The organism is Mesorhizobium sp. ISC11, from assembly GCF_037162595.1.
GTDB classification, from domain to species: Bacteria; Pseudomonadota; Alphaproteobacteria; order Rhizobiales; family Rhizobiaceae; genus Mesorhizobium; species Mesorhizobium ciceri.
Window position 1 is genome coordinate 4,800,485 of record NZ_JAVSPW010000001.1, and the last position, 55,429, is coordinate 4,855,913.

Sequence of the window (55,429 nt, forward strand, 5' to 3'; positions counted from 1 at the left end):
GCCGGCCAAGTGCTCGCCGGCGAAGAAGATCTTGTCGGCCACCGGCTGCATGAGCGCGGCGCGCGCCAGTGAACGGCCAGGGCGGGCGGCGGCGTAGGCGCCGCGCACGAAGCGCTCGCCGCCCCAATTGGTCATCATGGCGCGTCCGACATGCTTGCGCGTATCGCCACCGAAGATGCCGCACAGCCGGTCGACGACGAAGTCGATGCCGGCCGCCTCGCCGGCCGCCGACATTTCCCAGGCGAAATCGCCGCCGACGAAGCCGACCATCAGGTCAAGGTCGAACGGGAAGCACAGGAAATAGATGTCGTGCCTGGCCATCCGTTCGATCAGCAGGTCGTCGAAGGGCTGCAGCCCGAGCCTTGTGCCCGATATTTCGACCGGCAATTTGGTCAGCATGCCCATCGGCAGGTCGAAGAAGGCGCCAAAATGGGTGTCGGGCAGGGCCGGCGAGAACGCGATCTCCTCGAAGGCGAGCACCGCTGGCGAAGCGGTCACGATCACCGCTTTGGCGCGGACGGTGCCGCGATCGGTGACGCAGGCGACGCCGGGCACGTCCCACAGGATCTTGCGTACCGGCGTCGACAGTTCGACCGGCACGCCGGCGCCGAAACGCGCCACCAGCGCGCCAAGGCCCTCCTTGCTGAAGTAGTTCGGGTCGAGATCGGCGGCGGCCTGGAAGTCCAGGATCGAGATTTCGTCCTCGTCGGCGCCGAAATCCATCGGCCCGGCGAAGGTGGCGGCGGCGCGCGGCGCATGGCCTTTTGCCAACAGCGCCGAAAGACGATCGTCATCTCCGTCCTTCACTTCATGCCTGGCCAGCAGTTCGAACAGCTTGGCGTCGGCGGCCTTCATGTCGGCTTCTTCCGCTTCGCTCGCCTTGCGCTCGCGGTAGTACAGATGATCGACATTCATGTCGTGATGATGCAACGTCCAGCCTGCCACTTGCGCTTCGGGAAAATAGGGATTGCGGTCGGCGGCATGCAGCCAGGCGCAGCCGATGTCGAAAGGCACGCCGAAATGCTGGTCGCTGGTCCAGGCTCGCCCGCCGATTCGGTCCATCGCTTCGAGCAGCGTGAAGGAAAGCCCCGCCGCCTGCAGGGTTTTGGCAGCGGCAAGACCCGCCGAGCCGGCGCCGATGATGACGACATCAACGTCTTGCATGCAGCCCCCTTGCCACAATAATCACTTGATCCTAGGCAAATTCCACGGCATTCGCCAGCATTGCAGCGGTGACAGTGACAAGTGCGCGTTTCGCTGGCAAGTTCGCAATTGGGACGTGATTCAGGCAACCAGGAGATCAACATGGCAATTCTTGCCAAGGGAAAGATGTTTGCAGCGGCCGTGGTGGCGGTGCTTGCGCTGGCGACGGGCGCACAGGCAGCGGCCAGCTGCGGCAAGACCGGCGCCGGCTTCGAGGCCTGGAAGCAGGACTTTGCCGCGCAGGCCAGGTCGGAAGGTGTAGGCGCCAAGGGGCTGGCCGCTCTGGCCGGGGCAAACTACGCGACAAAGACCATCTCAGTCGACCGCGGCATTCACAAGGCCTTCAGCGGCTCGGTGGACGATTTCATGCGGCGGCGCGGCGGCGCGGCGATTATCTCCAAGGGCCGGTCGCTGAAGAAGTCGAATGCGGCGCTGTTCTCCAAGATCGAAGCGAATTACGGCGTGTCGCCGGGCGTGTTGCTGGCCATCTGGGGTATGGAAACCGGCTTCGGTTCGGCCATGGGCAACCAGAACACCGTCTCTGCGATTTTGACGCTTGCCTATGATTGCCGCCGCCCGGGGTTCTTCTACCCGCATGCGATCGCCGCCCTGAAGCTGGTCGATCGCGGGGCGCTGACAGCCTCGTCGGTCGGGGCCGCGCATGGCGAGATCGGACACACGCAGTTCCTGCCAGGAAACGTCCTGAAATATGGCGTCGGCGGCGGAAACCTGCGCGACAAGGGCACGGCGCTGGCTTCCACCGCCAACTTCCTCAAGGGCCATGGCTGGCGGGCAGGCGCGAGCGCGAGTGCGAATATGGGCGCGATTGCCGGCTGGAATTCCGCGAGCGTCTATCAGCAGGCCATCGCCCGCATTGCCACGGCGATCGACGGCGATTGACGGAACATGCACCGGGCAGAAGGCCCCGGCCATTTTTTGACTTGATCGAAAACCCGGCGTGAATGCCGGGTTTTTATTTGATTTCGAGCGTGTAGGAGCAGCCGGCCAGGGTCTTGCCGGGATGGGACTCGACGGTCGAGACGTTGAGCTTGACGTCGGTGGAGAAGGTCAATCCTTCCGACTCTTCGGTGCTTTGGACAACGACCTTTTCGCCAAGGAATTTTTGCGGCGTGGAAAACACGGCCATGACGTCGAGTTCTTTTGCAAGCTCCGGCGCGGCAACGCCGTCGAGCACGGCCATCGGCCCCGCAGCGGTAAACACGATCGATCCTGTCTCGCGGTTGAACACGCGGATTTTGGCCGGCAGTTCGTATTGGCTGAGAAACGGATTGGCGGAGGCAACCTCCTTCCAGCCAAGCGTTTCAACGGCACCCGGTGCGCTGAACAGCCACAGGGCAAAGTCGTTGTAAGTCGGAACGTCCGCCCTGCACTCGATCAGCGCGGGAAGGTCAAGAGAGGCGGGGTCGAACTCCTGGCCGGCGGCCGGCGTCGCCAGAACAACCAGCGGCGCCAGGCAGCGACCGAAACCGCGCATCCGCCCTACTTGGCGCGGTTGCGCGCTGCCAGCGTTCTCAGCCGCAGTGCATTGAGGCGGATGAAGCCGGCGGCGTCCTTCTGGTCATAGGCGCCACGGTCATCCTCGAAAGTGACCAGCGCATCGGAGTAAAGCGTCTTCTTCGACTTGCGGCCGGTGACCATGACGTTGCCCTTGTAGAGCTTGAGCCGCACCGTGCCCTCGACGTCTTCCTGGCTCTTGTCGATCATCGCCTGCAGCATCAGCCGTTCGGGCGCGAACCAGAAGCCGTTATAGATCAGCTCGGCGTAACGCGGCATGAACTCGTCCTTGAGGTGGGCCGCACCTCGGTCGAGCGTGATCGATTCGATGGCCCGGTGGGCGGCGATCAGGATGGTGCCGCCTGGCGTTTCGTAGACGCCGCGCGACTTCATGCCGACGAAGCGGTTCTCGACCAGGTCGAGCCGGCCGATGCCATTGTCGCGGCCAAGATCGTTGAGTGTCGCCAGCATGGTTGCCGGCGACAATTTCTTGCCGTTCAGCGCGATCGGATCGCCCTTCAGGAACTCGATCTCGATCTCGGTGACCTTGTCCGGCGCGTCCATCGGCGAAACGGTGCGCTGATGAACGAATTCCGGCGGCTCCACCCACGGGTCTTCCAGCACCTTGCCCTCGGAGGACGAATGCAAGAGGTTGGCGTCGACCGAGAACGGTGCATCGCCCTTCTTGTCCTTCGGCACCGGGATCTGGTGCTGCTCGGCGAAATTCATCAGGTCGGTACGCGACTTGAACGTCCAGTCGCGCCACGGCGCGATGACCTTGATGTCGGGGTTCAGTGCGTAAGCCGAGAGCTCGAAGCGAACCTGATCGTTGCCCTTGCCGGTGGCGCCATGCGCGATCGCATCGGCGCCGGTTTCCCGCGCTATATCGACCAGATGCTTGGAGATCAGCGGCCGGGCGATCGAGGTGCCGAGCAGATAGGTGCCTTCATAGACGGTGTTGGCGCGAACATCGGGAAGACGAAGTCGGCGACGAATTCCTCGCGCACATCGACGATACGGATGTCCTTGATGCCCATCATCTCGGCCTTGCGGCGCGCCGGTTCCAGCTCTTCACCCTGACCGAGATCGGCGGTGAAGGTGATGACCTCGGCGCCGAACTCGGTCTGCAGCCATTTCAGGATGATGGATGTGTCGAGACCGCCGGAATAGGAGAGCACGACTTTCTTGATGTCTTTGGTTTTGGACATTTGGCGGTTCCGCGACAGGAGTTCTTGGCGCGCGAGTATCACGGGGTTTCCGGCTTGCGCAAGAGATGAACGGCGCACGGCAGGGGTGACGAACGCGGATAACGAGCTTTCGCTGTTGTGGCTTGGCTGATCGCGTGGGTTCCGATTTATCTCTTTCAGTCCTCTGAGAACTTCGCCGTCAACCCGGCTCGGAACGCTGGCGTTACAGCGCCGCGCGTGCTTCAGACACGCGAAAGATGCGGCAGCACTTGATTTTAGCGGCCGAAGACAAGCTTTCGTTGCAGAAATGCTGCACCTTGGCTGCAATCGGCCAAGTCGAGCGGTCGCGTCCATTTCTTTTTACTTTTAGGACCTTCCGCGTGTTAGCTGCGTCAGTATATTCGGAATACTCGGGGGTCACATGCAACGTTTTCCTATTGTCGTCGCGTCATTGGTCGTGGCGACGTCTTCCTACGCGGCCGACATCTTGCAGCCGATCGCAGAAGAAACGGTGGTCACGCCGCATATCTCCGGCTACGGCGAACTTTACCTTGGCGGACTAAGGTTTCCCGACGGCAATGACGACACGGTCCGGGCCGGCGGTGGTGCAGGTCGCGTCAACATTCCGTTTGCCGGGCGCTGGAACCTGCAAGGCGACCTCACTTACGATCGCATCTGGCAGGACGACTTTCATTTGGATGGCACCGGCGCCGCGATCCATGGCTATTATCGCGATCCCGACAGTTTTGCGGCTGGCGTTTTCGCTGCCTACAAATCCTATGGCTCCAATTTCCTTCGCGACGTAAGTGTGTACGACTATCAGGTGGGCCCGGAAGCCCAAGTCTATCTCGGCAATTTGACCCTTTACGGCCAAGCCTATTATGGCCAGTTCACCTTCGATTCCGAACATTTCGATATCGAACGTTTCAGCCAATGGGGTGTCCGCGGCGTCGCGCGTTATTTCGTCCAGAAGAATTTTCGCCTGGATGCCGAACTCGATTTCCACAGAACGCTCGTGGGCTCCAACGAGGACATGTTTGACGCCGCCGTTCAGGCCACATACCGCTTCGACGACACGCCGTGGTCGCTGTTTGGACGCTATCAGTTCGAGCGGACCACGGTCTCCGCGTCGGGTTATTCAAGCCACGCATTCCTGATCGGCGTGCGCGCCAGCTTCGGCAGCAACTCGCTGCTTGACGAAGATCGCAACGGGGCGACGATGGACACCATGCGACCCAACGGGGTGAGAAGTTTCGGGGGCTAAGCTGGGTCCTACGTTCCGCTTCCGGCATCATCGCCTGTCTTGGTACCAACAGCCCCGGCCTCGCGCCGGGGTTTGCGCGAGATGCGCCGATGATCGATGCGCTCAAGGCCGGCGCGCTGTGCGGCACGCTGATCTGCACCACGCTGGCGGTGGTCGCGCTAATCGCCGCCTCATCGATGGCCTTCTTCGCACTGAAGATCTTTGGCGCCGGCTATCTCGCCTTCCTTGCTTGGCAGGCGATCGCAGGCACGTGCCAGACTGCCGATCCAGCGTGAGGCAGGCGGCGGGCATGATGTCTGGATAAACGAAAAAATCGTTTGTCCGAGAAGCCGGCCCGCTTTTCGGGGCCATGCTCTGGGAAACAACCTGCTACAATCATAGGATGCATTCGACTGGCGGATTTAATCAAGTTTTCATGCGGCCACGCTAAGCAAGCAGGACAGAGTTGTCCTGGTTCGCATGTCGATGCCGGAGCAGCTTTTGCTCGCACATCGCGGGCTCCTCGGGCTTGGGCGACTCTCGATGCGCGTTATATCATGCATCGCCACGGAGCATAATCTGTGGCTTGTCCTCCTGGCGGCGCTGATGTGCGTCACCGGCTGTTGGGTGACGATCGGCCTCTTCGACCGTTCGAGGAAAACCACCGGCGTGCAGATGAAGGGCTGGCTGTTCCTGACCGCGGTCGCCGCCGGCTCGTCGATCTGGTGCACCCATTTCATCGCCATGCTGGCCTACCAGCCCGGCGCGCCGATCACCTTCGATCCGGTCCTGACCATGGCGTCCCTGGTCATCGCCATCGTCGGCACCGGGCTGGGCTTCACCCTCGCATCCGGCAAGAGCCGGCGGCTGGCCCCGGAATGGGGCGGCGTCGTCGTCGGCCTGGCGATCTCGGCCATGCACTACACCGGTATGATGGCCTATCACGTTGCCGGCATCGTCGAATGGGACGGCTCCTATGTCGTGGCCTCACTGGTCATCTCGGCGGTGTTCTCCGCCCTGGCCGTCGGCCATGCCGTGCGCCGGCCATACCGCTGGTCGCATTATCTCGCCATCGGGCTGCTGGTGCTGGCGATCGTCGGCCTGCATTTCACGGCGATGGCCGCGGTGGCGGTGACGCCGCTGTCTTTCATCAGCACAGGCACCAATCCCGATATTCTGGTGGCAATGGCGGTCGCCGTCGCCGTGGTCGGCCTGATCGTCGCGGCCACCGGCTTCGCCAGTTACCTGATCGATGAGCGTGGCCGACTGGAGAGTTTCGAGCGGCTTCAGCATCTCGCTCTCAACGACGCCCTTACCGGCCTTCCCAACCGGGTCTCCTTCAACGACCGCCTCGACCATGAGATCGACCGGGCATGCGAGGGCGAGGACACGATGGCGGCGGTCATCGTCATCGATCTCGACCGCTTCAAGGAGATCAACGACCTCAGGGGACACGCGGCCGGCGACCAGGCTCTCAAGATCGTTGCCCGCAGGCTGGCGAAACTCACCGGCGAGGGCGAGTTCGTCGCACGGCTCGGCGGTGACGAGTTCGCCGCCATCAAGCGCTTCAAGGATCAGAAGGACCTGCTCGGCATGGTCTCGAGGCTGGAGAAATCCCTGTTCGAGCCGTTGCGGCTCGACGATTTCGAGATCGCCGCCGGCGCCAGCATCGGCGTCGCGGTCTATCCGCGCGACGGAGCCGATCGGGAAAGGTTGGTCAGCAACGCCGACCTTGCCATGTACCGGGCGAAGAACGACGTGACGCGAGCCGTCTGCTTCTACGAATCCGCCATGGACGAGACGGCGCGGGCGCGCCGCGCCTTGGCCACCGACCTTCGCCAGGCGATCGACCGCGGCGAGCTTTCGCTTCACTATCAGGCGCAGACCTCGGTCCCGACCGGCGCCACCTGCGGCTACGAAGCGCTGCTGCGCTGGACCCATCCCGTGCATGGCATGATCCCGCCCGCCGAATTCATCCCGATTGCCGAAGAGAACGGCTCGATCATGGCGATAGGCGAATGGGTGCTGCGGACCGCGTGCCGGCAGGCGGCCTCGTGGGGCAATGGCCACAAGATCGCGGTCAATTTGTCGCCGGTGCAGTTCGCTCATGCCGATCTCGCCAAGCTCGTCCATCAGATCCTGATCGAGACCGGGCTGTCGCCGAAACGGCTGGAGCTGGAGTTGACCGAATCGACGATCGTCGCCGACAAGGTGCGCACGCTGCATGTCCTGCGCCAGGTCAAGGCGCTTGGGGTGACGATCGCGATCGACGATTTCGGCACTGGCTATTCATCGCTCGATACGCTGCGCTCGTTTCCCTTCGACAAGATCAAGCTCGACCGCTCATTCATGGCCGATGTCGAGCGAAGCCCGCAGGCCAAGGCCATCATCCGGGCGGTGCTGACGCTGGGCCGCAGCCTCGACATTCCGGTGCTCGCCGAAGGCGTCGAGACACATGTCCAGCTCACCATCCTGCAGGTCGAAGGCTGCAATGAGGCGCAAGGCTATTTTCTCGGCCGGCCGAAGCCCATCGACCAGATCACCGGGGACACCGATGTCCGCAACGATCGACTCTTCGCGGAGGAGCCAGCGAGGATACGGCTGAGCAGGCAGGCATAGGACTGCCGCGGCCGGCGCCCAGCGAATGCCGTGCAGACGCCTGCTGGATCGAGATCGGATCGCTGCTGTGTCTGGCGTCGACATGGCGCATCCTGTATAGGCCTCCCAATTCCCCGGGGCCGCTCATGTCGTTCATTCCAGACACCACCACGCTGATCCAGTTCGCCATCGCCACGGTCATCCTGGCGATCACGCCGGGGCCGGACATGACCCTGTTCGTCTCGCGCACGCTGAGCCAGGGCCGTGCCACTGGCTTTGCCTCGATGGCCGGCGCGCTGTGCGGCACGCTGATCCACACCACGCTGGTGGTGGTCGGCGTCTCGGCGCTGATCGTCGCCTCGCCGATGGCATTCTTCGTGCTGAAGATCTTCGGCGCCGGCTACCTCGTTTTCCTGGCCTGGCAGGCAATCACCAGGGGCTCGGCCTTTTCGCCGGAAAAGAAGACAGGCCCCGAGATTTCGCTGTTGCGCAGCTGGGCGGCGGGCCTCGGCGTCAATCTGCTCAACCCGAAGATCATCCTGTTCTTCATGACCTTCCTGCCGCAGTTCGTCTCCGCGCATGATCCGAACGCACCGGGAAAGCTGTTTTTCCTTGGGCTGATGTTCATCGTGCTGTCGGTGCCGGTGACGGTGCCGATGGTGCTGGCGGCGGAAAAGTTTTCGGCGGCGATGAAGGCCAGCCCGCGCGTCACGCGGGTGGTCGACTATCTCTTTGCCGGCGTGTTCTCCGCCTTCGCCCTCAAGATCCTGACGGCGCAGGCAAAGTAGGCGCCGTCATCCTGTATGGCCATCTTCTTTTGAGCCTGGTTCGCCTTGCCACCAGCTTGCGGCCCAGCGCCCGGCGCTGAGCCAGTAAAAGATACCACCGACCATGCCGCTGCCGATCACGGCCATGATGGCGCTGGTGTCCCTGACGGCGAAGGCGCTGTCACCGCTGTGGTCGGCAAGCCCGAGGAAAACACCGGCAACCACCGCGCCCGCCAGCGCATAGAACAGCCAGTCGCGCCGGCCCAGGATTTCGGCAAGCAGGATGACGACAGAGGCCGGCATCAGGGCGAAATAGGCGACGAACAGGGCGGCGAAGGGAATTGAGAAATACAGGGAAGCCGTCGCCGTCGGATGTGCATGCTCCGGCGTGTAGCCGAGCGATGCCAGGAACAGGATGTTGAGGAAGGCGCTCGCCGCCAGCGAGGCGACGGCATAGCCGAACAGGATGACGGTGAAACGGATGAGGTAGCCGACGAGACGCGCCATCAATCCCGGCCCAGATTCCGGCCTGTGCCGGACCTGCGTCCAGCCAGAAGCCAGTAGATCCAACCGGCGGCGATGCCGGCGGTGGCGAGAAAACCCAGAAAGCCCGGATTGAAGACAAAGCTGCTGGCGGAGCGCGGCATGGATACGCCAAAGGCGATGGACGTGATCGCACCGGTGGCGGCGAAGTAGAACCATCCCCGAAGTGAAAACCGTTCGGCGACAAAGAGCGCCGGGCCGACGATCAACAGCGCGCCGATCATTACGGTCAACACGGCGAGCGGGAACGAGCCAAGCCAGTCGAAGGCGAAAATGATCGACCAGTTGCCGTCTTCGATGCCTTCCAGAAGAGCGATCAGCAGCACCGGCACCAGGATCGAGGTCAGCACGGCGGCGATATAGCCGACCGCCATGATGGCGAGGCGTCTTAGCCAGGCGAAGGGGCGGTTCACGCCTCGCCGTGCCCCGCTATCATCATCGCTTCCAGAGCCAGCCGGTCGACCTTGCGCATGCGCTCGGAGTCGGATTTGAGCTGGCCGCAGGCGGCGAGGATGTCGCGGCCGCGCGGCGTGCGGATCGGCGAGGCATAGCCGGCATTGTTGATGTAGTCGGCGAATTTCTCGATCGTCTCCCAGTCCGAGCACTGGTAATTGGTGCCCGGCCACGGGTTGAACGGGATCAGGTTGATCTTGGCCGGAATGCCCTTGAGCAGCTTGATCAGTCCCTTGGCGTCCTCGATGGAATCGTTGACGTCCTTCAGCATCACATATTCGAAGGTGATGCGCTTGGCGTTCGACAGGCCCGGATAGGCGCGGCAGGCGGCGATCAGTTCCTTCAGCGGATACTTCTTGTTGATCGGCACAAGCAAGTCGCGCAGATCGTCATTGGTGGCATGCAGCGAGATTGCCAGCATGACGCCGATTTCCTCGCCGGTGCGGAAGATTTCCGGCACGACGCCGGAGGTCGACAGCGTGATGCGCCGCTTCGACAGGGACAGGCCGTCACCGTCGGAAGCGATCAGCAGCGCCTTCTTCACCGCTTCGAAATTGTAAAGCGGCTCGCCCATGCCCATCATGACGATATTGGACACTTTGCGGCCTTCGGCCGGCACGATGGCGCCGTCGGGCGTGTCGCGGTCAGGGAAATCGCCGAGCCGGTCGCGGGCGGTTAGCAGCTGGGCGAGGATCTCCTCGGCCGTCAGATTGCGCACCAGCTTCTGCGTGCCGGTGTGGCAGAACGAGCAGGTCAGCGTGCAGCCCACCTGGGAGGAGATGCACAGCGTGCCGCGACCCTCTTCGGGAATGTAGACGGTTTCGATCTCGACGGGCCGGCCGGCGCCGCGCGGCGGAAAGCGGAACAGCCACTTTCGCGTGCCGTCGGCGGAAATCTGCTCCTCGACGATCTCGGGCCTGGCGACGGTGAAATGCTTGTTGAGCTCAGCACGCAGATCCTTGGAGATGTTGAACATGCCGGCGAAATCGGAGACGCCGCGCACATACATCCAGTGCCACAGCTGCTGGGCGCGCATTTTCGCCTGGCGCTCGGGCACAGCGCCTGATGCAACCAGAGTCTCGGCGAGTTCGATCCGCGTCAGGCCGATCAGCGACTGCTTTTCGGGCTGTGCCGAGCGGGCACGCAACGCGTCGCGGGCGCTGTCAGTGGTGAGATCGAATGAAAGGGTCATGGTTGCACTGATATAAGCGGTTTGCGGCCGATTTCACGCATCGTGCCGGAAAGGAAGCGCGGCGCATAGCACAGGTTGAGGGCAGAGTCATGCTCAGCTAGCTTTACGATCTACGATCGCCTTGGAACGACGTCGGCACCGCCCCTCGTCATGGCGGGCATTTCTCTCCCGATAATGCCTGTCTTGCGGCGGCAGCGCGTTTGGCTGATGGCTTCCCCCACTTCGTCGAGCGTAGCTCGACGGAGTGGGGGTCGACCTTTCACCGAAGCGATGCTTCCGCCTGGCACTCAGGCGAGCGCCAACGACAGGTTTTTCCGGCGCTAGTTTAATAGACTGCCCAGCTGTGTTAGGCCGAAACATTCCCCGCTCGAGGACAGACATGGCCGGCACATCGCGAAAATATCCCATGCTGCGGCGTTCGCGCGCGATGTGGGGCTCACGGCGGGTCTGGCAGCCGCGCCTGGTGTTCTGGGCGGGCGCGCTTGGCATCGGTGTGATCAGCGTGCTGTTCGCGGTGCTGGCCGACAGGGCGCAGGAACTGTTTCAACTGATGACAGGAGATGCAGGCGGCTGGCGTTTCTATCTGCCGCTTGCCATTACGCCGTTGGGTTTCGTGCTGTGCGCCTGGCTTGCCCACACCTTCTTTCCCGGTTCGCAAGGCAGCGGCATTCCGCAGGCGATCGCCGCCCGCCATCTGCGTGACGACGAGGACCGCAGCCATATCCTGTCCCTCAAACTGGTGGCCGGCAAAATCATGCTCACCATCGTCGGCCTGTTCTGCGGCGCCTCGATCGGCCGCGAGGGTCCGACGGTGCAAGTCGGCGCGTCGCTGATGCTGCAGGCGGCACGCTGGGGCGGCATGGTGCAGGCCCGGGGTCTGATCCTGGCCGGGTCGGCCGCCGGGATTGCCGCCGCCTTCAACACGCCGCTGGCCGGCATCGTCTTCGCCATCGAGGAGATGGGCCGCACCTATGAGGCGCGAACCAACGGGCTGGTGCTGACGGCGGTGATCCTGGCCGGTCTCGCTTCGCTCGGCCTGCTCGGCAACTACACCTATTTTGGCGTCGCCAGGGACACCATCTCGTTTGCTGCCGAATGGCCGCTGGTGCTTGCCTGCGGCATCATCGGCGGCGGGTTCGGCGCGCTGTTCTCGCTGCTGGCGTTGAAGGCGACGCGGCGGATCCGGCGCTGGAACACTGGGCAGCCTTTGCGGCGCGCCCTGGTCGTGGCCGCAATCTGCGGGCTTGCGGTGGCGGTGATCGGCATCGCCTCGGGCGGGCTGACCTTCGGCACCGGTTACGTGCAGGCGCGGGGCGCCGTCGAAGGCACGCCGCTGCCGTGGTTCTTCTTCGCCGAAAAGTTCCTGGCGGGATTGCTGTCGATGATCTCGGGCATTCCGGGCGGTATCTTCGCGCCCTCGCTGGCTGTCGGCGCCGGCATCGGCAGTTCGCTCGGCCTCCTCTTTGGCGCGAGCACTGGGGTGGCGGCACTGCTCGGCATGGCCGGCTATTTCGCCGGTGTGGTGCAAGCGCCGATGACGGCCTTCGTCATCATCCTGGAGATGACCGGCAATCACGACAATGTCATCGCGCTGATGCTGGCCTCGATGCTGGGCTACGGCACGGCGCGCATGATCTCGCACGAGCCGCTCTATCACGCGCTATCGCGTGTCTTCATCGCCGAGGCGATCCGGCGCCGCCGGGCGGAGGCCGGGCCGGGGCAAGTATGAAAGAAAAAAGGCCGGGCTTCGCGGCCCGGCCTTTCTCTCAAAAAAAGTAGCTTTGCCTATTTACACTTGGCGATCGATGTCAGCGCCGCCGAAATGCCCTTCAGAGAGAAGACATAGGAGGTGGGATTGCCGCGGCCGGACTTCGCCGTCACCTTCATGTCGGTGCCGGTCTTCATGGCGGCGATCAGTACCGGCTCCTCGGCGGCATTCTCGACCCAGGCCGATTTGCCGCGCGTGAACATCGAAAACGTCTTCTTGTCGATGGTCACAGTGGCCTTGGAGCCTTCCTGGAAATTGTAGCCGGCAATGAATTGCGGCTCGTAGGACACTTGCTGGCCGGGCCGCTGGCTGACGAAGAAGAACATATCGCCATGGTCGAGCGTGGGCGGCTGCTTGTCGGTCGGCACGGTCAGGACATAGCAGACCTTGCCGCCCGATGCCTGGTAGCTGTAGGTGCCCCAGGCATTGTGCTGGCCGATCTTGGTCGCCGACTGCGCCAGTGCCGGCGCTGCCACGGCCACCAGGGCCAGACTCGAAACTATCGCAATCAATCCGCGCATCGCTTTTCCCGTATTCCAAATGGTGCGGAGGCAGGCCGGCTTGGCGTCCTGCCCGTCGCTTCATTTTGATTTAATCTGGGTTACCAAACGGTGAATTTCCGAAGAGAAAAGGACCCTCACCCCGAGGAAACCGCCACCATACCCGCGCCGCCGCCCTGCGAGCGGGTGGCGCGACATCCCTTTGGCGACTTGGAGGCCACGAAAGCGGCAAGAGTTTGACTTTTTACGCTGTCGCCGAAAGCCGGCTTCAACGGCGTTCCGCGCGCGTGTTCAGCCCTTCTCGGCCATGGCGTCCCTGGCGGCCTGCCGGTGCGCAGTGGTGATATGGGCACTGACGGCGGTGATCGCGGCGGTGAGCACGGCGATGTCGTCGGTGAAGCCAAGCCCGAAGACGAAGTCGGGGATGACATCCACCGGCAGCACGAAATAACCGAGCGCGGCCAGCAGAATGCCCTTGGCGCGCAGCGGCGTGTTCTTGTCCATGGCGCAATAATAGGCGGCCACGACCTCTTCCATGAAGGGGATCTGCCGCGCGGCCTTCTTGGCTGTGCGCCAGAATTTCTCGCGCACTTCGCTCTCGTCTGACGGCTTGCCGCCAAAGCCGAAGAAATCAAAACCGGATTGTTGCGCCATCAGTCTCTCCTTGCGGGGCTCATGCGCATCCGGCGCCTGCCCCGCGGGGGAAAATGTGGTGAAACCCGACCCCCGCTACAAGATGCCGGTGCCGATTTGGGCCTGCCGAGGCGATGCCAGGCCTCAGGCGCCGGCAAAACGGTTCATTTTCGTGGCCAGATCGATATCGAGCGCAGTGACGCCGCCGGCGTCGTGGGTGTTCAGCGTCACGTCGACGGTCTTGTAGACATTCGACCACTCGGGATGATGATCCATCGCCTCGGCGGCAAGCGCGACGCGGGTCATGAAGGCGAAAGCCTCGGAGAAATTCGCGAAGGTGAATGTGCGCTTGATGGAGGCGCCGTCTTCCGCCAGCGCCCAGCCGTCGAGGCCCGTCAATGCGGCTTCAGCGGCTTGCCTGCCCAGTTTCTCTCTCGCCATGTCCCTATCCTGTGCTATTCGAAAACGACCCTCACCATAGCGACGGATCGATGAGCGCGAAGCCTATAAATTCCATTCTCTTCGTCTGCCTCGGCAACATCTGCCGGTCGCCGCTGGCGGAAGGTGTCTTCCGCGCCGTTTGGGCCGAGCGCGGGTCGGCCCGGGATATCCTGCTCGATTCGGCGGGAACCAGTGACTGGGAGGCCGGCTCTGCCCCCGATCGACGCGCGATCGCGGTCGCCATGCGGCACGGCGTCGACATTTCCGGGCAGAGGGCGCGCAAGGTCACGCCACAGGACCTCCACCGTTTCGACCTGATCCTCGGCATGGACCGGTCGAATGTCGCCGACCTGAAGGCGCTGGCGCCGGCGGCCGTGCAGGACCGCATCCATCTGTTCCTGGAATTCGCGCAGGGAAAGGCACGCGACGTGCCGGATCCTTATCATGACGAGGCAGAAGCCTTCGCTTCCGCCTATCGCATGATCCGCGAGGCGTCGGAGGCGCTGGCGACAAGGCTGGAGGCGCGGGCGTCCGTGCCTGACAGCGGCCAGGCTTCCTCGACGATGTAGGGTCCGCCGCCGACCGAATCGCGCGACGACATCAAAACGAAACGGCCGATGCGGAACGGCAGCGTCGAGAAATTGCCGCGCGCCGACAGATATTGGGCAACGTCCAGCGGGGTCGAATTGCGCAAGCGCGCCAGCGTCACATGCGGCATGAATTTGCGCGGGTCGGCCGGGATGCCGAGCCGCTGGCAGATGCGGTCGATCTCACCTTGAAGGGCGGCCAGATCGGGCGAGGCGGAAGCGCCCGCCCACACCGCATGCGGCTTCTTCTGGCCGAAAGCGCCGACGCCGGTCAGCGCCAGCGAGAAAGAAGGGCGGTGGACGCGGTCGAGCGCGTTGGCGATCTCGTCGGCGACATGGCCGGGAACATCGCCGATGAAGCGCAGCGTCAGATGGTAGTTTTCGACGTCGATCCAGCGGGCTCCCGGCAAGCCGCCCCGCAGCAGGGACAGCGAAAGGGCAGCGTCACGCGGAATTTCGAGGGCGGTGAAAAGACGCGGCATGAAGAGCCTCCCTTCCTCGAATCGAACTGTCACCCATAGCGAATCATCGATAGTCAAACGGAGCAAGAGGTTTGTTGGCCACAGTCCCTGTTAAAAGCTCGCCGGGCGGAAACAGTTCCAACCCGCTAGGAATCGCCCGGCACTGCCGCGATCACCTTCTCGACCGTGGGCAGGATGCGTTCGACCATCTGGTCGACGCCTCGTGCGCTCGGATGCAGGCCGTCCTCGAGCTGCATGCCGGGCTGGCCGGCGACGCCGTCGAGAAAGAACGGGTAGAGCGCGACGTCGTATTTCTTCGCCAGGTCCGGGAAAATGGCGTCGAAGGCGCTCTGGTAGTCGGGACCGAGATTGGGTGCGGCGCGCATGCCGGCCAGAAGCACGGCAATCTTGCGCTGCTTCAGCTTGCTCAGCATCTCGTCGAGGTTCTTTTTGGTGATGTCGGGCGAGACGCCACGCAGCATGTCGTTGGCGCCGAGTTCGAGGATGACCAGTTGCGTGCCGTCCGGCACCGACCAGTCAAGCCGCGCCAGGCCGCCGCTCGTCGTGTCGCCGGAGACGCCGGCATTGGCGACGGTCACGTCGTGGCCTTTGGCGCCAAGCGCTGCCTGCAGCCTGTCGGTAAAGCCCTGGTCGGGTCCAAGGCCATAGCCCGCCATCAGGCTGTCACCGAAGCCGACGATCTTGAACGGCTCGGCACGCGCCGACGACATGACGCCGCAAATGGCGAGGAAAACCACGAAGCCTGCGGCAATACTGCGTTTGAAAGACATGCGGCAGGCCCCATATGAGCTAGGAATTCTTCAGTCGACGGCTTCCGGCAAGCAGAGCCTTCATTCCCAGATATAGGACGATTTCATTTTGACAGAAGCCGTCATCGCGCTGAAAGATGTGTCCCTGACCCTTGGCGAGGGTGCTTCATCGGTCCATGTGCTGAAGGGGGTGAGCCTCGATGTGGCGACCGGCGAGGCGACCGGCATCGTCGGACCTTCGGGTTCCGGCAAGTCGACCTTGCTGATGGTCTTGGCAGGCCTGGAAAAGGTCGATTCGGGTACGGTCCGAATCGCCGGCGAGCTGCTCAACGGCAAAAGCGAGGACCAGATTGCATCGTTTCGTGGCCGAAACATTGGCATCGTGTTCCAGTCCTTCCATCTCATTCCCAACATGACGGCGCTCGAAAATGTCGCGGTGCCGCTGGAACTGGCGGGCCATGCCGATCCGTTCGCGGTGGCGGCGCGCGAGCTGGCGGCGGTTGGCCTCAGCGACCGCGTCACCCACTATCCCGGCGAATTGTCGGGCGGCGAGCAGCAGCGCGTGGCGATCGCCCGCGCATTGGCGCCGTCGCCGCGCATCCTGATCGCCGACGAGCCGACCGGCAATCTGGACCAGGCGACCGGGCGGCAGGTCGCTGACCTCTTGTTTGCGAAGGCGGCCGAGCGCGGCATGACGCTGGTGCTGGTCACGCATGATCCGGCGCTCGCGGCACGCTGTTCGCGCCAGGTTTCGATGCGCTCGGGCCGGATCGAGGTACCGGCGCCGGTCAAGGTGACGGCCTGATGCCGCTGTCCCGGACGTTGAGGCTCGCTGTCCGCTTCTCGCTGCGCGAGATGCGCGGCGGCCTGTCCGGTTTCCTGATCTTCCTCGCCTGCATCGCGCTCGGCGTCGCGGCCATCGGCGGCGTCAACTCGGTGGCGCGTTCGATCACCGCCGGTGTCGCCAATCAGGGCCAGACGCTGCTTGGCGGCGATCTTCGCTTCCAGATCAACCAGCGTGACGCCAGTCAGGCGGAGCGCAGCTTCCTTGACGGGCTCGGCACGGTTTCGCGGACCGCCAGCATGCGTTCGATGGCGCGTCTGGCCGACGGATCCGACCAGGCGCTGGTCGAGGCCAAGGCGGTCGACCATGTCTATCCGCTCTATGGCACGCTGGAGACCGAGCCGGCGCTGTCGAAACAGGAACTGTTCGGCGAAGAGTTCGGCGTCTTCGGTGCGGCAGCGCCCGATCTTCTGTTCGAGCGGTTGCACGTCAAGCTTGGCGACCGGCTGAAGCTCGGCACCGCTACTTTCGAACTGCGCGCCAAGCTGGTCGCCGAACCGGACGCCGTGTCCGACGGCTTCGGCTTCGCGCCGAGGCTGATGATCTCGACCGAAGGGTTGGCGGCCACTGGACTGATCCAGCCGGGCAGCCTGGTCGAGAATGCCTACAAAATCCGGCTGCCGGCGGACGCCGACGAGACGAGGCTCAAGGCCATCCAGGATCAGGCCGCCACGGATTTTTCGGAAGCCGGCTGGTCGATCCGCACGCGCAGCAACGCGGCGCCCGCGCTGTCGTCCAACATCGAACGCTTCTCGCAGTTCCTGACCCTGGTCGGGCTGACGGCGCTGGTGGTCGGCGGCGTCGGCGTCGCCAATGCGGTGCGCGCCTATCTCGACGGCAAGCGCGGCGTCATCGCCACCTTCAAGAGCCTGGGCGCTTCGGGCGGCTTCGTCTTTGCCGTCTATCTCGTGCAGATCCTGATCATAGCCGGATTGGGTATCGTGCTGGGCCTTGTGCTCGGCGCACTAATGCCCTTCGCGGCGAGCGCGGCCTTGCAATCCGTCATTCCGGTGCCGGCCGAAGGCGGCTTCTATCCCGGCGCGCTCGGCATGGCGGCACTGTTCGGCCTGCTGGTGACGTTGGCTTTCGCGCTGCTGCCGCTCGGCCGCGCCCGCGACGTGCCGGCAACCGCGCTGTTTCGCGAAATGGGGCTGGAAGGCCGCGGCTTGCCGCGCCCCGCCTATGTCGCGGCGGCCATAGGCATCGCGCTGCTGCTTGCGGCGCTGGCCATTCTGTTCTCGGGCGACCAGCGCATCGCCTCGATCTTTGTCGGCGCTACCGTCTTCGCCTTCCTGGTGCTGCGCGCGGTCGGCGCACTGGTGCAATGGGCGGCCAGGAAAAGCCCGCGCGTGCGCTTCGTGGCGCTCAGGCTCGCCATCGGCAACATCCATCGGCCAGGCGCCCTGACGCCATCGGTGGTGCTGTCCCTGGGGCTCGGGCTGACGCTGCTGGTGACGCTGGCGCTGATCGACGGCAATCTCAGGCGACAGATCTCGGGCAGCCTGCCGGAACGGGCGCCGAACTTCTTCTTCGTCGACATCCAGAGCGCCGATGTCGCGTCCTTCTCGGCGCTGATCGGCAAGGAGGCGCCGCAGGGCGTGCTGGCCAAGGTGCCGATGCTGCGCGGCCGGGTGATGGCGCTGAACGGTGTCGATGTCGACAAGGTGAAGGTGCCGGCGGAAGGCGCCTGGGTGCTGAGGGGGGATCGCGGCCTGACCTATGACACCAGGCAGCCGGAGAACGCGACGCTGACCGAGGGCAGTTGGTGGCCCGAAAATTACAGCGGCGAACCGCTGGTTTCGTTTTCGGCGCAAGAAGGCAAGGAGATCGGGCTGAAGCTCGGCGACACCATCACGGTCAATGTGCTGGGCCGCAACGTCACGGCCAGGATCGCCAGTTTCCGCCAAGTCGAATGGGAGACGATGGGTATCAATTTCGTCATGGTCTTCTCGCCCAACACATTCGCGGGCGCCCCGCATGGCTGGATGGCGACGCTGACCGAAAAGAGTGCATCGACGGCCGACGACGCCCGCATCCTCAACGCCGTCACCCGCGCCTTCCCGGCGGTGACGACGGTGCGGGTCAAGGACGCGCTCGACGTCGTCAACCGGCTGGTCGGGCAGCTCGGCACGGCGATCCGGGCGGCCGCTGGCGTGGCGCTGATCGCTTCGGTGCTGGTGCTGGCCGGCGCGCTTGCAGCCGGCAACCGGGCGCGCATCCATGATGCGGTGGTGTTGAAGACGCTGGGCGCGACACGCACGATGCTGATATCGGCCTTCTCGCTCGAATATATGCTGATCGGGCTGGCCACCGCCATTTTCGCGCTGGCGGCGGGCAGCGCAGCCGCCTGGTTCGTCGTCGCGCGCATCATGACTTTGCCGTCGCATTTCATGCCGGAGGTGGCGGTGGCAACCATTCTGTTTTCGCTGGTGATCACGGTCGGCATTGGTCTCGCCGGCACCTGGCGGGTGCTCGGCCACAAGGCAGCACCGGTGCTGCGCAACCTGTGACGACAGGCCCGGAACGGGCACCATGGATTAAATCTTGGTAAGAAAGCCGTCCGAAAAGCCGAGGAATCGGCGCTTCGCCCTCTCACGAACCGTTACATCCGGTTACGGTCTTGTTCTTGACGCGAATAACCATCATATTTCGCCACAGGCATGCTGGAGCCCTGCCAGCGGCGCCTGGGTCCGGAAGGACCTGACACCGGACGGGGCAGAAGCAATAGAGGACTACAATGGCTGATCCCATTCGCAACTACCAGACGCGCGCCGTGCCCGGCGTCGGCGTCGGTGCCGACATCGATCAGGGCCTGCGCGCCTACATGATCAAGGTTTACAATCTGATGGGGCTTGGCCTCCTCATCACCGGTCTTGCCGCTGTCGGCACGATCATGCTGGCCACCACCACCGATCCGGCTTCGGCTGTCGCGACGCTGCCGAGCGGCGAGATGCTGACGTCCTTCGGCTACGCGATCTTCGGCTCGCCGCTGCGCTGGGTGGTGATGCTGGCGCCGCTGGCCGCCGTTCTGTTCCTGTCGTTCCGCGTCCAGTCGATGAGCGTTTCGGCGGCGCAGACGACGTTCTGGGTCTATGCCGGTCTCGTCGGCCTGTCGCTGTCTTCGATCTTCCTGGTCTACACCACGGCCAGCATTTCACAGACCTTCTTCGCCACGGCCGCCGCCTTCGGTGCGCTGTCGCTGTTCGGCTACACCACCAAGCGCGACCTGACGGCGATGGGCTCGTTCCTGATCATGGGCGTGTTCGGCATCATCATCGCGTCGGTGATCAACATCTTCCTGCAGTCGTCGGCGCTGTCGTTTGCCGTGTCGGCGATCGGCGTGCTGGTCTTCGCGGGCCTCACCGCCTATGACACGCAGAAGATCAAGGAGATGTATTTCGAGGGCGACAGTTCGGACGTTGCCGGCCGCAAGGCGATCATGGGCGCGCTGACGCTCTATCTCGACTTCATCAACCTGTTCATGTTCCTGTTGCAGTTCATGGGCGACCGTCGCTAGTTCAGCATGCTGGACCATCGAGTTCCAAAAGGGCGGCCCAACGGCCGCCCTTTTCTTTTGTGCCGGGCTTTGCTGTTATCGCGAGCAGAGAAATGGCACCCATAAACTATGAGCACTATTACGATTCGACCGGCGACAGCGGCCGACCTCGACAGCATCACCGGCATCTACGCCGACGCGGTCGCCCAAGGCACGGCGAGCTATGAGTTGGAGCCGCCGAGCCGCGCGGAGATGGGTGTTCGATTCGACAGCCTGATGGCCGGCGGCTTTCCCTACCTTGTGGCGGAGAAGGACGGCGCGGTTCTCGGCTACGCCTATGCCGGTGCCTTCCGGCCACGCCCGGCCTATCGCTTCATTGTCGAGGATTCGGTCTATGTCGCGCCCGAGGCCAAGGGCCAGGGCGTCGGGCTCAAGCTGATGCAAAGCCTGATCGAGGCGGTGACGACGGCGGGCTTTCGCCAGATCATCGCGGTGATCGGCGATGGCCATCCCGACAGCGCCTCGGTGCGGCTGCACGAAAAGCTCGGCTTTCGCCATTCGGGCCGCCTGGAAGGCTCCGGCTACAAGCACGGGCGCTGGCTGGACACGGTGTTCATGCAGCTGTCGCTGAATGGCGGGGCATCGGCGCCGCCCGATCCCGAATCGCTGCCGGAGCGGAAGTTTCGCCTTAGAGCGGACTGAAGAAGGAACTGAAGAATTGCGGAATTGAAGAACTGAAGAATAAAAAGAAGCGGCGGCAACAGATGACGCCGAGGCCTTTTCTCAACTCATCAATTCTCCATTTCTTCAATTCCCCTGCTCTAATTCCCTGCTCAGGCTTCGACCAGCTTCAACTTGCTGTCGAACACACCGAGCACGCGGCCGAGTTCCTGGCCGCGTTTCAAGATGCGGCCGCCGGCGGCGATGACGGCAAAGGCGCCCTGCTTGCGGGCCAGTTTCGGATCCTTGACGATCTGGAACAGCGGCACTTCGCTGGTGCGGCGGAAGACGGAAAAGACAGCGCGGTCGGCGAGATGATCGATGGCGTAGTCGCGCCATTCATTGGCGGCGACCATGCGTCCGTAGAGCCTGAGGATCTGGTCCAGCTCGCGTCGATCGAACCGCACCGGCTGATCGAGACGTTCGCGTCGCGCCTCGTGCAGCGGGATTATTGCGGATGCGTCCCCATCCCCCGTCCCGCCACTGTCATCGGTCATGCCTCGATCCTTCAAAATGAATCTTTGCCAACCAAAGTTGGCGTGTTCGCGACTGAATTGCAAGGCCCGGCGAACCGAGCCCCGCGCCGCGCCGTTTCCGTCACGTCCAGTCACTTTTATGAAACGCCGTGTTGGAATTGGTGATGTTCCGCCACATTTCTGCCTTTTTTTATCCGCGCTCATGCCCCAATGTCCGACGAATTTACCGGCGTTGCCTGAGACGGTTCGGTCCGGCACCGGCTCGTAAACCCCAAGCCCCCCGCCCACGGGTCTGCGTCGGATCGAACCAACCTCGGCTCTTCCTCGGAAGAACCGGGAGCGACGATCCCAAAACCTAAATGACCGGCGTCAGAAGCAAGCTGACGTCGGTTTTTTATTGGGTGGTGATAGGTGAGCCTTCGCGCTACCGCGGCAGGGGTTTGAGCGCTCTCAAGGCTTGTGGATGAATGCGGCGCCGAGAATGGGACCGGGCATGCCGTCCTTGCCGACCGACTGCAGCAGCACGGCGCAGCCGCCCTTTTTGGCAATCTCGCTCATCGGCAGTTCGTAGCGCTGTGCCTTGCCATGCCACATGCCGGCGGTCTGGATGCCGGTGACGGCGTTCCAGTAGGTCATCTTGCGGCCGGTATTTTCGCCCTCGCCGACTTTGACCGTCTGCGGCGGGTCGAAATAGACGATGACGACATGGGCGTCGCTGGGGCCGTTGCCGGCATCGCCGGCGTCGATCATCACGCGATCGCTGGTGCGGCTGACCTTGACGGCGACGCGCATGCCTTCGCCGCTCTTGGCCATGCGGGCGAGCGCACCATCGACCTCGCCGCGGTTGGCGCCGTTGACATGGACGCGGCCATTGATGACGGCCTGCGGCGTATAGACGGAGCGGCTGCCGAAGGCGCGCATATAGTCGTATTGCCGCTCGGTGTTCTCCTTGCGGCCGAGCGTGTCCTGCCAGCCGAGATAGTCCCAGTAGTCGACGTGATAGGCGAGCGCGACGATGTCTTCCTTGGCGGCAAGTTCGGAGAACAGAGTATCGGCCGGCGGGCAGGAACTGCAGCCCTGGCTGGTGAACAGCTCGACCACGCCCAATGGCTTTTCGATCTGGACCCGGTCGGTCTGGGCGCGATCGGATTCGCCGGCATGCCCGGCGCCGGCAGACGCCGAGAAGGCCAGCGCAAGAGCTGCCAGCCACAATGATTTTCGCGAGGCCATGGCCATTCCGATTCCCGCCGGTGATGCCGGCTTTATCTTGATTGCTGAAATATGTGGCAGAACCGGAAGTCAACGGGAAGTCACGTTGCGGTGAAATTTTGCCGTTGCAGCCGACCGCAACCGCGCAATAGGAAGGATCTGCGCTTCAGGATAGAAACCGATTCGGGCGGCAATCGCGATGTGGCAAACGTTTTTGGCGCCGGTCGACCTCTATTGCGAGCGGACCGGCCCGGAATTCTGGTCCGAACCGGTCAACGCCCTGACCAACTTCGCCTTCATCGCCGCCGGCCTGTGGGGCGTGCGCGAGGTGCGAAGGCTGGGCACCGGCGCCTTCGCCGAGGTTCTGGCCTGGTGGGTGGTGGCGATCGGCATCGGCTCGACGATCTTCCATACTTTTGCCACCAAGGGCACGGTCTGGGCCGACGTGCTGCCGATCGCCGGCTTCACGCTGGCCTACACGCTGTTCAACCTGCGTCGCTTCCTCGGCATGCGATGGGGCAAAGCCATCGCCATCTTCATCGCCTTCTATGTGATTGCCGGGGCGATAACCGTTGCCGTGCCGGACTGGCTGCGCCAGGCGTCGAACGGCACGACGGGCTATCTGCCGCCGTTCCTGGCGCTCGCCTTCTTCGGCGCGCTGGTAGCCAGCGGCAATCGCGCCGGCTGGTACAATCTGGCCGGATCGGCGATCTTCGTGGTGTCCGTCGTCTGCCGGATGATCGACCCGCTGGTCTGCGGCGGTTTCCCGCTCGGCACGCACTTCCTCTGGCACATCCTCAACGGGCTGATGCTGGGTGTGTTGTTGGCCGCCGCGGCGCGGTTCGGGAAGCCGAAAGTAAGGGAATAGGGGAATAGGGGAATAGGGGAATAGGGGAATAGGGGAATAGGGGAATAGGGGAATAGGGGAATAGGTATTCCCTTCCCTACTCCCCTACTCCCTTACTAAGCTGCCAGATCGCGCAGCACGTATTGCAGGATGCCGCCGTTCTTGAAGTAGTCGAGCTCATCCAGCGTATCGATGCGGCAGATGATCGGCACGTTCTTCACCGTGCCGTCGCCATAGGTGATTTTGGCGATCATCGTCTGGCGCGGCTTGATGGTGCTCAGTCCGTCGATCTCGACCAGCTCGTCTCCCTTGAGGTTGAGCGATGCCCATGAGGTGCCTTCCTCGAAGACGAAGGGGATGACGCCCATGCCGACCAGGTTCGAGCGATGGATGCGCTCGAAAGACTGGGCGATGACCGCGCGGACACCGAGCAGATTGGTTCCCTTGGCCGCCCAGTCGCGCGACGAGCCGTTGCCGTATTCGACGCCGGCGAAGACGACCAGCGGCACGCCTTCCCTTTTGTACTCCATCGCCGCGTCGTAGATCGATTCCTCTTCCTTCGACGGGTAGTGAATGGTGTAGCCGCCCTCGCGGCCGTTCTCGCCCAGCATGTGGTTGCGGATGCGGATGTTGGCGAAGGTGCCGCGCATCATCACCTCGTGATTGCCGCGCCGCGTGCCGTACTGGTTGAAGTCGGCGACACCGACGCCGTGGTCGGTGAGATATTTTCCGGCCGGCGACGCTGCCTTGATCGATCCGGCCGGCGAGATGTGATCGGTGGTGATCTTGTCGCCGAACAGGCCGAGCACGCGGGCGCCCTTGATGTCGGCGATCTTGCCGAAACCTGATGTCATGCCGGCGAAATAGGGCGGGTTCTGCACATAGGTCGAGTTGTCGTCCCAGGCATAGGTCTGGCCTTCCGGCGCCTTGACGTTCTGCCAGTACTCGTCGCCCTTGAAGACGTCGGCATACTTGCGGGCGAACAGCTCGCGGGTGACGTTCTTCTCGATGAACTCCTGGATTTCGGCCGAGCTCGGCCAGATGTCCTTGAGGTAGACCGGCTCGCCGTTCTTGTCCTCGCCGAGCGGCTCTGTCGTGAGGTCCTTGGTGACAGTTCCGGCCAGCGCGTGCGCGACGACCAGCGGCGGCGAGGCCAGATAGTTGGCCTGCACGTCAGGCGAGACACGGCCTTCGAAGTTGCGATTGCCTGACAGGACCGCGGCGGCGATCAGGCCCTTGTCGTTGATGGTTTTGGAGATCGGCGCCGGCAGCGGGCCGGAATTGCCGATACAGGTGGTGCAGCCGAAGCCGACCAGGTTGAAGCCGATCTGGTCGAGCTCCTTCTGCAGGCCGGATTTCTCCAGATATTCGGCGACCACCTGGCTGCCGGGAGCCAGCGAGGTCTTCACCCACGGCTTCTGCTTCAAACCGAGCCGGTTGGCATTGCGGGCCAAAAGACCGGCGCCGATCAGCACGCTCGGGTTCGAGGTGTTGGTGCAGGAGGTGATGGCGGCAATGACGACATCCCCGTGACCGAGATCATGGTCGGTGCCTTCGACGGCATAGCGCTTGGAGATTTCGGCCGCCTTCTTGTATTCGGTCTCCATCGCCTTGGCGAAGCCTTCCGGAATGCCTTCCAGGGCGACGCGGCCTTCAGGCCGCTTGGGGCCGGCCATCGACGGCACGACGGAACCAAGTTCGAGCTCGAGCAGATCAGTGAAGACAGGGTCGGCCGAGCCGGTTTCACGCCACAGGCCCTGCGCCTTGGCGTAGGCCTCGACCAGCGCGATGCGGTCCTCGCTGCGGCCGGACATTGTGAGATAGCGGATGGTTTCCGAGTCGACTGGGAAGAAACCGCAGGTGGCGCCATATTCGGGGGCCATGTTGCCGATGGTGGCGCGGTCGGCCAGCGTCATGTTGGAGAGGCCCGGGCCGAAGAACTCGACGAACTTGCCGACGACCCCCTTCTTGCGCAGCATCTGGGTGACGGTGAGCACGAGGTCGGTGGCGGTGACGCCCTCTTTCAGCTTGCCGGTGAGGCGGAAGCCGATGACTTCCGGCAGCAGCATGGAGACCGGCTGGCCGAGCATGGCCGCCTCGGCCTCGATGCCGCCGACGCCCCAGCCGAGCACGCCCAGGCCGTTGATCATGGTGGTGTGCGAATCGGTGCCGACGCAGGTGTCGGGATAGGCTGTCGTTTCGCCGTCCTCGGTGTTGGTCCACACCACCTGGCCGAGATATTCGAGGTTGACCTGATGGCAGATGCCGGTGCCGGGCGGCACGACGCGGAAGTTGCGGAACGCCTGCTGGCCCCATTTCAGGAATTTGTAGCGCTCTTCGTTGCGTTCATATTCCAGCTCGACATTGCGGGCGAAGGCCATCGGCGTGCCGAATTCGTCGACGATGACGGAATGGTCGATGACGAGGTCGACCGGCACCAGCGGATTGATCTTCTGCGGATCGCCGCCGAGCGAAGCCATGGCGTCGCGCATTGCGGCAAGGTCGACCACGGCCGGAACGCCGGTGAAATCCTGCATCAGCACGCGGGCCGGGCGATAGGCGATCTCGACGCCGGCGGTGCCCTTATCGGTCAGCCAGCCGGCCACCGCCTGGATCGAGTCCTTGGTGACGGAGCGGCCGTCTTCGTTGCGCAGCAGGTTTTCCAGCAGCACCTTCATCGAATAGGGCAGTTGCGAGATGCCGGTAAGGCCGTTCTTTTCGGCCTCGATGAGATCGAAATAGGCATATTCAGCGCCGCCTGCGGTCAGCGTGCGGCGGCAATTGAAACTGTCGAGGGATTTTGACACGTGCGATCCTTGTCTGTTCAGCCTGAAAGGGAACGGACGCCGATGGCATGCAATCACGCGCAAAGGTGCGGGTACGGCCATTTCCGCTGTCCGTTCCCAAGCAACCCGAGCCGTTCAAGGCGGCGCGTGCGCTGGTTCGGCGCTAATTCTGTTCCCGTGCCGACCGCTGGCACGGATGCACCGCATATAGAGAATTTTCTGGAATAGTTCTAGACAGTTGGAAAGCAATTTTGTGCGATGCGGCAGCGGCCGCGACACATGGTTTCAGGGCAGGCGAGGAATGCGGCTGATCGCCGAAAATCTGGGCGGCGAGCGAGGCGGCGACGCGGTGTTTTCCGGCATCGGCTTTGCCTTGGAGGAGTGTCAGGCGCTTATCGTCACCGGGCCGAACGGATCGGGCAAGTCGACCTTGCTGCGGATCATCGCCGGGCTGCTGCCGGCGGCGGAAGGCAGCGTGAGGATTGAGGGCGTCATGAAGGTTGAAGACGGGGGCGAAGCGTTCCCGTCTGTTGCCTCGGCCTGCCACTATCTCGGCCACCAGAACGCAATGAAGCCGGCGCTCAGCGTGGCGGAGAATTTGCGCTTTTGGCGAGACTTCAATGGCGACGGACAGCTCGGCGTCGAAGAGGCGCTGGAAACGGTCGGGCTCGGCGGCATCGGCCACCTGCCGTTCGGCTATCTATCGACCGGGCAGCGGCGCCGCGCGGCGATCGCCAGGCTTTTGGTCAGCCACCGGCCATTGTGGCTGCTGGACGAGCCGACGGCGGGGCTGGACAAGGCGGCGGAGGCGCGGTTTGCGGGGTTGATGGCGAGGCATTGCGCGGATGGCGGGATGATTGTCGCGGCGACGCATCTGCCGCTCGGGATCGAGGGGATGGAGTTGAGGATGGGGGAAGCCGGTTGATGGTGTCTGGGCGAAAGCATCTCAAACCATGCTAGCGCTCTTCCTGCGCGACATCCGCCTCAACATCCGTGCCGGCGGCGGAGCGCTGACCGGGGTCATCTTCTTCCTCGCCGTCATCGTCACCATCCCGTTCGGGGTCGGGCCGGACCTGAAGCTGCTGGCCCGCATCGGACCGGCCATCCTGTGGATCGGCGCGCTGTTGTCCTGCCTGCTCGGGCTCGACCGGTTGTTCCAGGCCGATCGCGAGGACGGTTCGCTCGATCTCCTGGTGCTCGGCAACGATCGCCACATGCTGGCCTTGACGGTGCTGGTGAAATGCCTGGCGCATTGGGCGGGCAGCGTGCTGCCGCTGGTCATTGCGGCTCCCCTGCTCGGCCTGTTCATGAACATGGAGCCGCTCGGCATCGGCGCCACGGCGCTGACGCTGCTGGTCGGCACGCCGGCCATCACGTTCATCGGCGCCGCCGGTGCGGCGGTGGCGGTGGCGCTGCCGCGTGGCGGGCTGCTGATCTCGGTGCTGGTGCTGCCACTGACCATCCCGGTGCTGATCTTCGGCGTTTCGGCAAGCTATGGGGCGACCGCCAATCCCGACCCGTTTCTGCAGCCCTTCCTCATTCTTGCCGCGCTGACCCTGTTTCTTGGCGTGCTGGGTCCGGTCTCGGCGGCGCTGGCGCTGCGCCATGGCACGGATTGACGCAGCGTATGACTGCGGCGCGGCGACCGATTGCGAAGCCGACGGAGCGAGGCTAAGGAAAAGCATGTCTAGACTGGGCGACATGATCGGCTTGGAAGGCCGCACTTCAGCGGGACCTGCCGCATGAGTGCGCATGCACTCTACGTGACCGCCGCCTATGGCATCACTGCCGTGGTGCTGGCCGGATTGATCGGCTGGATCCTGCTCGACCAGCGGGCGCGCAAGCGTGAGCTTGCCGAACTGGAGGCGTCCGGCGTGAGGCGTCGCTCCGACAAGGTCGCCAAGCCATGAGCACCGAAACGGAAACGCCGCCGCCCAGTCGTCGCCTGTTCGTGCTTCTGCCGCTGCTGATCTTCCTCGGCCTGGCCGGACTGTTCCTGTCGCAACTGCTGTCGGGGCGCGATGCTTCGGAAGTGCCGTCGGCCCTGATCGGCCTGCCTGCGCCGCAAACCAGCCTGCCGGCGCTGGAGGGCTCAAACCTGCCGGGGCTCGATTCGAAAACCTTCGCCGGCAAGGTCACATTGGTCAACGTCTTCGCGTCGTGGTGCGCGCCATGCCGCGAAGAGCACCCGGTGCTTCTGGCGTTGTCGCAGGATAAGCGTTTCACCATGGCAGCGCTGAACTACAAGGACCGGCCCGAAAACGCACGCCGGTTCCTCGGCGATCTCGGCAATCCGTTCCAGGCGATAGGGGTCGACGAAGCGGGCCGCGCGGCGATCGACTGGGGCGTCTACGGCGTGCCGGAAACCTTCGTCATCGGCAAGGACGGCAAGATCGCCTACAAACATGTCGGCCCGCTGACGCCCGAGACGGTGCAGGCGTTGCTGTTGCCGCAGATCGACAAGGCACTGGCGGCGCATTGATATTCAGGTGATGCCGGCCTGCAAACAGCGGCTTCCTGCGCTTCCGGTGCTCGCGTACCAAAAGTACGCTCCGCTCCGGTTCTCGGAAACCACCGTTTTCGACTCGGCCTGACCTGAATCTCAACGCACCTTGGCGGCGCGTCTTATCGGGCTTGAGATCAGCCGTAGATCTGCTTGTGGATCTGGTAGAGCATTTCCGAGCGGTCGGCGCGCATGTCGGCCAGATCGCGGCTGGAAAAGCTGTCGATTTCGGCGACAAGGCGGTTGTAGTGCTTGCGCTTGGCAATGCTGTTGCGAGCGCGGTTCATGAGACTGTCGAGGATCATAGCAAGGTTCCTTTTTGGCGCCGCATTTCGGCGGCGGTTTCTTCCTCCCTTGATCGATACGAAGCATGACATAGTAATGGTGCATTGCAAAAAGAAGACGTTGCAATGCACCATTGCGCTGGACGCATAGCCGGTTAATGCGGCGCTAACGTCATGCGCAGAGCCGGCAAGCGATCTTTTGTGGGACACTGTGCGTACCCACATTGCCTTCTGTCCCTCCGGCTGGCTTGATCCCTGTCATTGATGCCGGGAGGAAAGCATGGCGGCCGCAGACTATTATGAAATTCTCGATCCGCGCTTCGCGCGCCTGTTCAACGGCAACGCGCAGGTCGAGAAGCTATTCACCGGATGCCAATGGGCGGAGGGGCCGGCCTGGTTCGCCGCCGGCCGCTATGTCGTCTGGTCCGACATCCCCAACAATCGCATGCTGCGTTATGACGAAACCGACGGCAATGTCAGCGTCTTCCGGCAGCCGTCCGGCAACTCGAACGGCAACACCGTCGACCGGCAGGGCCGGCTGATTACCTGCGAGCATTCGGGCCGCCGCGTCAGCCGCACCGAGTTCGACGGCTCGGTCACCACGATCGCGGCCAAATGGAAAGGCAAGCGGCTGAATTCGCCCAACGACGCGGTGGTGAAATCCGACGGTTCCATCTGGTTCACCGATCCAAGCTACGGCATCGATACGGATTATGAGGGCGACAGGGCTGAGAGCGAAATCGGCGCCTGCCACGTCTACCGGGTCGATCCCGGCACCGGCGAGGTCGAAGCCGTCATCACCGATATGGTCAGGCCCAACGGCCTCGCCTTCTCGCTGGACGAGAGCAAGCTTTATGTCGTCGATACCGGCCGCACGCATGGCGCGCAGAATCCGGCGCATATGCGGGTGTTCAATGTCGGCAAGGGCGGCAAGAAAGTCTCCGGCGAAAAAGTCTTCGCCGACTGCACCGCCGGCCTGTTCGACGGCTTCAGGCTCGACGAGGACGGCCGCATCTGGACCAGTGCCGCCGACGGCATCCATTGCTACGATCCGGACGGCACGCTGATCGGCAAGGTCAAGGTGCCGGAAGTCACCGCCAATTGCGTGTTCGGCGGCAACAAGCTGAATTGCCTCTACATCGCCGGCACCACGTCGCTCTACATGGTGCGGCTGATGGTCAACGGCGCCAAGACATACTGAGAGTTGAACACTGGCGACCGTTCGACGGTTTCATCGAAGCGGGTCGTGAGCACGAACATCCCCGGGAGGACAAGAAATGCCATTCGTCAACATCCGCATCGTCAAGGAAGTGATCGCCGCCGATCCGGCGGGCAAGAAGGCGGATATCGCCAAGAAGGTCACCGCGGCCATCATGGACGCCACCGGGCTGAGCAACGACGATGTCTGGGTGGTTTTTGAAGAGGTCAACGCCCGCGATTGGTACGTGGGGAAGACCGATGTGGAGACGCTGCGAAAGGGGTAGTGCGCGATCTTTCCTTCTCCCCTTGTGGGAGGTGGATCGGCGCGCAGCGCCGAGACGGTTGAGGGGTGGGTGACGGATTGCCGTCGGTGCCAAGCTGGAACACCCTCATCCGACCTCGCTTCGCGAGGCCACCACCCTGGGGCGAGCCACGGGTCTCGCCCCGTCCTTCAGACCCCACAAGGGGAGAAGGAAGAGAGGCCGCCGCTCAACGCGAGCGGATAAACTCCGCGAAGGCATTCAGTGCATCATGCATCGCCTGCCGGTTCGCCGGCGCCGCCAGGATGCCCGCCACCTCCGGCGGCTTCCTGCCGAGCAGGGCGATCTCCAGCACATCGTCGTAAAGCGCGAACGACATGGTGCGCATGATCTCGGCCAATGCGGCGCGGGCGAACAGCGAGCGCGGCGAGGCGTGTACCAGCATGGCGGGCTTGGCGACGGCGGCATCGCGCGAGACCAGCCAGTCGAGCGCGTTCTTCAGCCCGCCCGGCACGCCATGGGCATATTCCGGACAGGAGACGATCAGGCCGTCGGCTCGACTGACGGCATCGATCAGCTTGGAGGCTTCGAGCGGCGTCCGCTCGCCTTCATCGTCGGGATTGAAGATCGGCAAACAGCCAAGCCCGTCATGAACGGTGACGCGGCAGCCGGACGGCGCTTCGCGCGCCAGTGCGGCGATCAGCGCCGAATTTGTGGAGGCCGCGCGCAGGCTGCCGGAAATGGCAAGGATGTTCAGCAAAGTATGGAATCGGTCCAGACGCGAATCGCGTCCGCAAAAACTACCACATCGTCTTCTTGTATTCCTCGTCGAGCCAGCGGTCGGTCGCCTCGGCGGAATCGGCAACCGCCAGCTGATCGCGCATGATCTGGCCGAGCGTCGGCAGCGTCGCGCGGTCGTACCAGGTTTCCGGCTTCCACAAATCCGAGCGCATGAAGGCTTTTGCGCAGTGCATGTAGGCCGCCTTGACGCTGACCACGACAACGCTTTGCGGCTCCCTGCCGTCGACGGCGAGCCGTTCGCGCAAATTTGCGTCGACGGTGATGCGGGCATCGCCGTTGACGCGCAGCGTCTCGTTCATGCCGGGGATGAGGAAGAGCAGCCCGACCGAGGGATTGACGAGGATGTTTTCCAGCGTGTCGAGCCGGTTGTTGCCGGGCCGGTCGGGAATGGCGATGGTGGTGTCGTCCAGAACGGTGGCAAAGCCCGGTTTGTCGCCCTTCGGCGTCACGTCGGCATTGCCGGCACCGTCGGACGAGCCAATCAGCACGAATGGGCTCTTGCCGATGAAGGAGCGGCAATGGCCGTCAAGTTTTTTCAGCTCCTTGCGGATAGAACCGTCGGTCGGCCGTGGCGTCTTGTAGATCGTCCTCAACTGGTCGCGCGTGGTGACGAATTCCATGGCCCTTTCCCCTTATTTGCAGGCTCTATTTCCCGGCCTTCTCTTCTTTGCCGGTCTTGTCGTCCAGCGAATGGCGCAGGATCAGCGGCATCTGGCTGAAGGTGAACAGAAGCGTGATCGGCATGATGCCCCAGACCTTGAAAGTAACCCAGGCGTCGGTGGAAAAATTGCGCCACACCACCTCATTGACGATGGCCAGGAACAGGAAGAACAGGCCCCAGCGGAAGGTCAGCTTGCGCCAGCCTTCAGCGTCGAGGCTGAAGGCTGAATCGAAGACATAGCCAAGCAGCGACTTGCCGAAATACAGGCCGCCGAGCAGCACCCCGCCGAACAGCGTGTTGACGATGGTCGGCTTCATCTTGATGAAGATGTCGTCCTGCAGATAGAGCGTCAGCGCGCCGAAAATGAAGACGACGACGCCCGACACCATCGGCATGATCGGCAAGGTGCGGGTGAGCAGCCACGAGGCGATCAGCGCGATTGCCGTGGCGGCCATGAACAGGCCGGTGGCGACGAAGATCGGCCCGCCGAACTCGGCCAGAACAGGGAATTTCTGCACCAGCCATCCGCTGCGCGCATTGGCGAAGAAGAACACCATCAACGGACCCAACTCCAGCACCAGCTTGAGCAGCGGATTGACGCCTTCCTTCTTCTGCTTCTGCGGGTCTGACGGATCGCGTTCGAGAATGGGTGGGTTCATGGAATCTCTTTCTTGCGCATGATCTGATCCAAAAAGTCTGCACCTTTTTGGGACATGCTTGTTAAGCTACTCCAGCGATCGCCCTGGCGAATTCGCTTGCCGAGAAAGGTTCGAGGTCGTCGACCTGTTCGCCGACGCCGATGAAATAGACCGGCAATTTGTGCTTTGCCGCGATCGCCACCAGAATACCGCCGCGCGCCGTGCCGTCCAGCTTGGTCATCACCAGGCCGTTGACGCCGGCGATATTGCGGAAGATCTCGACCTGGTTGAGCGCGTTCTGGCCGGTGGTGGCGTCGACCGTCTGCAGCACGGTGTGCGGCGCTTCCGGATCGAGCTTGCCGAGCACGCGAACGATCTTTTCGAGCTCGGCCATCAGTTCGGTCTTGTTCTGCAGTCGGCCGGCGGTGTCGATGATCAGCACGTCGGAGCCGGCCTCTTTCGCCCGCTCGAATGCATCATAGGCAAGGCCCGCGGCATCGGCGCCGAGCTTGGAGGCGATGACCGGCGATTTCGTCCGCTCGCCCCAGATCTTCAGCTGCTCGATGGCTGCCGCGCGGAACGTGTCGCCGGCGGCGAGCATGACCGACAGGCCGCCATCGGTCAGCTTGGCGGCGAGCTTGCCGATGGTGGTGGTCTTGCCGGTGCCGTTGACGCCAACCACCAGGATGACATGCGGCTTGTGCGAGAGGTCGAGCTCCAGCGGCATGGCGACATGGGTCAGCACTTTTTCCACCTCGGCCGCCATGATGGCGCGGACCTCGGTGTCGGAAACGTCCTTGCCGTAGCGGCTGGCGGCCAGCGCGTCGGTAACGCGCAAGGCCGTCTCCATGCCGAGATCGGCGCGGATCAGCACATCCTCCAGGTCCTGCAAAGTCTCTTCATCCAGCTTGCGCTTGGTGAAGACGCCGGCAATGTTGCCGGTCAGTTCCTTGGACGAGCGGGCAAGCCCGTCCTTCATGCGCTGGAACCAGGAGCGCCTCGGTGCCGGCTCCGGCGCCTTTTGCGGCTCGGCCTTCTGCTCGACCTTCTTGGTGACGGTCACCTTGCCGGGGGCGGCTTTCGGCTCCGGCGCGGGTGGTGGAAGAGGCTGCGGCTCGGGCGCAATTTCCGCAATGACCGGCTGCGATTCGATCGGCGCAGGCTGGCGAATGGGAGGTGCGATTTCGGCGGCGGGTGCTTCGGGCGTCGGCGCTGAAACTTCTTCCTTCTCCCCGTCGCTATACGGGGAGAAGGTGCCGGCAGGCGGATGAGGGGCGGCGCCGGCCTCTGAAGACGGCTGAAGAGGGGACGGCGCCGGTGTGGGCACCTCGATCGGGGCTGGTGTTTCTGCCGGAACCTCGGCCGGCGTCGGCACTTCGACTGGTGCCGGCTCCGGCCGCTTTTCCGGGCGTGACGGGACGATCTCCGGTTCGGCCGGCGCCGGCGCTGGGACTTCTTGCGGCTGCCGTTCGGGCGTGGGTTCGGGAGTCGCAGGGGTGAGCGGAACTTCCTCGGGCGCCGGCGGCTCTGGAGTCTCTGGCGCGGGCGCCGGTTCTTCTTTCGGCGCGGGCTCCGGCAGAGGTTCCGGCTCGGAGGGAACAGTCGGCTCCGGTGCTGGCGGGATGGTCGGCTCCGGCGCGGGCACCGGTTCCTCGACAGGCGCCGGTTCCGGCGCAGGAATTACCTCCGGCTCGACCGTCGGCGTCGTTTCTGCCTCGGGCCGCGGCTCGTCGCGCTTCAAGAACTCCGGGACGACCTGTTCGGCCGCCGGCTTCAGCGCATCGAGTGCTTCCCATTTGATCGGCGGTAGCGGGGCGGTCTCGTCGATCCGTTCCTCGACCACCTCTTTCTTGCCGAACGAAAATATCTTCTTGAAAAAACCAGCCATGCTTTGCGTTTCTCAGGCGGCGCGGGCGGCAAGCGGCGCCGCGATCAGCCTGGTACCATCGTGGCCCGATATATCGGCCTCGACGATCTCACCCGGTGCGCCCGTGCCGAGTGCGGCAAGCGTAAAACCCTCGGTGCGGCCAAGGCCGTCTCGCTCGATCAGGATCGACTGACGCGTACCGGTGAGCAACGACAGATGCCTGACATAGGCAACTTCACCGGCGGCGCGCAGCCGGGCGGCGCGCTGCTTGACCACCTCGCGGCGGAGCTGCGGCATGCGCGCGGCAGGCGTGCCTTCGCGTGGGCTGAAGGGGAAGACGTGGAGATGGGTCAGGCCACACTCCTCGACAATTTTCTCCGAGTTCTCGAACATTTCGTCGGTCTCGGTCGGGAAGCCGGCGATGATGTCGGCGCCAAAGACGATACCGGGGCGCAGTTTGCGCACATCCTCGCAGAAGCGGATCGACTGATCGCGCAGATGCCTTCGCTTCATGCGCTTCAGGATCATGTCGTCGCCCGACTGCAGCGACAGATGCAGATGCGGCATCAACCGGGGCTCGGTGGCGATGGCGTCGAGCAAATCGTCGTCGGCCTCGATCGAATCGATCGACGACAGCCGCAGGCGCTTAACATCGGGCACCTGTTTCAGGATGGTCTTCACCAGTTTGCCGAGCTTCGGCGCGCCCGGCAGGTCGGCGCCGAATGAAGTCATGTCGACGCCGGTCAGAACGATCTCGGCATAGCCGTTGCCGGCGAGCCGCTTGACCTGCTCGACCACGGCGCCCATCGGCACCGAGCGCGAATTGCCGCGGCCGTAGGGAATGATGCAGAAGGTGCAGCGGTGGTCGCAGCCGTTCTGCACCTGGACGAAGGCGCGTGCGCGGCCCTCGATGGCGTCGACCATGTGGCCTGCGGTCTCGCGCACGGAAAAAATGTCGTTGACGCGCGCCTTCTCGGTGTCGTTGACGCCGAAATCCGGCAGCGCGCGGTAGGAATTCGCGTTCAGCTTCTCTTCATTGCCAAGCACGAGATCGACCTCGTCCATGGCGGCGAATTTTTCAGGCTCGGTCTGCGCGGCGCAGCCGGTGACGATGATGCGCGCCTGCGGGTTGTCGCGGCGCGCCTTGCGGATCGCCTGCTTGGCCTGGCGCACTGCTTCGCCTGTCACGGCGCAGGTGTTGAAGATCACGGCGCCACCTTCCAACGCGCCGAGGCCCGCACTTTCAGCCTCGCGCCGCATCACCTGCGATTCATAGGTGTTGAGCCGGCAGCCGAAGGTGACGACATCGATCCCCGGGGACACCGGGCTCTTGGGCAGAGCGGACATCAGGCCGCGCTTTCAGTGTCGCGGGCCCATGTCCCGATCGACGGGTCGAAGTTGCCGGAAAATTCCCATTCGGCGGCGCCCGTCAGGACCACGTGGTCATCGTCGCGCCATTCGACATGCAGCGTGCCGCCGCCTGGCGTCAACAGACTGACGCTGCGGCCGGTCCGGTTGGTGCGGGCCGCGGCCACCACGGCCGCGCAGGAGGCCGAGCCGCAGGCCTTGGTCAGGCCGGCGCCGCGTTCCCAGGTGCGGATGATCATGGTTTCGGGCGAAGTAACCTGAGCGATGGTTATGTTGGCGCGCTCGGGGAACATCGGGTGGTTCTCGAGCAGCGGACCGAAGCGGTCGAGCTCGTAGGACCAGACGTCGTTGTCGACCCAGAAGATCGCGTGCGGGTTGCCCATCGAAACGACCGAGGGTGAATGCAGCACGGGGGCGTCGATCGGGCCGATCTGCAGCTCGATCATGCGGGTGTCGCGGAATTCCTCGGCCAGCGGGATATCCTGCCAGCCGAAGCGCGGCGTGCCCATGTCGACCGAGATCGAACCGTCGGCGTGTTCGCGCGCATTGAGGATGCCCGCCACGGTCTCGAAGGTGAAGATCTTCTGGCCGGTCTCGGCGGCGAGCGCCTGGACGACGCAGCGCATGCCATTGCCGCAGGCCTGCGCACCGGTTCCATCGGAATTCAGGATGTCGATGAAAAAGGCGGTGCCAGGCGTCCTGGCGTCATGGATCGCCATGATCTGGTCGAAGCTGGTCGCGGCATCGGCGTTCAGCGCAATCGCCGCCGCCGCCGTCACCCGATCGGCACGGCCACGCATATCGGCAACGATGATCTCGTTGCCGATGCCGTTCATCTTGGCGAAAGGGGCAGTGCTGGCCATTGCTCCGAAAAATTCCGTGTCCGTTTGGCGCTATATGGCGGAAACGGGCAGGAATTACCAGTGCGCAGCCGCTTGGTCTCGGCGAAAGCGCCGGACTTACGTGACGGCGAAAATGCCCAGCACCACCAGCAGGAAGATGATCAGAACGATGCCGATAAGGATGCGCGCACCCGTGGCCGCGGCACCTGCCAGTGCCGGCATGCCGAGCAAGCTCGCCGCCGCTGCGACGATCAGGAGAATGATAATCCATTTGAGCATGACAATGCCTCGCAAACCGGCAAATATTTCAACCACATGAAAACGCGGTTGCAGCGCTGGGGTTCCGTCGAACCGATGCGGATCAGGGCGCTATGTGCTCCGGCACATCCCAGACCTCGCCCGGCCGCAAGGCGCGAAAGCGCTCGCGTGGGATGCCTCGATCGTCAAGCGCCTCGGTCAATTTGCGCGCCGGCTCGTCGATCGGTTCGTCGGTGAGCTGGAAGGTGCCCCAGTGACAGCCGGCGGCATGGGCGGCGTTGCACAGCGTCATGCCTTGCACCGCTTCCCAGGGGTTCTGGTGCTGCGGCGCCATGAACCAGCGCGGCTCATAGGCGCCGATCGGCAGGATGGCGAAGCGGAAACCGCCATGTTTCTCGGCCATCCGCCGGTAGTTGACGCCATCGTGGAAGCCGGTATCGCCGGCGAAATAGAGCTTGCCGTCAGGCGTTTCGACGACAAAGCCGGCCCAGAGCGCCATGCGCCGGTCTCGGGCGCCACGCGCCGACCAGTGATGCACCGGCTCGACATGGACGGCGGCGCCATTGCCGATCTCGACGCTGTCGCCCCAGTCATGCGCCGACAGTCGCATGCCGGGCACGGCGGCTTCGATGATGGCGTCGTTGCCGAGCGGAGTGAGCACCAGCGGGTCGTGGCCGGCCTTCAGCCGCTTCAACGTGGCGAGGTCGAGATGGTCATAGTGGTTGTGGCTGACCAGCACGAGATCGATCGGCGGCAGGTCGGCAAAGGCGATGCCTGGCGCATTGATGCGTTTTGGTCCGGCGAAGGAAAGCGGCGAGGCGCGCAGCGACCACACCGGATCGGTAAGGATGTTCAGACCGGCCGTCTGGACCAGCAAGGTGGAATGGCCAACCATGGTCACTTTCAGCGCGGCGCCCTCGACCCGAGCCGTCGGTTTCGCCTGCGGAAAGGGGCTTGCATCGCTCGCCGGCCATTTCGAGCGCTGGCCATTCAACTGCCATTTCAGCAGGTCGGCGAAACGGCCGGGTGGCTGGCCGTCGGGATTGAAGAACAATGCGCCGTCGAAATGGTCGCTGGGCGGGCCGCTATAATAGCGATTGGCGGCTGTCTTTCTCGCGGCCAATTTTGCGGCTCCGGCAGGTGTTTCGTTTTCCAGACATAGGCGCTAAGGCGGCTCGCGCAAGCGTCCAACCGTCGAATGTCGGCGCTGCACTGCTTTGACCGGATCCCCAGGCGACGCGCGACAAGCGGTCAGCCGCCGCGATTGCGATAAATTTGCAACAATTCTTGCTGCAAACTGTATTTTAACCATATCGGGTTGAAATTTCGCCACCTTCTCCATCTTGGTGGGGGTGAGATTGTGCGGACGGCTTCCCCCCAGCCGGATCCGACGGAGGTTGGAATGACTTTTTCGAAAACCGGTCTGGTGGCCGTATCGCTGGCGGCGCTCGTTGCGAGCGGCTGTTCGACCTCGCGTTTCTCCTCGATGGATGACCAGCAGCCGGCACCGCTGGAGGCCGCGCCCGCCGGCAAGGTGACGGCGAACCAACTGCCGCCGCCAGCATCGCCCGGCACCACCGACCCGTCTCAATTCCCGACCGCTCCTGCGAACACGCAGGTCGCCGCGCTGCCTTCGGATGGTTCGGCGCCGGCCGGCGCTTCGGACGTGACTGCCGCCAGCGTCGCCGGTGTCTGGAACGCCAGCGTTGCGGGCCAGAGCTGCAAGGTGGCGACACCGCAGACCAAATTCGGCGCCGGCTTCCGCGCCGGGCCGCTGCATTGCCCGGCGCCGATGGATGGCGTCAAGTCGTGGAACGTCGCCGGCAAGCAGCTGACGCTCTATGACGAGAGTGGCGGTGCGCTGGCGCGGCTCTATTCCTCGGGCGGCTCGAAATTCGACGGCCAGACTTCCAACGGCCAGCCGATTTCGCTTACAAGGTAGGCTAATGCATGTCGCCCAAAAGTGGCCGCGGTTTTGGGAAAACAAAGATCTAAAGCGGGTCGTCTGAATCCGTTCAGACACGACCGCTTTAGTCCTTCCGAATGCATCTCGCGCAGAAGTGACCCCGGTTTCGGGACAGCGACATGCATAAACAAATGACGTGACCGATGCATCTGCGTGACGGCCTCCAGACCCATGCGACCGTCAGGCAGCGCTACGACCATCTGGTGGAAACCGGTACGATCGACCGCGATCCGGCGCAGGAACGGATCGTTGCGGCGCTCGACCGGCTGACCGATGAGATCTCGGCCAAGCGGCTGGCGCATAAGTCGAGCGCGCTGGGCTGGCTGTTCGCCCGCAAGCGCGAGACGCATGAGGCCGTCAAAGGCCTTTACATCCATGGCGGCGTCGGTCGCGGCAAGACCATGCTGATGGACATGTTCTTCGACTTGCTGCCGGTGCGGCGCAAGCGCCGCGTCCACTTCAACGACTTCATGGCGGACGTGCAGGACCGTATCCAGAAGCACCGGCAGGCGCGCAAGAACGGCGACGTCAAGCAGGACGATCCGATCCCGCCGGTGGCCAAGGCCCTTGCCGAGCAAGCCTGGGTGCTGTGCTTCGACGAGTTCTCGGTCACCGACATCGCCGACGCGATGATCCTGTCCAGGTTGTTTTCGGCGCTGTTTGCCAGCGGTGTGGTGCTGGTCGCCACCTCGAATGTGGCGCCGGAAAACCTCTACAGCGACGGGCTGAACCGTCAGCTTTTCCTGCCCTTCATCGGCATACTGGAGCGGCACACACAGGTGCTGGCGCTCGATGCCGACAAGGACTACCGGCTGGAAAAGCTCGCCCGGACACCGGTCTATGTCACGCCGGCCGATGCGGCGGCGGACCAGCTACTCGACGAGGCCTGGCAAGCCATGACGCGCAACGCGCCGGCCGCCGAGACATCGATTGCCCTCAAAGGGCGGCAGGTGATCGTGCCGCGTGCGGCAGGCGATGCGGCGCGGTTCTCCTTCGCCGATCTCTGCGAAAAGCCGCTTGGCGCGCGCGATTTCCTGGCGATCGCCGGGCGCTTCTCAACCATTTTCATCGACCACGTCCCGGTGCTCGGCGAAGGCAAGCGCAACGAGGCCAAACGCTTCATCCTTCTGATCGACACGCTCTACGACCATCATGTGCGGCTGGTGGTGAGCGCCGAAGCGCCGCCGCAAGCGCTTTATGCCGCCAAGCGCGGCGTGGAGGTCTTCGAGTTCGAGCGCACCGCATCGCGGCTGATCGAGATGCAAAGTCGCGACTGGCTGGAGGATTGGGCGGAGCGGCAGAAAGGGAAGCCGGCGCCAGAGGCACAGCAGGCGCAGGCCTGAATTTCCAGGGAATGCGTCGGTAGCGATCCTTTGCCCCCCTCTGTCATGCCAACGTCTACAACTCGAACCTCCTCGGCCACCCGCATCACAAGGGCGTCATTACCCGCATTCAGCCTTACGATTTCCATCTTCGTCGGTTATTTCCTCCCAAGTCGGCTTACAAACTTTGACGTTTACGTAAATCCCAAATGATCTAACCGATTGAAAACACTGACGCCAAAATAATCGTTTGAATTTTTCCCGTGCAGGGGCTATTGGGTGCGGCGAAAATTCGCGGTTCCCCGCAGCATTCCGGCCTCTTCTTCGACGCCGCCATCAAGTCACCAGAGATTTGAGACGTCGTCACCGACAAAGGGAAAACATCCTCACATGGCACGCAACAAGATAGCGCTTATCGGCTCTGGCATGATCGGCGGCACGCTCGCTCACATGATCGGCCTCAAGGACCTCGGCGACGTGGTGCTGTTCGATATTGCCGAAGGTATCCCGCAGGGCAAGGGGCTCGACATCGCGCAGTCGTCGCCTGTCGATGGCTTCGACTCCAGGCTCACCGGCATCAACGACTATGCCGGCATCGAAGGCGCCGACGTCTGCATCGTCACCGCCGGCGTGCCGCGCAAGCCCGGCATGAGCCGCGACGACCTTTTGGGCATCAACCTCAAGGTCATGGAGCAGGTCGGCGCCGGGCTGAAGAAGTATGCGCCGAAGGCTTTCGTCATCTGCATCACAAACCCGCTCGACGCCATGGTCTGGGCGCTGCAGAAATTCTCAGGCCTGCCCAACAGCCACGTCGTCGGCATGGCCGGCGTGCTCGACAGCGCGCGCTTCCGCTATTTCCTGGCCGAGGAATTCAAGGTCTCGGTCGAGGACGTCACCGCCTTCGTGCTCGGCGGCCACGGCGATTCCATGGTGCCGATGATCCGCTACTCGACGGTATCGGGCATTCCGCTGCCCGACCTCATCAAGATGGGCTGGACCTCGAAGGAGAAGCTCGACCAGATCGTGCAGCGTACCCGCGACGGCGGCGCCGAGATCGTCGGCCTGCTCAAGACCGGTTCGGCCTATTACGCGCCGGCCGCTTCGGCGATCTCGATGGCAGAAGCCTATCTCAAGGACAAGAAGCGCGTGCTGCCCTGCGCGGCGTATCTCTCCGGCCAGTATGGCGTCAAGAATACCTATGTCGGCGTTCCCGTGGTGATCGGCGCCGGCGGCGTCGAGCGTATCATCGAGATCGAGCTCAACAAGAGCGAGCAGAAGATGTTCGACTCCTCCGTGGCGACGGTGCAGGGCCTGACCGAGGCCTGCGTCAAGATCGCGCCGCAACTCGCCTCCAAATGAATCTCCAGTAAGTGAACCCCCAGTCGATCCGGAGACCATACAGATGAACATCCATGAATATCAGGGCAAGGCACTGCTGAAGTCGTTCGGCGCGCCGGTGGCCGAAGGCGTGCCGGTGTTCAAGGCGAGCGAAGCGGAAGCCGCCGCCAAGGCGCTGCCGGGCCCGCTCTATGTGGTGAAGAGCCAGATCCATGCCGGCGGCCGCGGCAAGGGCAAATTCACCGAGCTCGGCCCGGACGCCAAGGGCGGCGTGCGGCTGGCGAAATCGGTGGCCGATGTCGTCGCCAACGCCAACGAGATGCTGGGCAACACTCTGGTGACCAAGCAGACCGGCCCGGCCGGCAAGCAGGTCAACCGCCTCTATATCGAAGACGGCGCCGACATCGAACGCGAGCTCTATCTGTCGATCCTGGTCGACCGTTCGGTCGGCCGCATTGCGTTCGTCGTCTCGACCGAAGGCGGCATGGACATCGAAGCGGTTGCCCATGACACGCCCGAAAAGATCATCACCGTCGCCATCGATCCGGAAAAAGGCGTCACATCGGCCGACCTGAAGGCGCTCAACGGCGCGCTCAAGCTCGACGGCGATGCGGCCAAGGACGGCGATACGCTGTTCCCGATCCTCTACAAGGCCTTCGTCGAGAAGGACATGAGCCTGCTCGAGGTCAATCCGCTGATCGTCATGAAGAACGGCCGGCTGCGCGTGCTCGACGCAAAAGTGTCGTTCGACAACAACGCGCTGTTCCGTCACCCCGACGTGCTCGAACTGCGCGACACCACGGAAGAGGACGAGAAGGAAATCGAGGCGTCGAAATACGACCTCGCCTATGTGGCGCTCGACGGCAATATCGGCTGCATGGTCAACGGCGCCGGCCTTGCCATGGCGACGATGGACATCATCAAGCTCTATGGCGCCGAACCCGCCAACTTCCTCGATGTCGGCGGTGGCGCTTCGAAGGAGAAGGTGACGGCAGCGTTCAAGATCATCACCAGGGATCCTGCGGTCAAAGGCATCCTGATCAACATCTTCGGCGGCATCATGAAGTGCGACATCATTGCCGAGGGCGTCATTGCCGCGGTCAAGGAAGTCGGCCTGGAAGTGCCGCTGGTGGTGCGCCTGGAAGGCACCAATGCCGAGCTCGGCAAGAAGATCATCAACGACAGCGGCCTGAACGTGGTGTCGGCCGACGATCTCGACGATGCGGCCAAGAAGATCGTGGCGGCGGTGAAGGGCTGATCTGGTGCCTCCGCATAAGATAAACCTGGTCGAGGCTGCGGATCAAAAGATCAAGAAGGTCTTCGATCCGCATATCGCCGGCGACGTCAACGACAGCCAGGCGAAGGTCGCCAAGTTCGGCGAGGTCTTCGACTGGCATGCGCATGACAATGAGGACGAAGCCTTCCTCGTGCTGCGCGGGCGTATCGCCATCGATTTCCGCGACGGCCCGGTCGAACTCGGCGAGGGCGATTTCATCGTCGTGCCGCGCGGCGTCGAGCACCGGCCGCGCTCGCTCACCGTTGAGCCCGTGGTGCTGATGTTCGAGCCGGCAACGACGCTCAACACCGGCAACGCCAAGAGCGACCTCACTGTCGCCGACTTGAAGCGGCTCTGACCATGTTTCCCTCGATCAACGGTTTTTAGAAAAGGGCTCCCATGTCCATCCTCGTCGACAAGAATACCAAGGTGCTGGTGCAGGGCCTGACCGGCAAGACCGGCACGTTCCACACCGAACAGGCGCTGGCTTATCACGGCACGAAAATGGTCGGCGGCATCCATCCCAAGAAGGGTGGCGAGACGTGGACCGGCGCGAAGGGCGAAAGCCTGCCGATCTTCGCCACCGTCGCCGAGGGCAAGGAAAAGACCGGTGCCAACGCGTCCGTCGTCTATGTGCCGCCGGCGGGTGCCGCCGAGGCCATCCTCGAAGCGATCGAGGCCGAGATCCCGCTGATCATCTGCATCACCGAAGGCATACCGGTGATGGACATGATCAGGGTCAAGGCCAGGCTCGACCGTTCGACCTCGCGGCTGATCGGCCCGAACTGCCCGGGCGTGCTGACGCCGAACGAATGCAAGATCGGCATCATGCCCGGAAACATCTTCCGCAAGGGCTCGGTCGGCGTTGTTTCGCGGTCGGGAACGCTTACCTATGAGGCAGTGTTCCAGACCACCAATGTCGGCCTCGGCCAGACCACCGCCGTCGGCATTGGCGGCGACCCCGTCAAAGGCACCGAGTTCATCGACGTGCTCGAGATGTTCCTCGCCGACGAGGAGACCAAGTCGATCATCATGATCGGCGAGATCGGCGGTTCGGCCGAGGAAGACGCCGCGCAGTTCCTCAAGGACGAAGCCAAGCGTGGCCGCAAGAAGCCGATGGCAGGCTTCATCGCCGGGCGCACGGCGCCGGCCGGCCGCACCATGGGCCACGCCGGCGCGGTCATCTCCGGCGGCAAGGGCGGCGCCGAAGACAAGATCGCGGCGATGGAATCGGCCGGGATAAAAGTTTCGCCGTCGCCGGCAAGGCTGGGCACGACCTTGGTCGAAGCGATCAAAGGGTAAGGGAATAGGGGAGTAAGGGAGTAGGGCAGTAGGGAAAATAGCAGCGGCAAAAAGCCCTACTCCCCTACCCTTATTCCCCTACTCCCCTCCAAAAACAGGAGACGGAGCCGGGCTCCGCGGACAAAAATGGCAAGACAAGATCAGGCCAACGACCAATTTTCGCTCACCTCTTTCCTCTATGGCGGCAATGCCGACTATATCGACGCGCTCTATGCCGCCTATGAGGACGATCCAGCCTCGGTCAATCCCGAATGGCAGGAGTTCTTCGCCGGGCTGAAGGACGATGCCGGCGATGTGCGCAGGAACGCCAAGGGCGCCTCCTGGGCCAAGCCCTCCTGGCCGCTGCAGGCCAATGGCGAATTGGTGTCGGCGCTCGACGGCAATTGGGGCATCGTCGAGAAGACGATCGAAAAGAAGGTCAAGGACAGGGCGGTCACCAATGGCGTCGTCCTGTCCGACGCCGACGTGCACCAGGCGACGCGCGATTCGGTGCGCGCCATCATGATGATCCGCGCCTACCGCATGCGCGGCCATCTGCACGCCAATCTCGATCCGCTCGGCATCGCCAAGCCGCTCGAGGACTACAACGAGCTGTCGCCGGAAAACTACGGCTTCACCGAAGCCGATTACGACCGGCCGATCTTCCTCGACAATGTGCTGGGGCTTGAATTCGGCAGCATCCGGCAGATGCTGGAAATCCTGACCCGCACCTATTGCTCCACGCTCGGCGTCGAGTTCATGCATATTTCCGACCCTGAGGAAAAGGCCTGGATCCAGGCGCGCATCGAGGGTGCCGACAAGGAGATCACCTTCACCGCCGCCGGCAAGAAGGCGATCCTGCAGAAGCTGGTCGAGGCTGAAGGCTTCGAGCAGTTCATCGACGTCAAGTACAAGGGCACCAAGCGCTTCGGCCTCGATGGCAGTGAGGCGCTGATCCCGGCGCTGGAGCAGATCGTCAAGCGCGGCGGCCAGCTCGGCATGAAGGAAATCGTGCTCGGCATGGCGCATCGCGGCCGGCTGAACGTGCTCTCCCAGGTAATGGCCAAGCCCCACCGCGCCATCTTCCATGAGTTCAAGGGCGGCTCTGCGGCACCCGATGAGGTCGAAGGCTCGGGCGACGTCAAGTACCATCTAGGCGCCTCGTCGGACCGCGAGTTCGACGGCAACAAGGTGCATCTGTCCCTGACCGCCAATCCTTCGCATCTGGAGATCGTCGATCCGGTAGTGATGGGCAAGGCGCGCGCCAAGCAGGATTATCTGTTCGGCCGCAGCCGCGAGGAAATCGTGCCGCTGGAAGAGCGCGCCAAGGTGCTGCCGCTCTTGCTGCATGGCGATGCCGCCTTCGCCGGTCAGGGCGTGATCGCCGAGATCCTCGGCCTGTCCGGCCTGCGCGGCCACCGCGTCGCCGGCACGCTGCATTTCATCATCAACAACCAGATTGGTTTCACCACCAACCCGCGCTTTTCGCGCTCCTCGCCCTATCCGTCCGACGTCGCCAAGATGATCGAAGCACCGATCTTCCACGTCAATGGCGACGACCCGGAAGCCGTGGTGCACGCCACCAAGGTGGCGATCGAGTTTCGCATGAAGTTCTTCAAGCCTGTTGTGGTCGATATGTTCTGCTATCGCCGCTTCGGCCACAATGAGGGCGACGAACCGGCCTTCACCCAGCCGATCATGTACCGCAACATCCGCAACCACAAGACGACGGTGCAGATCTATGGCGACCGGCTGATCGCCGAGGGTCACCTCACCCAGGCCGAGCTCGACCAGTTGAAAGCCGACTGGCGGGCGCATCTGGAATCCGAATGGGAAGTCGGCCAGCACTACAAGCCCAACAAGGCTGACTGGCTCGACGGCGCCTGGTCGGGCCTGCGCACCGCCGACAACCAGGACGAACAGCGGCGCGGCAAGACCGCCGTGCCGGTCAAGACGCTGAAGGAAATCGGCAAGAAGCTGACCGAGGTGCCGAAGGACTTCGAGGCGCACAAGACGATCATCCGTTTCCTCGAAAACCGCCGCCAGGCGATCGAGTCCGGCGAAGGCATCGACTGGTCGACGGCCGAGGCGCTGGCCTTCGGCGCCATCCTGCTCGACGGCAATCCGATCCGCCTGTCGGGGCAGGATTCCGAACGCGGCACCTTCTCGCAGCGCCATTCCGTGCTCTACGACCAGCGCGACGAGACCCGCTACATCCCGCTCAACAATCTGTCGGCCGCACAGGCCGGTTACGAAGTCATCAACTCGATGCTGTCGGAAGAGGCGGTGCTGGGCTTCGAATATGGCTACAGCCTGGCCGAGCCCAAGGCGCTGACCCTGTGGGAAGCGCAGTTCGGCGACTTCGCCAACGGCGCCCAGGTGGTGTTCGACCAGTTCATCTCGTCAGGCGAACGCAAGTGGCTCAGAATGTCGGGCCTCGTCTGCCTGTTGCCGCATGGCTATGAAGGCCAGGGTCCGGAACATTCCTCGGCCCGGCTCGAACGCTTCCTGCAGCTTTGCGCCGAAGACAACATGCAAGTCGCCAACTGCACCACGCCGGCCAATTACTTCCACATATTGCGCCGACAGCTGAAGCGCGACTTCCGCAAGCCGCTGATTCTGATGACGCCGAAGTCGCTGCTGCGCCACAAGCGGGCGGTGTCGACGCTGCCGGAAATTTCGGGCGAAAGCTCGTTCCACCGGTTGCTGTGGGACGATGCGCAGCTGCTTTCCGGACAAGCGATCAAGCTGGTCAAGGATTCCAAGATCCGCCGCGTCGTGCTGTGTTCGGGCAAGGTCTATTACGACCTCTATGAGGAGCGCGAGAAGCGCGGCATCAACGACATCTATCTGCTGCGCGTCGAGCAGCTTTACCCGTTCCCGGCCAAGGCGCTGATCACCGAACTGTCGCGCTTCCGCAATGCCGAGATGGTGTGGTGCCAGGAGGAGCCCAAGAACATGGGCGCCTGGTCGTTCATCGACCCGTATCTGGAATGGGTGCTGGCGCATATCGACGCCAAGCATCAGCGGGTGCGCTACACCGGCCGTCCGGCCGCCGCCTCGCCGGCGACCGGACTGATGTCGAAGCATCTCGCCCAGCTCGCCGCCTTGCTCGAAGACGCGCTTGGTGAATAGAGAAGATCTGGGCGAACAACAGAACCGAAAGAAAACGGACAGGCACAATGGCTACCGAAATCCGCGTTCCCACTCTCGGCGAATCCGTCACTGAAGCGACCGTCGGCAAATGGTTCAAGAAGGTTGGCGATACAATCGCCGCCGATGAACCGCTGGTCGAGCTCGAGACCGACAAGGTGACGGTGGAGGTGCCTGCCGCCGCCGCCGGCACGCTGGGTGAGATCACCGTCAAGGAAGGCGAGACGGTCGGTGTCGGCGCGCTGCTGGGGTCGATTTCGGCAGGCGGCGCGGCTCCCGCCACGAAGCCGCAAGCGGTGTCGCAGGCCTCGTCGCCGGATGCGGCATCGACCGGCAAGCAGGCCGCGGCCGAGACCGCCAAGATCGCCGGCGATGCCGGCCCGGTCGAGCCGCGCACCATGCCACCGGCACCGGCCGCGGCGAAACTGATCGCCGAAAGCAATCTCTCGGTCGACCAGATCTCCGGTTCGGGAAAGCGCGGCCAGGTGCTGAAAGGCGACGTGCTCGACGCCATCTCCAAGGGCGCGCCGTCGCAGCCGGCCGAGACGCCGAAAGCAGCACCGGCACCGGTTGCCGTGCGGGCGCCGTCCTCGGGCGACGATGCATCGCGCGAGGAGCGCGTGCGCATGACCAAATTGCGCCAGACCATCGCGCGCCGCCTCAAGGAAGCGCAGTCGACCGCAGCCATGCTGACCACCTTCAACGAGGTCGACATGTCAGCGGTGATGGCGCTGCGCACCAAATACAAGGACGTGTTCGAGAAGAAGCACGGCGTGAAGCTCGGCTTCATGGGCTTCTTCACCAAGGCCGTCACGCACGCGTTGAAGGAAATCCCCTCGGTCAATGCCGAGATCGACGGCACCGATATCATCTTCAAGAACTATGCCCATATCGGCGTCGCCGTCGGCACTGAAAAGGGCCTCGTCGTGCCGGTGGTGCGCAATGCCGACCAGATGTCGATCGCCGAGATCGAGAAGGACATCGGCCGGCTGGGTATCGCCGCGCGTGACGGAAAGCTGTCGGTCGCCGACATGCAGGGCGGCACGTTTACGATTTCGAACGGCGGCGTTTACGGGTCGCTGATGTCGACCCCGATCCTCAACGCGCCGCAGTCGGGCATTCTCGGCATGCACAAGATCCAGGACCGGCCTGTCGTGGTCGGCGGCCAGGTCGTCATCCGGCCGATGATGTACCTGGCGCTCAGCTACGATCACCGCATCGTCGACGGCAAGGAAGCGGTGACGTTCCTGGTGCGCGTCAAGGAAAGCCTGGAGGATCCGGAACGGCTGGTGCTTGATCTCTGAGGTCTGGTGCTGATCCGGCTGTTGGAATGTGTGCCGGAGGAAGGGATCTGCGCGGCAGAATGACGACCCGTTCCCTTAGCCTTTCCAAGGTGCTTTCGATCGCATCGATCGCGGCCGGCATGGTGCTGGCCGCTGCCGGCGCCCATGCCGCCTGCCCGATAGAACTCGCTGTCTATGGCGACGCCCAGAGCGGCAGCGAGATCGATTTCACGCCGACCGGCACCTCGGCGACCGTCACCAACAGCTTCCGGATGATCCTCGACAACAATGTGGTGCTTAACGGCATCGTCATGTGGAATGAAGGCGTATCGCGGCCGAACGGCGCGCTGATGCACAAATGCCCCGAGGGCGACGTCACCGGCGAGGAGCTTGCCGCCTGCACGCCCTGGCACGGCGTCATCTACACGGCGGATGAAAAGGGCAACATCGGACTGCTGCCGGCTGAAGGCGTCGAAGCGCCGAAGACGCTGATCCTGCCGGACCTCGGGCCGGCGTTGCGCCAATCCAGCGCCTATGGCGGCAGCGGATTTTCGAAAGTGCCGTGGGATGTGTTTGCCTTGAAGGGATGCCAGGAATGAGCGGGACGCAAAAGGTGCTGCTGGTCACCGGCGGCAGCCGCGGCATAGGCGCCGCGATCTGCCGGCTCGGATCGAAGGCCGGCTACCGGGTCGCGGTCAACTACGCTTCGAACCAGGAGGCCGCCAAGGCGCTGGTCGCCGAGATCGAGGCCGCCGGCGGCGAGGCTTTCGCGGTCAAGGGCGATGTCGGCAAGGAGTCCGATATCGTGGCCATGTTCGAGGCCGTCGACCGCGCCTATGGACGGCTCGATGCCTTCGTCAACAATGCCGGCATCGTCGACGTCAAGGCGCGCGTCGACGAGATGGATGTTTCGCGGCTGGAGCGCATGATGCGCATCAATGTCGTCGGCTCGTTCCTCTGCGCCCGCGAGGCGGTGAAGCGCATGTCGACCCGTCATGGCGGGTCGGGCGGATCCATCGTCAACATCTCGTCGGCCGCGGCGACATTGGGCTCGCCGGGCGAATATGTCGATTATGCCGCCTCCAAGGGCGCCATCGACACCTTCACCGTCGGGCTCGCCCGTGAGGTGGCGCTAGAAGGCATCCGCGTCAATGCGGTGCGGCCGGGCATCATCGACACGGACATCCACGCCTCCGGCGGGCAGCCGGACCGGGTGGAGCGGTTCCGCGATCTGCTGCCGATGAAAAGAGCCGGTACAGTGGATGAAGTCGCGGGCGCGGTTCTCTATCTTCTCTCCGACGCCGCGTCCTATACGACGGGCGCGATCCTGAATGTAAGCGGCGGCCGCTGAGCGCTCTCAAGCAGATCGAGCATGATGTTATCCGAAAACCGCGTCACACTTTTCGGCATCATGCTCAAAACAGAAGGACAGTATCATGGCTTATGACGTCGTTATCATCGGATCGGGACCCGGCGGCTATGTCTGCGCCATCAAGGCGGCGCAGCTCGGGCTCAGGGTTGCGGTGGTCGAGAAGAACGCGACCTTCGGCGGCACCTGCCTGAACATCGGCTGCATCCCGTCCAAGGCGCTGCTCCATGCCTCCGAGATGTTCGCCGAGGCCGGCCACTCCTTCGACACGCTCGGCGTCGAGATATCGGCGCCGAAATTGAACCTGAAGAAGATGATGGCGCACAAGGATGCGACGGTGTCGTCGAACGTCAACGGCGTCGCCTTCCTGTTCAAGAAGAACAAGATCGACAGTTTCCGCGGCACCGGCAAGGTGCTCGCCGCCGGCAAGGTGTCGGTCACCTCCGAGGACGGCAAGGTCGAGGAGATCGAGACCAAGAACATCGTCATCGCCACCGGCTCGGATGTCGCCGGCATTCCCGGCGTCAAGGTCGACATCGACGAGAAGGTGATCGTGTCGTCGACCGGCGCGCTGTCGCTGGATAAGGTTCCCGGCCATCTGGTGGTGGTCGGCGGCGGTGTCATCGGGCTCGAGCTCGGCTCGGTGTGGGCGCGGCTCGGCGCCAAGGTCACCGTGGTCGAATTCCTCGACACCATCCTGGGCGGCATGGACGGCGAGGTCTCCAAGCAATTCCAGCGGTTGCTGGGCAAACAGGGCTTCGAGTTCAAGCTCAGCGCCAAGGTCACCGGCGTCGCCAAGGCCAAGAAGGGTGCGACCGTCACCTTCGAGCCGGTCAAGGGCGGCGCCGCCGAGACCATCGAGGCCGATGCCGTGCTGATCGCCACCGGCCGCCGCGCCTATGCCGACAGTCTCGGGCTCGGGGAAGCCGGCGTCGAGGTCGACGAGCGCGGCCGGGTCAAGACCGATGGCCATCTCAAGACCAATGTCCCGGGCATCTATGCCATCGGCGATGTCATCGCCGGGCCGATGCTGGCGCACAAGGCCGAGGACGAGGGCGTGGCGGTAGCGGAAACCATTGCCGGCCAGGCCGGCCACGTGAACTATGACGTCATTCCGAGCGTCGTCTACACCAGCCCGGAAATCGCCTCGGTCGGCAAGACCGAAGAAGAGTTGAAGAAGGCCGGCATCGACTACAAGGTCGGAAAATTCCCGTTCAGCGCCAATGGCCGGGCGCGCGCCATGCTGCACACGGACGGTTTTGTGAAGATCCTCGCCGACAGGCAAAGCGACCGCGTGCTCGGCGTGCATATCGTCGGCTTCGGCGCCGGCGAGATGATCCACGAGGCGGCGGTGCTGATGGAGTTCGGCGGTTCGTCGGAGGATCTCGCCCGCACCTGTCATGCGCACCCGACGATGTCGGAGGCGATCAAGGAGGCGGCGCTGGCGACGTTCTTCAAGCCGATCCACATCTAAGGCCCTTTCATAAACTCTACTCCGGCGGCCATCTGGCGAGGTTTTCTCCGCTTTCACAGCGTCGCGCGTCCCTCCTGGACGCTCAAAGGATGCTGTGATCCTTTTTGATTGGCGCATGATCCTCTCCGAAAAAATCGGACTGATCTTCGGGGTCATGCGCTGCTCACGGACCCAATGTCCGCTGCGCTCCGGTTCTCGAAAACCACACCAGCTGACTCACCGGAGCGAGTTTCTGGAAAGGCCTTTCTGGCGGCCCCTACAAAACAAAACAAAACGGCCCGCTTTTCAGCGGGCCGTTCGTAACTGATATCGAGCCAATCACTGGGCCGGTGCAGGTGCCGGCGCAGGGGCTGGTGCCGGCGCAGGAGCCGGTGCGGGCGCGGGTGCCGGGGCAGGCGCCGGTTCTGCAGGTGCCGGAGCAGGCGCGGGCGCAGGTTCAGCCGGCTTCATCGGTTCCGCCGGTGCAGGCGCTGGGGCCGGTGTGCTGGCCGCCGGCGGCTCGGCGGGTGCCGGGTGCTCACCACTTCTTCCGAAAACATAATACGCGACAACCGCCAGAATAACGACGACCAGGGCAATCAGCCAACCGCTACCACCGCCGCCGCCACTTGGCCTTGGTGCGTTGGTGGACGAATTGAACGGGTCGTTTGGATTCGGTGTGTTCGCCATAAAAGTGTCCTCCGTGGATGAAAAATATCAATCAACACCATACAACGCGCAATCATTGAACTGGTTTCACGCTAGGGTTGGAAAACGCCAAAAACAAGGACAATCCTGCCCTTCCGCAGCCGGAATGGCGTCGTTTCGCCACGCAGCGCGCCAAGTTTGCGTCTGTTAAGGTCGAATCAGAGGGTTTTGCCGTGACGAATCCGTCAGCTCAGCTTGTCCCGAATCACTGCGATGCTCTCGCCAGAGCCCAGTTCGCAGACCGCTATGTGCTGGTCACTGAAGGCCTTTCCTTAACCGCACTCGGCGCGGCCGAACGCGCTCTGGGGCGAACGCCGCCCTGGGTCGGCAGCCTCATGGCGCTGCGCAATCTTGCCGTCAGGCCGTTCCGGCTGAAGACGGGCTTGGAAACTGCGGTGTTGCCGTCGGGCCGGATCGGGATATTTCCGCTCATCAGCCAGTTTCCCGGCAAGGTTGTGCTTGGCCTCGACGACCGGCATCTCGATTTCCGTGTCCTGGTCGAAGTCAGGGATCTCGGCGAGGGCCAGCAAGAGGTGGCCGCGACGACGATCGTCAAGACGCACAATTGGCTCGGGCGCGCCTATCTCGCGATCATCATGCCGTTTCACCGGATCGTCGTTCCGGCGATGCTGGCCCAGATCCTGGCGAAGTAAGCTGAAGTCACTAAAGTCCGACAGGCGTGACGGTGTAACCGGCCTTGCGGAAATCCTCGACCAGGCCTTCGGGGCCGGGGAGGTGGAGGGCGCCGACCGCCATGAAGACGTTGCCTTTGGCAAGGATCGGTTCGGCATGCTCGACCATCACCTTGTTGCGGCTGGTGATCATGGTTTCCTCGAACGCCGCATAGCCCGCGGGGTCGTCCTGTTGGTCCGGCATCGCGGCACGAAACAGCGGCCAGAACATGCCGGTGTCGCCACGCTGGTAGAGCACGATCATGGTTTCGTTGATGTCGTTGACCTTGTCGCCGAGCTTCAGCGTGTCGACGAGGCCCTTCATGTGAAACGCCAGCGGCAGCGAGGCCATGGCGCGCAGTTGGCCTTCAGCCGTCTCCAATCCTTCCACCGGCTTGCCGGAAGCCTTCGCGCCTTCCGCCAGCCTGACATCGAGCACCGGGGCGCCGCCTGACTGACGGGCCAGCTCGCAGGCCGGCAGTGCCATCATGGCCGAGAGCATCCACGGCTTCATCTTGGCAACCGTTGCCGGCGGAATGCCGCGTGCGTCGAGCGCGGTGTTCATGGCCGCCGCATCGTCGGGCGACAGTAGCGACGCCAGCGTCGTCGAATCCGTGAACATCATCAGGTCCGGCTCCTTGAGCATCGCTACCATCATCTTCTGCTTGTCGAGCACGTCGGTGGTTTCGATGACGATGGTGCCGGCGGCGTCATAGGCTTTCTGCGCTTCGGGAGGCAGCGTGGTGACGCGCGGGTCGGTCATATGCATGGTGCCGAACAGGAAGGACGGCTTCTCGCCGGGCTTTTCCAGCTTCCACAACAGGCCCTTGCCGTTCGGCGTCGCGGCGGCTTCCGCTTCGATCTTGCGGTAGGTCGCCGGATCGTTCTTCTGCAGGGCCGACAGCATGTCGGCACCGGTGCAGGTCGGGACGTCGGCATGCGCCTTGCCGGCCGCGAACAGCAGCACGGCGAGGAACGACAGGAAGAACAGAACATTGAGCGCGACGAGCAGCTTCAGCGACACGGAAGCAGCACGGTCGGCGATGGCTATGACGCGTTTCATGAGCCTCTTCTAGGACTGAAAAGCGGCAAAACGGTTAACCTGTGCTGAGAAATTGTCTTGGACTGGCTATCGCCCTCAACTGACGTCGATGGGGCTCATGCTTCAACGATTAGCGGAAACGCCCATTTCTTCGTCATCCCAGGGTCTCCGCGACGGAGCTTCGCTCCTGCTTCGCCCAGGGACGACGACGTTGGGAGGCTTTCGGCCAAATGGTGAACGTTACCGGCGTTCACGCCCTGGGATGCGCCTGCTCATAAATCTCGAGCAGCCTCGCGGTGTCGACGCCGGTGTATATTTGCGTCGTCGACAGGCTGGCGTGGCCGAGCAGTTCCTGGATGGTGCGCAAATCACCGCCGCGGCCGAGCAGATGCGTGGCGAAGGAATGGCGCAGCGCATGCGGCGTCGCGGTATCGGGCAGGTTGAGCGCCGAGCGCAGCTTGGCCATGTCGCGCTGGACGATGGCCGGGTTGAGCGGGCCGCCGCGGGCGCCGCGAAACAACAGGCCCTTGGGGTCGAGATGGTAGGGGCAGAGCCGGCGATATTCGGCGATTGCCCTGAGCGCCACCGGCAGCACCGGCACCAGGCGCGTCTTGCCGCCCTTGCCGGCAACGCGCAGCACCGTGTCGGCCGCCGACGCCAGATCGGCGCCGGCCAGGCCGAGCGCCTCGGAAATGCGCAGGCCAGAGCCGTAGAGCAGCGTCAGCACGGCGGCGTTGCGGGCTGCGATCCAGGGTTCCTCCGCCAGTTGGCCTTCGATGGAAACGATATGCTTGGCATCGCTCGCTGTCAGCGGCTTGGGCAGCGATTTGGGCTGGCGCGGCGCGCGCAGTGCCGCCGCACCGGCCGCATTGGCGAGGCCGCGCCGCTCGAGGAAACGCAGCAGCGAGCGGATGCCGGCGAGACCCCGGCCCAGCGTGCGGGCGCCGGCGCCGCCATTGCGGCGGGCGGCAAGGAAGCCGCGCAAATCCGCCGGGCGCAGATCGGCGATGTCCGAAATGCCGGGCGAGCCGCCGCAATGGCCGGTGAGGAAATGCAGGAACTGACGCGTGTCGCGCTCATAGGCTTCCACCGTCTCGGGCGACAGCCGACGTTCTCGCGCCAGCATCTTTAGCCAGCTTTCGCGCGCCGCCTGGAGATCGGGTTTGGCCGGGATGAGGAATTCCTGCATGGCGGCATTTTCGGATATTCGGGTTAGGAAGCGGTGAATAGCCCGTCATTGAAATGATAGCCGCGTGGGGCTAGAGCAGGCCAAAGGATATTTCGCCATGAGCAAGCCCCAGAACCCTGTCCAGATGGCCGTGATCGGCGCCGCCCATGGCATCAAGGGCGAATTGCGGGTGAAGACCTTCACCGGCGAGCCGCTGGCGCTGGCCGATTACGGGCCGCTCTACGCCAGGGACGGGCGCGCCTTCCAGATCGTCGACATCAGGCCCGCCAACACCGTCGTCGTGGTCCGTTTCAAGGGCATTGCCGACCGCAATGCGGCCGAGGCGCTGGCCGGCACGGAGCTGTTCGTCGACCGTTCGATGCTGCCGGACGATGGCGAGGAAGACGAATTCTACCATGCCGACCTCGTCGGCCTCGAAGTCCGCGACGACACGGGTGCCGTGCTTGGCAAGGTGGTC

Annotated in this window: 54 protein-coding genes and 2 pseudogenes (2 of these 56 cut by a window edge); 31 read left to right on the forward strand and 25 right to left on the reverse strand. The window is 63.5% G+C overall.

The window, feature by feature from the left end; genetic code table 11:
• Window positions 1-1,164, reverse strand: the 5' portion of a protein-coding gene (locus RPF88_RS23300; RefSeq protein ID WP_013528806.1) for a flavin monoamine oxidase family protein. The gene continues 84 nt to the left of window position 1, outside the view; 1,164 of the gene's 1,248 nt are visible here — the first part of the coding sequence; its start codon is at window positions 1,162-1,164; its stop codon lies off the left edge, out of view.
• A gap of 141 nt (window positions 1,165-1,305) precedes the next feature.
• On the opposite strand from RPF88_RS23300, the gene RPF88_RS23305 reads away from it, so the two are divergent.
• Window positions 1,306-2,103, forward strand: a complete 798-nt coding sequence (locus RPF88_RS23305) for a lytic murein transglycosylase (protein ID WP_013528807.1) — start codon at window positions 1,306-1,308, stop codon at window positions 2,101-2,103.
• Between the two features lie 73 nt (window positions 2,104-2,176).
• Here the strand turns inward: RPF88_RS23305 and RPF88_RS23310 are convergent, their stop codons facing one another.
• Together RPF88_RS23310 and RPF88_RS23315 are read right to left on the reverse strand one after the other, a co-directional pair.
• Window positions 2,177-2,698, reverse strand: a complete 522-nt coding sequence (locus RPF88_RS23310; RefSeq protein WP_337123285.1) for a hypothetical protein — start codon at window positions 2,696-2,698, stop codon at window positions 2,177-2,179.
• A gap of 5 nt (window positions 2,699-2,703) precedes the next feature.
• A pseudogene (locus RPF88_RS23315) lies at window positions 2,704-3,926 on the reverse strand (argininosuccinate synthase).
• A 400-nt stretch (window positions 3,927-4,326) separates the two neighbouring features.
• Between RPF88_RS23315 and RPF88_RS23320 the strand changes: the two are divergent.
• The 4 genes from RPF88_RS23320 to RPF88_RS23335 all read left to right on the forward strand — a co-directional run bounded on the left by RPF88_RS23320 (window position 4,327) and on the right by RPF88_RS23335 (window position 8,534).
• Window positions 4,327-5,169 (forward strand): hypothetical protein, encoded by an 843-nt coding sequence (locus tag RPF88_RS23320; protein WP_337123286.1) that lies wholly within the window; start codon window positions 4,327-4,329, stop codon window positions 5,167-5,169.
• Between the two features lie 89 nt (window positions 5,170-5,258).
• Window positions 5,259-5,444 carry a hypothetical protein gene (locus RPF88_RS23325; RefSeq protein ID WP_411909233.1) on the forward strand — a complete coding sequence of 62 codons (186 nt, stop codon included), beginning with the start codon at window positions 5,259-5,261 and terminating at the stop codon, window positions 5,442-5,444.
• Between the two features lie 247 nt (window positions 5,445-5,691).
• Window positions 5,692-7,767 (forward strand): putative bifunctional diguanylate cyclase/phosphodiesterase, encoded by a 2,076-nt coding sequence (locus RPF88_RS23330; RefSeq protein WP_337123287.1) that lies wholly within the window; start codon window positions 5,692-5,694, stop codon window positions 7,765-7,767.
• 125 nt (window positions 7,768-7,892) lie between these two features.
• Window positions 7,893-8,534, forward strand: coding sequence for a LysE family translocator (locus RPF88_RS23335; RefSeq protein WP_127296353.1), 642 nt, complete (start codon window positions 7,893-7,895; stop codon window positions 8,532-8,534).
• Window positions 8,535-8,540: 6 nt separating this feature from the next.
• Here RPF88_RS23335 and RPF88_RS23340 read toward each other — a convergent pair whose 3' ends face one another.
• From RPF88_RS23340 to rlmN, 3 genes are read right to left on the reverse strand one after another with little or no spacing between them, the layout of a single operon-like run.
• The gene (locus RPF88_RS23340; protein ID WP_024504021.1) at window positions 8,541-9,020 is read right to left on the reverse strand and encodes a hypothetical protein; all 480 of its coding nucleotides are present in this window, start codon (window positions 9,018-9,020) and stop codon (window positions 8,541-8,543) included.
• Window positions 9,020-9,469: a hypothetical protein gene (locus tag RPF88_RS23345; RefSeq protein ID WP_127368614.1), complete on the reverse strand. Its 450-nt coding sequence runs from the start codon at window positions 9,467-9,469 to the stop codon at window positions 9,020-9,022. Before RPF88_RS23345 ends, RPF88_RS23340 begins: the two co-directional genes overlap by 1 nt.
• Complete coding sequence (gene rlmN / locus RPF88_RS23350) at window positions 9,466-10,701, reverse strand: 23S rRNA (adenine(2503)-C(2))-methyltransferase RlmN (RefSeq protein ID WP_024504019.1); 1,236 nt, start codon at window positions 10,699-10,701, stop codon at window positions 9,466-9,468. Before rlmN ends, RPF88_RS23345 begins: the two co-directional genes overlap by 4 nt.
• Window positions 10,702-11,080: 379 nt before the next feature.
• Between rlmN and RPF88_RS23355 the strand changes: the two genes are divergently transcribed.
• Complete coding sequence (locus RPF88_RS23355) at window positions 11,081-12,430, forward strand: chloride channel protein (RefSeq protein WP_024504018.1); 1,350 nt, start codon at window positions 11,081-11,083, stop codon at window positions 12,428-12,430.
• Between the two features lie 56 nt (window positions 12,431-12,486).
• On the opposite strand, the gene RPF88_RS23360 is transcribed toward RPF88_RS23355, so the two are convergent.
• The 3 genes from RPF88_RS23360 to RPF88_RS23370 all read right to left on the reverse strand — a co-directional run bounded on the left by RPF88_RS23360 (window position 12,487) and on the right by RPF88_RS23370 (window position 14,043).
• Window positions 12,487-12,990 (reverse strand): invasion associated locus B family protein, encoded by a 504-nt coding sequence (locus tag RPF88_RS23360; protein ID WP_013528815.1) that lies wholly within the window; start codon window positions 12,988-12,990, stop codon window positions 12,487-12,489.
• A 270-nt stretch (window positions 12,991-13,260) separates the two neighbouring features.
• The gene (locus RPF88_RS23365; protein ID WP_013528816.1) at window positions 13,261-13,623 is read right to left on the reverse strand and encodes a YkvA family protein; all 363 of its coding nucleotides are present in this window, start codon (window positions 13,621-13,623) and stop codon (window positions 13,261-13,263) included.
• Between the two features lie 123 nt (window positions 13,624-13,746).
• Window positions 13,747-14,043, reverse strand: coding sequence for a 4a-hydroxytetrahydrobiopterin dehydratase (locus tag RPF88_RS23370; protein ID WP_013528817.1), 297 nt, complete (start codon window positions 14,041-14,043; stop codon window positions 13,747-13,749).
• A 50-nt stretch (window positions 14,044-14,093) separates the two neighbouring features.
• Here RPF88_RS23370 and RPF88_RS23375 point away from each other — a divergent pair, with 50 nt between their 5' ends.
• Window positions 14,094-14,612: a low molecular weight protein-tyrosine-phosphatase gene (locus RPF88_RS23375; protein WP_013528818.1), complete on the forward strand. Its 519-nt coding sequence runs from the start codon at window positions 14,094-14,096 to the stop codon at window positions 14,610-14,612.
• Here the strand turns inward: RPF88_RS23375 and thpR are convergent.
• Window positions 14,516-15,112 (reverse strand): RNA 2',3'-cyclic phosphodiesterase, encoded by a 597-nt coding sequence (gene thpR, locus RPF88_RS23380; protein WP_013528819.1) that lies wholly within the window; start codon window positions 15,110-15,112, stop codon window positions 14,516-14,518. The genes RPF88_RS23375 and thpR overlap by 97 nt on opposite strands.
• Before the next feature lie 125 nt (window positions 15,113-15,237).
• Window positions 15,238-15,882, reverse strand: coding sequence for an arylesterase (locus RPF88_RS23385; protein WP_024504016.1), 645 nt, complete (start codon window positions 15,880-15,882; stop codon window positions 15,238-15,240).
• Between the two features lie 88 nt (window positions 15,883-15,970).
• Here RPF88_RS23385 and RPF88_RS23390 point away from each other — a divergent pair, with 88 nt between their 5' ends.
• The 4 genes from RPF88_RS23390 to RPF88_RS23405 all read left to right on the forward strand — a co-directional run bounded on the left by RPF88_RS23390 (window position 15,971) and on the right by RPF88_RS23405 (window position 20,903).
• Window positions 15,971-16,666 (forward strand): ABC transporter ATP-binding protein, encoded by a 696-nt coding sequence (locus RPF88_RS23390; RefSeq protein ID WP_337123288.1) that lies wholly within the window; start codon window positions 15,971-15,973, stop codon window positions 16,664-16,666.
• On the forward strand, window positions 16,666-19,215 hold the full coding sequence (locus RPF88_RS23395) for an ABC transporter permease (RefSeq protein ID WP_337123289.1): 2,550 nt from the start codon (window positions 16,666-16,668) through the stop codon (window positions 19,213-19,215). Before RPF88_RS23390 ends, RPF88_RS23395 begins: the two co-directional genes overlap by 1 nt.
• 227 nt (window positions 19,216-19,442) lie before the next feature.
• Window positions 19,443-20,222: a Bax inhibitor-1/YccA family protein gene (locus RPF88_RS23400; RefSeq protein ID WP_013528823.1), complete on the forward strand. Its 780-nt coding sequence runs from the start codon at window positions 19,443-19,445 to the stop codon at window positions 20,220-20,222.
• A gap of 108 nt (window positions 20,223-20,330) precedes the next feature.
• Window positions 20,331-20,903: a GNAT family N-acetyltransferase gene (locus RPF88_RS23405; RefSeq protein WP_337123290.1), complete on the forward strand. Its 573-nt coding sequence runs from the start codon at window positions 20,331-20,333 to the stop codon at window positions 20,901-20,903.
• A 131-nt stretch (window positions 20,904-21,034) separates the two neighbouring features.
• Here RPF88_RS23405 and RPF88_RS23410 read toward each other — a convergent pair whose 3' ends face one another.
• Both RPF88_RS23410 and RPF88_RS23415 read right to left on the reverse strand, forming a co-directional pair.
• Window positions 21,035-21,418 carry a DUF2794 domain-containing protein gene (locus RPF88_RS23410; RefSeq protein WP_013528825.1) on the reverse strand — a complete coding sequence of 128 codons (384 nt, stop codon included), beginning with the start codon at window positions 21,416-21,418 and terminating at the stop codon, window positions 21,035-21,037.
• A 429-nt stretch (window positions 21,419-21,847) separates the two neighbouring features.
• Entirely contained in the window at window positions 21,848-22,633 is a 786-nt protein-coding gene (locus RPF88_RS23415) for a DUF1223 domain-containing protein (RefSeq protein ID WP_013528826.1), read from the reverse strand.
• A gap of 172 nt (window positions 22,634-22,805) precedes the next feature.
• Between RPF88_RS23415 and RPF88_RS23420 the strand changes: the two genes are divergently transcribed.
• Window positions 22,806-23,474 carry a ceramidase domain-containing protein gene (locus RPF88_RS23420; RefSeq protein ID WP_337123291.1) on the forward strand — a complete coding sequence of 223 codons (669 nt, stop codon included), beginning with the start codon at window positions 22,806-22,808 and terminating at the stop codon, window positions 23,472-23,474.
• A 95-nt stretch (window positions 23,475-23,569) separates the two neighbouring features.
• Here RPF88_RS23420 and acnA read toward each other — a convergent pair whose 3' ends face one another.
• Complete coding sequence (gene acnA / locus RPF88_RS23425) at window positions 23,570-26,260, reverse strand: aconitate hydratase AcnA (RefSeq protein ID WP_337123292.1); 2,691 nt, start codon at window positions 26,258-26,260, stop codon at window positions 23,570-23,572.
• Window positions 26,261-26,540: 280 nt separating this feature from the next.
• On the opposite strand from acnA, the gene ccmA reads away from it, so the two are divergent.
• From ccmA to RPF88_RS23445, 4 genes are all read left to right on the forward strand, one after another.
• Complete coding sequence (ccmA, locus tag RPF88_RS23430; RefSeq protein ID WP_063169544.1) at window positions 26,541-27,164, forward strand: heme ABC exporter ATP-binding protein CcmA; 624 nt, start codon at window positions 26,541-26,543, stop codon at window positions 27,162-27,164.
• A gap of 28 nt (window positions 27,165-27,192) precedes the next feature.
• Window positions 27,193-27,858: a heme exporter protein CcmB gene (gene ccmB / locus RPF88_RS23435; RefSeq protein ID WP_024504965.1), complete on the forward strand. Its 666-nt coding sequence runs from the start codon at window positions 27,193-27,195 to the stop codon at window positions 27,856-27,858.
• A gap of 123 nt (window positions 27,859-27,981) precedes the next feature.
• A complete protein-coding gene (gene ccmD, locus RPF88_RS23440) occupies window positions 27,982-28,149 on the forward strand; it encodes a heme exporter protein CcmD (protein ID WP_013528831.1) in 168 nt (55 codons plus the stop codon).
• Window positions 28,146-28,721, forward strand: a complete 576-nt coding sequence (locus RPF88_RS23445) for a DsbE family thiol:disulfide interchange protein (protein WP_063169543.1) — start codon at window positions 28,146-28,148, stop codon at window positions 28,719-28,721. The genes ccmD and RPF88_RS23445 overlap by 4 nt, the downstream gene beginning before the upstream one ends.
• Before the next feature lie 158 nt (window positions 28,722-28,879).
• Here RPF88_RS23445 and RPF88_RS23450 read toward each other — a convergent pair whose 3' ends face one another.
• A complete protein-coding gene (locus RPF88_RS23450) occupies window positions 28,880-29,047 on the reverse strand; it encodes a hypothetical protein (protein ID WP_337123293.1) in 168 nt (55 codons plus the stop codon).
• A gap of 259 nt (window positions 29,048-29,306) precedes the next feature.
• Between RPF88_RS23450 and RPF88_RS23455 the strand changes: the two genes are divergently transcribed.
• Together RPF88_RS23455 and RPF88_RS23460 are read left to right on the forward strand one after the other, a co-directional pair.
• Window positions 29,307-30,227, forward strand: coding sequence for an SMP-30/gluconolactonase/LRE family protein (locus RPF88_RS23455; RefSeq protein ID WP_013528834.1), 921 nt, complete (start codon window positions 29,307-29,309; stop codon window positions 30,225-30,227).
• Between the two features lie 76 nt (window positions 30,228-30,303).
• Window positions 30,304-30,510, forward strand: coding sequence for a tautomerase family protein (locus tag RPF88_RS23460; protein ID WP_013528835.1), 207 nt, complete (start codon window positions 30,304-30,306; stop codon window positions 30,508-30,510).
• Window positions 30,511-30,715: 205 nt separating this feature from the next.
• Here the strand turns inward: RPF88_RS23460 and RPF88_RS23465 are convergent, their stop codons facing one another.
• From RPF88_RS23465 to RPF88_RS23500, 8 genes are all read right to left on the reverse strand, one after another.
• Window positions 30,716-31,246 (reverse strand): NADPH-dependent FMN reductase, encoded by a 531-nt coding sequence (locus RPF88_RS23465; RefSeq protein WP_337123294.1) that lies wholly within the window; start codon window positions 31,244-31,246, stop codon window positions 30,716-30,718.
• 40 nt (window positions 31,247-31,286) lie between these two features.
• Window positions 31,287-31,907 (reverse strand): pyridoxamine 5'-phosphate oxidase family protein, encoded by a 621-nt coding sequence (locus RPF88_RS23470; RefSeq protein ID WP_024504968.1) that lies wholly within the window; start codon window positions 31,905-31,907, stop codon window positions 31,287-31,289.
• A gap of 25 nt (window positions 31,908-31,932) precedes the next feature.
• Window positions 31,933-32,607 carry a septation protein A gene (locus RPF88_RS23475; RefSeq protein ID WP_013528838.1) on the reverse strand — a complete coding sequence of 225 codons (675 nt, stop codon included), beginning with the start codon at window positions 32,605-32,607 and terminating at the stop codon, window positions 31,933-31,935.
• A gap of 61 nt (window positions 32,608-32,668) precedes the next feature.
• Entirely contained in the window at window positions 32,669-34,474 is a 1,806-nt protein-coding gene (ftsY, locus tag RPF88_RS23480) for a signal recognition particle-docking protein FtsY (RefSeq protein ID WP_024504969.1), read from the reverse strand.
• Window positions 34,475-34,486: 12 nt separating this feature from the next.
• Window positions 34,487-35,800, reverse strand: a complete 1,314-nt coding sequence (mtaB, locus tag RPF88_RS23485) for a tRNA (N(6)-L-threonylcarbamoyladenosine(37)-C(2))-methylthiotransferase MtaB (RefSeq protein WP_063169540.1) — start codon at window positions 35,798-35,800, stop codon at window positions 34,487-34,489.
• Window positions 35,800-36,684: a diaminopimelate epimerase gene (dapF, locus tag RPF88_RS23490; protein WP_024504971.1), complete on the reverse strand. Its 885-nt coding sequence runs from the start codon at window positions 36,682-36,684 to the stop codon at window positions 35,800-35,802. Before dapF ends, mtaB begins: the two co-directional genes overlap by 1 nt.
• A 96-nt stretch (window positions 36,685-36,780) precedes the next feature.
• Entirely contained in the window at window positions 36,781-36,942 is a 162-nt protein-coding gene (locus tag RPF88_RS23495; RefSeq protein ID WP_013528842.1) for a DUF1328 family protein, read from the reverse strand.
• Window positions 36,943-37,024: 82 nt separating this feature from the next.
• Entirely contained in the window at window positions 37,025-38,044 is a 1,020-nt protein-coding gene (locus tag RPF88_RS23500; protein WP_337123295.1) for an MBL fold metallo-hydrolase, read from the reverse strand.
• A 279-nt stretch (window positions 38,045-38,323) separates the two neighbouring features.
• Between RPF88_RS23500 and RPF88_RS23505 the strand changes: the two genes are divergently transcribed.
• From RPF88_RS23505 to RPF88_RS23560, 12 genes and pseudogenes are all read left to right on the forward strand, one after another.
• Window positions 38,324-38,863 (forward strand): protease inhibitor Inh/omp19 family protein, encoded by a 540-nt coding sequence (locus RPF88_RS23505; RefSeq protein WP_013528844.1) that lies wholly within the window; start codon window positions 38,324-38,326, stop codon window positions 38,861-38,863.
• A 167-nt stretch (window positions 38,864-39,030) separates the two neighbouring features.
• Complete coding sequence (zapE, locus tag RPF88_RS23510; RefSeq protein ID WP_337123296.1) at window positions 39,031-40,230, forward strand: cell division protein ZapE; 1,200 nt, start codon at window positions 39,031-39,033, stop codon at window positions 40,228-40,230.
• A gap of 369 nt (window positions 40,231-40,599) precedes the next feature.
• On the forward strand, window positions 40,600-41,568 hold the full coding sequence (gene mdh, locus RPF88_RS23515; protein WP_013528846.1) for a malate dehydrogenase: 969 nt from the start codon (window positions 40,600-40,602) through the stop codon (window positions 41,566-41,568).
• Window positions 41,569-41,611: 43 nt separating this feature from the next.
• The gene (sucC, locus tag RPF88_RS23520; RefSeq protein WP_024504973.1) at window positions 41,612-42,805 is read left to right on the forward strand and encodes an ADP-forming succinate--CoA ligase subunit beta; all 1,194 of its coding nucleotides are present in this window, start codon (window positions 41,612-41,614) and stop codon (window positions 42,803-42,805) included.
• A gap of 4 nt (window positions 42,806-42,809) precedes the next feature.
• Window positions 42,810-43,181, forward strand: a complete 372-nt coding sequence (locus tag RPF88_RS23525; protein WP_013528848.1) for a cupin domain-containing protein — start codon at window positions 42,810-42,812, stop codon at window positions 43,179-43,181.
• Between the two features lie 41 nt (window positions 43,182-43,222).
• Window positions 43,223-44,125, forward strand: coding sequence for a succinate--CoA ligase subunit alpha (sucD, locus tag RPF88_RS23530; protein ID WP_063173365.1), 903 nt, complete (start codon window positions 43,223-43,225; stop codon window positions 44,123-44,125).
• 126 nt (window positions 44,126-44,251) lie between these two features.
• Window positions 44,252-47,239 carry a 2-oxoglutarate dehydrogenase E1 component gene (locus RPF88_RS23535; RefSeq protein WP_337123297.1) on the forward strand — a complete coding sequence of 996 codons (2,988 nt, stop codon included), beginning with the start codon at window positions 44,252-44,254 and terminating at the stop codon, window positions 47,237-47,239.
• Between the two features lie 47 nt (window positions 47,240-47,286).
• On the forward strand, window positions 47,287-48,561 hold the full coding sequence (gene odhB, locus RPF88_RS23540) for a 2-oxoglutarate dehydrogenase complex dihydrolipoyllysine-residue succinyltransferase (RefSeq protein WP_337123298.1): 1,275 nt from the start codon (window positions 47,287-47,289) through the stop codon (window positions 48,559-48,561).
• Window positions 48,562-48,620: 59 nt separating this feature from the next.
• On the forward strand, window positions 48,621-49,139 hold the full coding sequence (locus RPF88_RS23545; RefSeq protein WP_064992617.1) for a hypothetical protein: 519 nt from the start codon (window positions 48,621-48,623) through the stop codon (window positions 49,137-49,139).
• Window positions 49,136-49,891 (forward strand): SDR family oxidoreductase, encoded by a 756-nt coding sequence (locus tag RPF88_RS23550; RefSeq protein WP_013528853.1) that lies wholly within the window; start codon window positions 49,136-49,138, stop codon window positions 49,889-49,891. Before RPF88_RS23545 ends, RPF88_RS23550 begins: the two co-directional genes overlap by 4 nt.
• Window positions 49,892-49,967: 76 nt before the next feature.
• Window positions 49,968-51,383: pseudogene (lpdA, locus tag RPF88_RS23555) on the forward strand (dihydrolipoyl dehydrogenase); the annotation flags it as partial.
• A gap of 860 nt (window positions 51,384-52,243) precedes the next feature.
• Entirely contained in the window at window positions 52,244-52,723 is a 480-nt protein-coding gene (locus tag RPF88_RS23560; protein ID WP_337123299.1) for a DUF2867 domain-containing protein, read from the forward strand.
• Window positions 52,724-52,733: 10 nt separating this feature from the next.
• Here RPF88_RS23560 and RPF88_RS23565 read toward each other — a convergent pair whose 3' ends face one another.
• Window positions 52,734-53,804 carry a TraB/GumN family protein gene (locus RPF88_RS23565; protein ID WP_063173361.1) on the reverse strand — a complete coding sequence of 357 codons (1,071 nt, stop codon included), beginning with the start codon at window positions 53,802-53,804 and terminating at the stop codon, window positions 52,734-52,736.
• Window positions 53,805-54,033: 229 nt separating this feature from the next.
• Window positions 54,034-54,972 carry a tyrosine recombinase XerC gene (locus RPF88_RS23570; RefSeq protein WP_013528857.1) on the reverse strand — a complete coding sequence of 313 codons (939 nt, stop codon included), beginning with the start codon at window positions 54,970-54,972 and terminating at the stop codon, window positions 54,034-54,036.
• Window positions 54,973-55,069: 97 nt separating this feature from the next.
• On the opposite strand from RPF88_RS23570, the gene rimM reads away from it, so the two are divergent.
• Window positions 55,070-55,429, forward strand: partial view of a ribosome maturation factor RimM gene (gene rimM / locus RPF88_RS23575; protein WP_024504980.1) — the 5' portion only. 240 nt of this gene lie beyond the right edge of the window; the window shows 360 of its 600 coding nt (coding positions 1-360); the start codon lies at window positions 55,070-55,072; its stop codon lies beyond the right edge, outside the window.

What these genes read in the sequence shown, in the direction of transcription:
- RPF88_RS23405 (WP_337123290.1), top strand. Translation starts at nt 20,331, where the DNA reads ATGAGCACTATTACGATTCGACCGGCGACAGCGGCCGACCTCGACAGC.
- RPF88_RS23400 (WP_013528823.1), top strand. Translation starts at nt 19,443, where the DNA reads ATGGCTGATCCCATTCGCAACTACCAGACGCGCGCCGTGCCCGGCGTC.
- sucD (WP_063173365.1), top strand. Translation starts at nt 43,223, where the DNA reads ATGTCCATCCTCGTCGACAAGAATACCAAGGTGCTGGTGCAGGGCCTG.
- RPF88_RS23325 (WP_411909233.1), top strand. Translation starts at nt 5,259, where the DNA reads ATGATCGATGCGCTCAAGGCCGGCGCGCTGTGCGGCACGCTGATCTGC.
- ftsY (WP_024504969.1), bottom strand. Translation starts at nt 34,474, where the DNA reads ATGGCTGGTTTTTTCAAGAAGATATTTTCGTTCGGCAAGAAAGAGGTG.
- RPF88_RS23395 (WP_337123289.1), top strand. Translation starts at nt 16,666, where the DNA reads ATGCCGCTGTCCCGGACGTTGAGGCTCGCTGTCCGCTTCTCGCTGCGC.
- RPF88_RS23420 (WP_337123291.1), top strand. Translation starts at nt 22,806, where the DNA reads ATGTGGCAAACGTTTTTGGCGCCGGTCGACCTCTATTGCGAGCGGACC.
- mtaB (WP_063169540.1), bottom strand. Translation starts at nt 35,800, where the DNA reads ATGTCCGCTCTGCCCAAGAGCCCGGTGTCCCCGGGGATCGATGTCGTC.
- odhB (WP_337123298.1), top strand. Translation starts at nt 47,287, where the DNA reads ATGGCTACCGAAATCCGCGTTCCCACTCTCGGCGAATCCGTCACTGAA.
- RPF88_RS23535 (WP_337123297.1), top strand. Translation starts at nt 44,252, where the DNA reads ATGGCAAGACAAGATCAGGCCAACGACCAATTTTCGCTCACCTCTTTC.
- thpR (WP_013528819.1), bottom strand. Translation starts at nt 15,112, where the DNA reads ATGCCGCGTCTTTTCACCGCCCTCGAAATTCCGCGTGACGCTGCCCTT.
- RPF88_RS23565 (WP_063173361.1), bottom strand. Translation starts at nt 53,804, where the DNA reads ATGAAACGCGTCATAGCCATCGCCGACCGTGCTGCTTCCGTGTCGCTG.
- RPF88_RS23375 (WP_013528818.1), top strand. Translation starts at nt 14,094, where the DNA reads ATGAGCGCGAAGCCTATAAATTCCATTCTCTTCGTCTGCCTCGGCAAC.
- RPF88_RS23310 (WP_337123285.1), bottom strand. Translation starts at nt 2,698, where the DNA reads ATGCGCGGTTTCGGTCGCTGCCTGGCGCCGCTGGTTGTTCTGGCGACG.
- zapE (WP_337123296.1), top strand. Translation starts at nt 39,031, where the DNA reads ATGCATCTGCGTGACGGCCTCCAGACCCATGCGACCGTCAGGCAGCGC.
- RPF88_RS23475 (WP_013528838.1), bottom strand. Translation starts at nt 32,607, where the DNA reads ATGAACCCACCCATTCTCGAACGCGATCCGTCAGACCCGCAGAAGCAG.
- RPF88_RS23470 (WP_024504968.1), bottom strand. Translation starts at nt 31,907, where the DNA reads ATGGAATTCGTCACCACGCGCGACCAGTTGAGGACGATCTACAAGACG.
- mdh (WP_013528846.1), top strand. Translation starts at nt 40,600, where the DNA reads ATGGCACGCAACAAGATAGCGCTTATCGGCTCTGGCATGATCGGCGGC.
- RPF88_RS23450 (WP_337123293.1), bottom strand. Translation starts at nt 29,047, where the DNA reads ATGATCCTCGACAGTCTCATGAACCGCGCTCGCAACAGCATTGCCAAG.
- ccmB (WP_024504965.1), top strand. Translation starts at nt 27,193, where the DNA reads ATGCTAGCGCTCTTCCTGCGCGACATCCGCCTCAACATCCGTGCCGGC.
- RPF88_RS23550 (WP_013528853.1), top strand. Translation starts at nt 49,136, where the DNA reads ATGAGCGGGACGCAAAAGGTGCTGCTGGTCACCGGCGGCAGCCGCGGC.
- RPF88_RS23330 (WP_337123287.1), top strand. Translation starts at nt 5,692, where the DNA reads ATGCGCGTTATATCATGCATCGCCACGGAGCATAATCTGTGGCTTGTC.
- RPF88_RS23305 (WP_013528807.1), top strand. Translation starts at nt 1,306, where the DNA reads ATGGCAATTCTTGCCAAGGGAAAGATGTTTGCAGCGGCCGTGGTGGCG.
- dapF (WP_024504971.1), bottom strand. Translation starts at nt 36,684, where the DNA reads ATGGCCAGCACTGCCCCTTTCGCCAAGATGAACGGCATCGGCAACGAG.
- RPF88_RS23385 (WP_024504016.1), bottom strand. Translation starts at nt 15,882, where the DNA reads ATGTCTTTCAAACGCAGTATTGCCGCAGGCTTCGTGGTTTTCCTCGCC.
- RPF88_RS23355 (WP_024504018.1), top strand. Translation starts at nt 11,081, where the DNA reads ATGGCCGGCACATCGCGAAAATATCCCATGCTGCGGCGTTCGCGCGCG.
- RPF88_RS23415 (WP_013528826.1), bottom strand. Translation starts at nt 22,633, where the DNA reads ATGGCCATGGCCTCGCGAAAATCATTGTGGCTGGCAGCTCTTGCGCTG.
- RPF88_RS23360 (WP_013528815.1), bottom strand. Translation starts at nt 12,990, where the DNA reads ATGCGCGGATTGATTGCGATAGTTTCGAGTCTGGCCCTGGTGGCCGTG.
- RPF88_RS23370 (WP_013528817.1), bottom strand. Translation starts at nt 14,043, where the DNA reads ATGGCGAGAGAGAAACTGGGCAGGCAAGCCGCTGAAGCCGCATTGACG.
- RPF88_RS23495 (WP_013528842.1), bottom strand. Translation starts at nt 36,942, where the DNA reads ATGCTCAAATGGATTATCATTCTCCTGATCGTCGCAGCGGCGGCGAGC.
- RPF88_RS23445 (WP_063169543.1), top strand. Translation starts at nt 28,146, where the DNA reads ATGAGCACCGAAACGGAAACGCCGCCGCCCAGTCGTCGCCTGTTCGTG.
- RPF88_RS23570 (WP_013528857.1), bottom strand. Translation starts at nt 54,972, where the DNA reads ATGCAGGAATTCCTCATCCCGGCCAAACCCGATCTCCAGGCGGCGCGC.
- ccmD (WP_013528831.1), top strand. Translation starts at nt 27,982, where the DNA reads ATGAGTGCGCATGCACTCTACGTGACCGCCGCCTATGGCATCACTGCC.
- rlmN (WP_024504019.1), bottom strand. Translation starts at nt 10,701, where the DNA reads ATGACCCTTTCATTCGATCTCACCACTGACAGCGCCCGCGACGCGTTG.
- RPF88_RS23340 (WP_024504021.1), bottom strand. Translation starts at nt 9,020, where the DNA reads ATGGCGCGTCTCGTCGGCTACCTCATCCGTTTCACCGTCATCCTGTTC.
- sucC (WP_024504973.1), top strand. Translation starts at nt 41,612, where the DNA reads ATGAACATCCATGAATATCAGGGCAAGGCACTGCTGAAGTCGTTCGGC.
- RPF88_RS23410 (WP_013528825.1), bottom strand. Translation starts at nt 21,418, where the DNA reads ATGACCGATGACAGTGGCGGGACGGGGGATGGGGACGCATCCGCAATA.
- RPF88_RS23455 (WP_013528834.1), top strand. Translation starts at nt 29,307, where the DNA reads ATGGCGGCCGCAGACTATTATGAAATTCTCGATCCGCGCTTCGCGCGC.
- RPF88_RS23335 (WP_127296353.1), top strand. Translation starts at nt 7,893, where the DNA reads ATGTCGTTCATTCCAGACACCACCACGCTGATCCAGTTCGCCATCGCC.
- ccmA (WP_063169544.1), top strand. Translation starts at nt 26,541, where the DNA reads ATGCGGCTGATCGCCGAAAATCTGGGCGGCGAGCGAGGCGGCGACGCG.
- RPF88_RS23365 (WP_013528816.1), bottom strand. Translation starts at nt 13,623, where the DNA reads ATGGCGCAACAATCCGGTTTTGATTTCTTCGGCTTTGGCGGCAAGCCG.
- RPF88_RS23505 (WP_013528844.1), top strand. Translation starts at nt 38,324, where the DNA reads ATGACTTTTTCGAAAACCGGTCTGGTGGCCGTATCGCTGGCGGCGCTC.
- RPF88_RS23320 (WP_337123286.1), top strand. Translation starts at nt 4,327, where the DNA reads ATGCAACGTTTTCCTATTGTCGTCGCGTCATTGGTCGTGGCGACGTCT.
- RPF88_RS23460 (WP_013528835.1), top strand. Translation starts at nt 30,304, where the DNA reads ATGCCATTCGTCAACATCCGCATCGTCAAGGAAGTGATCGCCGCCGAT.
- RPF88_RS23545 (WP_064992617.1), top strand. Translation starts at nt 48,621, where the DNA reads ATGACGACCCGTTCCCTTAGCCTTTCCAAGGTGCTTTCGATCGCATCG.